41 protein-coding genes, 2 tRNA genes, 1 other RNA gene and 1 pseudogene (1 of these 45 only partly in view) are annotated in these 45537 nt (G+C 61.2%); 24 read left to right on the top strand and 21 right to left on the bottom strand.

Annotation, left to right across the window (positions count from 1 at the left end; all coding sequences use genetic code 11):
* Positions 1 to 86: 86 nt before the first annotated feature.
* Positions 87 to 2687 (bottom strand): ATP-dependent chaperone ClpB, encoded by a 2601-nt coding sequence (gene clpB / locus ACJ2A4_RS10825; RefSeq protein ID WP_408872819.1) that lies wholly within the window; start codon positions 2685 to 2687, stop codon positions 87 to 89.
* 90 nt (positions 2688 to 2777) lie between these two features.
* Complete coding sequence (locus ACJ2A4_RS10820) at positions 2778 to 3857, bottom strand: aldo/keto reductase (protein WP_408874159.1); 1080 nt, start codon at positions 3855 to 3857, stop codon at positions 2778 to 2780.
* 197 nt (positions 3858 to 4054) lie between these two features.
* Between ACJ2A4_RS10820 and ACJ2A4_RS10815 the strand changes: the two genes are divergently transcribed.
* Together ACJ2A4_RS10815 and ACJ2A4_RS10810 are read left to right on the top strand one after the other, a co-directional pair.
* The gene (locus ACJ2A4_RS10815; RefSeq protein WP_408872818.1) at positions 4055 to 4540 is read left to right on the top strand and encodes a hypothetical protein; all 486 of its coding nucleotides are present in this window, start codon (positions 4055 to 4057) and stop codon (positions 4538 to 4540) included.
* Positions 4507 to 6261 carry a prolyl oligopeptidase family serine peptidase gene (locus ACJ2A4_RS10810; protein WP_408872817.1) on the top strand — a complete coding sequence of 585 codons (1755 nt, stop codon included), beginning with the start codon at positions 4507 to 4509 and terminating at the stop codon, positions 6259 to 6261. The genes ACJ2A4_RS10815 and ACJ2A4_RS10810 overlap by 34 nt, the downstream gene beginning before the upstream one ends.
* Positions 6262 to 6337: 76 nt before the next feature.
* On the opposite strand, the gene grxB is transcribed toward ACJ2A4_RS10810, so the two are convergent.
* Together grxB and ACJ2A4_RS10800 are read right to left on the bottom strand one after the other, a co-directional pair.
* Entirely contained in the window at positions 6338 to 6991 is a 654-nt protein-coding gene (gene grxB, locus ACJ2A4_RS10805; protein WP_408872816.1) for a glutaredoxin 2, read from the bottom strand.
* A 61-nt stretch (positions 6992 to 7052) separates the two neighbouring features.
* Positions 7053 to 7667, bottom strand: coding sequence for a YqgE/AlgH family protein (locus tag ACJ2A4_RS10800; protein ID WP_408872815.1), 615 nt, complete (start codon positions 7665 to 7667; stop codon positions 7053 to 7055).
* Between the two features lie 134 nt (positions 7668 to 7801).
* Between ACJ2A4_RS10800 and ACJ2A4_RS10795 the strand changes: the two genes are divergently transcribed.
* Genes ACJ2A4_RS10795 through ACJ2A4_RS10785 form a run of 3 tightly spaced genes read left to right on the top strand, consistent with a single transcriptional unit; the run spans position 7802 to position 10537 of the window.
* Entirely contained in the window at positions 7802 to 8557 is a 756-nt protein-coding gene (locus tag ACJ2A4_RS10795) for an SDR family NAD(P)-dependent oxidoreductase (protein ID WP_408874158.1), read from the top strand.
* Positions 8547 to 9425, top strand: a complete 879-nt coding sequence (locus tag ACJ2A4_RS10790) for a polyphosphate kinase 2 family protein (protein ID WP_062507160.1) — start codon at positions 8547 to 8549, stop codon at positions 9423 to 9425. Before ACJ2A4_RS10795 ends, ACJ2A4_RS10790 begins: the two co-directional genes overlap by 11 nt.
* Positions 9426 to 9433: 8 nt before the next feature.
* On the top strand, positions 9434 to 10537 hold the full coding sequence (locus tag ACJ2A4_RS10785; RefSeq protein WP_408872814.1) for a glycosyltransferase family 61 protein: 1104 nt from the start codon (positions 9434 to 9436) through the stop codon (positions 10535 to 10537).
* A gap of 64 nt (positions 10538 to 10601) precedes the next feature.
* Here the strand turns inward: ACJ2A4_RS10785 and ACJ2A4_RS10780 are convergent, their stop codons facing one another.
* Positions 10602 to 12413 carry a DEAD/DEAH box helicase gene (locus ACJ2A4_RS10780; RefSeq protein WP_011252991.1) on the bottom strand — a complete coding sequence of 604 codons (1812 nt, stop codon included), beginning with the start codon at positions 12411 to 12413 and terminating at the stop codon, positions 10602 to 10604.
* 162 nt (positions 12414 to 12575) lie between these two features.
* Complete coding sequence (locus tag ACJ2A4_RS10775) at positions 12576 to 13226, bottom strand: class I SAM-dependent methyltransferase (RefSeq protein WP_408872813.1); 651 nt, start codon at positions 13224 to 13226, stop codon at positions 12576 to 12578.
* Positions 13227 to 13310: 84 nt separating this feature from the next.
* Here ACJ2A4_RS10775 and dapF point away from each other — a divergent pair, with 84 nt between their 5' ends.
* From dapF to ftsY, 3 genes are read left to right on the top strand one after another with little or no spacing between them, the layout of a single operon-like run.
* Positions 13311 to 14084: a diaminopimelate epimerase gene (gene dapF, locus ACJ2A4_RS10770; protein ID WP_408872812.1), complete on the top strand. Its 774-nt coding sequence runs from the start codon at positions 13311 to 13313 to the stop codon at positions 14082 to 14084.
* A complete protein-coding gene (locus ACJ2A4_RS10765) occupies positions 14081 to 15283 on the top strand; it encodes a MiaB/RimO family radical SAM methylthiotransferase (RefSeq protein WP_408872811.1) in 1203 nt (400 codons plus the stop codon). The genes dapF and ACJ2A4_RS10765 overlap by 4 nt, the downstream gene beginning before the upstream one ends.
* Positions 15284 to 15343: 60 nt before the next feature.
* Positions 15344 to 16303, top strand: coding sequence for a signal recognition particle-docking protein FtsY (ftsY, locus tag ACJ2A4_RS10760; protein ID WP_408872810.1), 960 nt, complete (start codon positions 15344 to 15346; stop codon positions 16301 to 16303).
* A 30-nt stretch (positions 16304 to 16333) separates the two neighbouring features.
* On the opposite strand, the gene ACJ2A4_RS10755 is transcribed toward ftsY, so the two are convergent.
* The 7 genes and pseudogenes from ACJ2A4_RS10755 to argC form a co-directional block, all read right to left on the bottom strand.
* Positions 16334 to 16804 (bottom strand): hypothetical protein, encoded by a 471-nt coding sequence (locus tag ACJ2A4_RS10755; protein WP_408872809.1) that lies wholly within the window; start codon positions 16802 to 16804, stop codon positions 16334 to 16336.
* A gap of 9 nt (positions 16805 to 16813) precedes the next feature.
* Positions 16814 to 18784: a hypothetical protein gene (locus tag ACJ2A4_RS10750; RefSeq protein WP_408872808.1), complete on the bottom strand. Its 1971-nt coding sequence runs from the start codon at positions 18782 to 18784 to the stop codon at positions 16814 to 16816.
* 89 nt (positions 18785 to 18873) lie between these two features.
* Positions 18874 to 20163 (bottom strand): adenylosuccinate synthase, encoded by a 1290-nt coding sequence (locus ACJ2A4_RS10745; RefSeq protein ID WP_408872807.1) that lies wholly within the window; start codon positions 20161 to 20163, stop codon positions 18874 to 18876.
* A gap of 54 nt (positions 20164 to 20217) precedes the next feature.
* Positions 20218 to 21356 (bottom strand): annotated as a pseudogene (locus ACJ2A4_RS10740) (ATP phosphoribosyltransferase regulatory subunit).
* Positions 21353 to 22510, bottom strand: coding sequence for a phosphoserine transaminase (locus ACJ2A4_RS10735; protein ID WP_408872806.1), 1158 nt, complete (start codon positions 22508 to 22510; stop codon positions 21353 to 21355). The pseudogene ACJ2A4_RS10740 and the gene ACJ2A4_RS10735 overlap by 4 nt, the downstream one beginning before the upstream one ends.
* 54 nt (positions 22511 to 22564) lie before the next feature.
* Positions 22565 to 22648 (bottom strand) — tRNA-Leu (locus ACJ2A4_RS10730).
* 74 nt (positions 22649 to 22722) lie between these two features.
* The gene (gene argC / locus ACJ2A4_RS10725) at positions 22723 to 23622 is read right to left on the bottom strand and encodes an N-acetyl-gamma-glutamyl-phosphate reductase (RefSeq protein WP_408872805.1); all 900 of its coding nucleotides are present in this window, start codon (positions 23620 to 23622) and stop codon (positions 22723 to 22725) included.
* Positions 23623 to 23794: 172 nt separating this feature from the next.
* Here argC and mazG point away from each other — a divergent pair, with 172 nt between their 5' ends.
* From mazG to ACJ2A4_RS10695, 6 genes are all read left to right on the top strand, one after another.
* A complete protein-coding gene (gene mazG / locus ACJ2A4_RS10720) occupies positions 23795 to 24577 on the top strand; it encodes a nucleoside triphosphate pyrophosphohydrolase (RefSeq protein ID WP_408872804.1) in 783 nt (260 codons plus the stop codon).
* 180 nt (positions 24578 to 24757) lie between these two features.
* Complete coding sequence (locus tag ACJ2A4_RS10715) at positions 24758 to 25021, top strand: hypothetical protein (RefSeq protein WP_408872803.1); 264 nt, start codon at positions 24758 to 24760, stop codon at positions 25019 to 25021.
* A 128-nt stretch (positions 25022 to 25149) separates the two neighbouring features.
* Positions 25150 to 27570: a glucose/quinate/shikimate family membrane-bound PQQ-dependent dehydrogenase gene (locus ACJ2A4_RS10710; RefSeq protein ID WP_408872802.1), complete on the top strand. Its 2421-nt coding sequence runs from the start codon at positions 25150 to 25152 to the stop codon at positions 27568 to 27570.
* A 90-nt stretch (positions 27571 to 27660) separates the two neighbouring features.
* Positions 27661 to 28704 (top strand): tRNA preQ1(34) S-adenosylmethionine ribosyltransferase-isomerase QueA, encoded by a 1044-nt coding sequence (gene queA, locus ACJ2A4_RS10705; protein ID WP_408872801.1) that lies wholly within the window; start codon positions 27661 to 27663, stop codon positions 28702 to 28704.
* A 29-nt stretch (positions 28705 to 28733) separates the two neighbouring features.
* A complete protein-coding gene (gene tgt / locus ACJ2A4_RS10700) occupies positions 28734 to 29879 on the top strand; it encodes a tRNA guanosine(34) transglycosylase Tgt (RefSeq protein WP_408874157.1) in 1146 nt (381 codons plus the stop codon).
* Positions 29880 to 30089: 210 nt separating this feature from the next.
* Entirely contained in the window at positions 30090 to 30869 is a 780-nt protein-coding gene (locus ACJ2A4_RS10695) for an MgtC/SapB family protein (protein WP_408872800.1), read from the top strand.
* 12 nt (positions 30870 to 30881) lie between these two features.
* Here ACJ2A4_RS10695 and ACJ2A4_RS10690 read toward each other — a convergent pair whose 3' ends face one another.
* Both ACJ2A4_RS10690 and ACJ2A4_RS10685 read right to left on the bottom strand, forming a co-directional pair.
* Entirely contained in the window at positions 30882 to 31922 is a 1041-nt protein-coding gene (locus tag ACJ2A4_RS10690) for a purine nucleoside permease (RefSeq protein ID WP_408874156.1), read from the bottom strand.
* A 32-nt stretch (positions 31923 to 31954) separates the two neighbouring features.
* Positions 31955 to 33493, bottom strand: a complete 1539-nt coding sequence (locus tag ACJ2A4_RS10685; RefSeq protein ID WP_408872799.1) for an adenosine deaminase — start codon at positions 33491 to 33493, stop codon at positions 31955 to 31957.
* Positions 33494 to 33660: 167 nt separating this feature from the next.
* Between ACJ2A4_RS10685 and queG the strand changes: the two genes are divergently transcribed.
* Complete coding sequence (gene queG / locus ACJ2A4_RS10680) at positions 33661 to 34719, top strand: tRNA epoxyqueuosine(34) reductase QueG (RefSeq protein WP_408872798.1); 1059 nt, start codon at positions 33661 to 33663, stop codon at positions 34717 to 34719.
* Positions 34716 to 34946, top strand: a complete 231-nt coding sequence (locus tag ACJ2A4_RS10675; RefSeq protein WP_408872797.1) for a ribbon-helix-helix domain-containing protein — start codon at positions 34716 to 34718, stop codon at positions 34944 to 34946. Before queG ends, ACJ2A4_RS10675 begins: the two co-directional genes overlap by 4 nt.
* Here ACJ2A4_RS10675 and ACJ2A4_RS10670 read toward each other — a convergent pair.
* Complete coding sequence (locus ACJ2A4_RS10670; protein WP_408872796.1) at positions 34943 to 35281, bottom strand: hypothetical protein; 339 nt, start codon at positions 35279 to 35281, stop codon at positions 34943 to 34945. The two genes, ACJ2A4_RS10675 and ACJ2A4_RS10670, sit on opposite strands and share 4 nt — an antisense overlap.
* Positions 35282 to 35456: 175 nt before the next feature.
* Between ACJ2A4_RS10670 and ACJ2A4_RS10665 the strand changes: the two genes are divergently transcribed.
* Together ACJ2A4_RS10665 and ACJ2A4_RS10660 are read left to right on the top strand one after the other, a co-directional pair.
* Positions 35457 to 36287, top strand: coding sequence for a TerB family tellurite resistance protein (locus tag ACJ2A4_RS10665; protein ID WP_194260507.1), 831 nt, complete (start codon positions 35457 to 35459; stop codon positions 36285 to 36287).
* Positions 36288 to 36361: 74 nt separating this feature from the next.
* The gene (locus ACJ2A4_RS10660; protein ID WP_083541187.1) at positions 36362 to 36514 is read left to right on the top strand and encodes a DUF3309 family protein; all 153 of its coding nucleotides are present in this window, start codon (positions 36362 to 36364) and stop codon (positions 36512 to 36514) included.
* Positions 36515 to 36597: 83 nt separating this feature from the next.
* On the opposite strand, the gene ACJ2A4_RS10655 is transcribed toward ACJ2A4_RS10660, so the two are convergent.
* From ACJ2A4_RS10655 to ACJ2A4_RS10645, 3 genes are all read right to left on the bottom strand, one after another.
* A complete protein-coding gene (locus ACJ2A4_RS10655) occupies positions 36598 to 38055 on the bottom strand; it encodes a mannitol dehydrogenase family protein (RefSeq protein WP_408872795.1) in 1458 nt (485 codons plus the stop codon).
* A 148-nt stretch (positions 38056 to 38203) separates the two neighbouring features.
* A complete protein-coding gene (locus tag ACJ2A4_RS10650) occupies positions 38204 to 39271 on the bottom strand; it encodes an FUSC family protein (RefSeq protein WP_408872794.1) in 1068 nt (355 codons plus the stop codon).
* Between the two features lie 27 nt (positions 39272 to 39298).
* The gene (locus ACJ2A4_RS10645; protein WP_408872793.1) at positions 39299 to 40885 is read right to left on the bottom strand and encodes a Do family serine endopeptidase; all 1587 of its coding nucleotides are present in this window, start codon (positions 40883 to 40885) and stop codon (positions 39299 to 39301) included.
* A gap of 125 nt (positions 40886 to 41010) precedes the next feature.
* Between ACJ2A4_RS10645 and ACJ2A4_RS10640 the strand changes: the two genes are divergently transcribed.
* The 3 genes from ACJ2A4_RS10640 to ACJ2A4_RS10630 all read left to right on the top strand — a co-directional run bounded on the left by ACJ2A4_RS10640 (position 41011) and on the right by ACJ2A4_RS10630 (position 42512).
* Positions 41011 to 42207 (top strand): P-loop NTPase, encoded by a 1197-nt coding sequence (locus ACJ2A4_RS10640; protein WP_408872792.1) that lies wholly within the window; start codon positions 41011 to 41013, stop codon positions 42205 to 42207.
* Complete coding sequence (locus tag ACJ2A4_RS10635; protein ID WP_408872791.1) at positions 42204 to 42359, top strand: hypothetical protein; 156 nt, start codon at positions 42204 to 42206, stop codon at positions 42357 to 42359. Before ACJ2A4_RS10640 ends, ACJ2A4_RS10635 begins: the two co-directional genes overlap by 4 nt.
* A gap of 78 nt (positions 42360 to 42437) precedes the next feature.
* Positions 42438 to 42512, top strand: a tRNA-Thr gene (locus ACJ2A4_RS10630).
* 498 nt (positions 42513 to 43010) lie between these two features.
* Here the strand turns inward: ACJ2A4_RS10630 and ACJ2A4_RS10625 are convergent.
* Positions 43011 to 43208, bottom strand: a complete 198-nt coding sequence (locus ACJ2A4_RS10625) for a hypothetical protein (RefSeq protein ID WP_408872790.1) — start codon at positions 43206 to 43208, stop codon at positions 43011 to 43013.
* Positions 43195 to 44106 (bottom strand): FAD-dependent thymidylate synthase, encoded by a 912-nt coding sequence (gene thyX, locus ACJ2A4_RS10620; protein WP_408872789.1) that lies wholly within the window; start codon positions 44104 to 44106, stop codon positions 43195 to 43197. The genes ACJ2A4_RS10625 and thyX overlap by 14 nt, the downstream gene beginning before the upstream one ends.
* Positions 44107 to 44199: 93 nt before the next feature.
* On the opposite strand from thyX, the gene ssrA reads away from it, so the two are divergent.
* The 3 genes from ssrA to ACJ2A4_RS10605 all read left to right on the top strand — a co-directional run.
* Positions 44200 to 44526, top strand: a transfer-messenger RNA (tmRNA) gene (ssrA, locus tag ACJ2A4_RS10615).
* 98 nt (positions 44527 to 44624) lie between these two features.
* Positions 44625 to 45200, top strand: a complete 576-nt coding sequence (locus tag ACJ2A4_RS10610; RefSeq protein ID WP_194260499.1) for an SspB family protein — start codon at positions 44625 to 44627, stop codon at positions 45198 to 45200.
* Positions 45201 to 45293: 93 nt separating this feature from the next.
* Positions 45294 to 45537, top strand: partial view of a VOC family protein gene (locus tag ACJ2A4_RS10605; protein ID WP_062507104.1) — the 5' portion only. It continues 149 nt past the right edge of the window; 244 of the gene's 393 nt are visible here — the first part of the coding sequence; the start codon lies at positions 45294 to 45296; its stop codon lies beyond the right edge, outside the window.

Below are 45537 nucleotides of genomic sequence, written 5' to 3'. Positions count from 1 at the left end.
TACCCATTCCGATTACAGAATAATAAAAAGACAAAAAAAGCACCAAAAAGGCGCTTTTTTCTAACCGAAACCGGTTTTGACGGGCGTCAGTCTGCCGAGACAGCTTTCCCGTCGATCGTGAGGTCCTTGTCATTGGCCGAAACCTTGACCGTTTCCCCATCATGAATGCTGCCTTCAAGCAGCAGGCTCGCAAGCGGGTTCTGCAGGCTGCGCTGGATGACCCTCTTGAGCGGACGGGCACCATAGACAGGATCGTATCCTGCCGCGGCCAGCCACTCGGTTCCCTTCTCGTCCAGTTCCAGGTCGATCTTGCGATCTTCCAGCAGCTTCTGCAGACGGCTGATCTGGATCTTGACGATCCGGTCCATGTCCTTACGCTGCAGACGGGAGAACAGGATGATCTCGTCCAGACGGTTCAGGAACTCCGGCCGGAAGTGGTTGCGGACCACCTGCATGACCTGCGGACGGACTTCATCGACAAATTCACCGTCCGGCAGATTGGCCAGGACCTCAGAGCCAAGGTTGCTGGTCAGGACGATGATCGTGTTGCGGAAGTCCACCACACGCCCCTGCCCATCTGTCAGACGTCCGTCATCGAGAACCTGGAGCAGGATGTTGAAGATGTCCTCATGGGCCTTCTCCACTTCATCGAACAGGATCACCTGATAAGGGCGACGGCGAACGGCTTCGGTCAGCACACCGCCTTCGTCGTAACCGACATAGCCCGGAGGCGCGCCGATCAGACGGGAGACTGCGTGTTTCTCCATGAATTCGCTCATGTCGATCCGCAACAGGGCCTTCTCGTCATCGAACAGGAACTGCGCCAGAGCCTTGGTCAGCTCGGTTTTGCCAACGCCCGTCGGGCCGAGGAACAGGAACGAGCCGATTGGGCGGTTCGGGTCCTGAAGACCGGCACGTGCCCGGCGGACGGCATTCGACACGGCAACCAGTGCCTGTTCTTGCCCGACAACACGCTCACGCAGCGTGTCTTCCATACGGATCAGCTTGGCGCGCTCGCCTTCGAGCATCCGATCCACCGGAACACCGGTCCAGCGGGAGACGACCGAAGCCACGCCCTGATCTGTCACGGTATCGGCGAACAGTCCGCTCTTCGAGGATGCGTCTTCCTCTTCCTGAGCCTTGGCGATCTGAGCCTCAAGGTTCGGGATCAGGCCATATCTCAGCTCTGATGCCTTGCCGAGATCGCCCTGACGCTGTGCCACATCGATATCGGAACGCGCCGTATCGAGCTGCTCCTTCAGCTTCTGGATCGCGTTCACCCGATCCTTCTCGGCATGCCATTCGGCACCCATCGCGTCAGACTGTTCTTCAAGATCTGCCAGTTCCGCTTCAAGCGCCACCAGACGGTCCTTCGAAGCGGTATCGTCTTCCTTGCGGATGGCTTCACGCTCGATCTTGAGCTGGATGATACGACGATCAAGTTCGTCCAGCGCTTCCGGCTTGCTGTCGATCTGCATGCGCAGGCGACTGGCGGCCTCGTCAATCAGATCGATCGCCTTGTCCGGCAGGAAACGGTCCGTGATGTAGCGGTTGGAGAGGGTCGCGGCCGCAACGATGGCGTTGTCCGTGATGCGGACACCATGATGCAGCTCGTACTTTTCCTTGATGCCACGCAGGATCGAGATCGTGTCGGCAACGGACGGCTCACCCACGAAGACCGGCTGGAAACGACGGGCCAGAGCCGCGTCCTTCTCGATATACTTGCGGTATTCGTCGAGCGTCGTCGCACCCACGCAATGCAGCGTGCCACGGGCCAGTTCCGGCTTGATGAGGTTGGACGCATCCATCGCACCATCGGAGCGGCCGGCACCAACCAGCGTGTGCATTTCATCGATGAAGAGGATGATCTCGCCCTCAGCCGTCTCAATTTCCTTAAGAACAGCCTTCAGACGTTCCTCGAATTCACCACGATATTTCGCGCCGGCGATCAGCGCGCCCATGTCGAGCGACATCAGCTTCTTGTTGCGCAGAGCCTCAGGCACGTCACCGTTGACGATCCGCTGTGCAAGACCTTCGACAATAGCCGTCTTACCCACACCCGGCTCACCGATCAGGACCGGATTGTTCTTGCTGCGGCGTGCCAGAACCTGAATGGTCCGGCGGATTTCCTCGTCACGACCGATGACCGGATCGAGCTTGCCTGCCTGCGCGACAGCGGTCACGTCCCGGGCATATTTCTTCAGGGCGTCAAAGGTGTTTTCCGCCGAAGCACTCGTCACAGTCCGGCCTTTGCGGATTTCCGCAACAGCGCGTTCCAGAGCCGGAGCACCGGCCTTACCGTCAACAAGCGCCTTCCCTGCAGGCGTATGGCTGGCAGCAATCGCCACGAGCAGACGATCCTGTGCGACATGGCTGTCACCAGCGACCTTTGCAGCGGATTCGGCAGCATCGAGCAGACGCGCCAGATCCGGCGTCATCTGCGGCTGGCCGGCACCGGCACCCTGAACTTTTGGCAGTTTTGCAAGGGCTGCATCATTGGCGGTCTGAACGACCTTCGGATCGCCGCCTGCCGCACGGATCAGGCCGGATGCCGCGCCCTGTTCATCATCCAGCAGGGCCTTGAGCAGGTGTTCCGGCGTCAGCTGCTGGTTGTAGTCCCGAAGCGCAATGGTCTGTGCGGCCTGAAGGAAGCCCTGGCTGCGTTCGGTAAAATTCTGAATGTCCATAGTCTTCAAATCCTCTGATGCCCCGTTACGGCGGCATTGATATGCTTGGCCGCCCCCGGAGGCAGCGGCCTGTGATTAATATTTAGGCAGTCATTTTTTCGTTTCAAGAGCCTCCCGATGACGTTTTGCCGGCCCCTGCAGAACAAGATCCGCTTTGGAGAGACGATCAAACGCATTCCGGTTCTGATGCCAGTACGGATAGATCAGGTCAGGCGCGCTGACATCGTCAAGCCGACGAACCTGTTCCTGCGTCAGACGGAGTGATGCGGCCGCGAGATTGTCCAGAAGCTGACTTTCCTTGCGTGCCCCCAGAACCAGCGAGGTAATCGCCGGTTTGTGCAGCGTCCAGGCCAGCGCCACGCGGGCCGCAGAGACATTATGCTCTTCTGCGATCTGCACCAGAACCTCGACCGTATCATAGAGCTTCTTCAGATCCCGGACTTCCGGCTCCGGCCAGCCGGAAATGCGGCGGGAATCTTCCGGCGCCGTCTTGCCGCGACGGTATTTCCCGGTCAGCAGACCACAGGCCAGCGGACTCCAGACCTGCACGCCCAGCCCCTGATCCACAGCAAGCGGCAGAAGCTCGTATTCGGCATCACGCGCTTCCAGCGAGTAATAGAGCTGCTGGCTGACCGGCGCGATCAGACGGTCCCGCTCCGCAGCTCCCAGCAGTTTCATGGCCTGCCAGCCCGCGAAATTGGAAATACCGGCATAACGGATCTTGCCCTGATCGCGCAGGGTCTGGAGTGCTTCAAGCGTCTCCTCGACCGGCGTCAGACCATCCCATTCATGCAGATAATAAAGGTCAATATGATCGCGACCCAGCCGAAGCAGACTGTCGTCGCAGGCATTGAGGATGTGATGGCGTGACAGCCCCTGTTCATTCGGCCCCTTCCCCGTCGGGAAACGCACCTTGGAGGTCACGAGCAGTTCGCGGCTGCGTCCCTGCAGGACACGCCCCAAGATTTCTTCGGCCTCACCGCCGGAATAGGCATCGGCCGTATCGAACATGTTCACGCCATGCTCGACGCAGATATCCACCATCCGCGTTGCTTCTGCGACATTCACTTTGCCGGTAGCGGCAAAATTGCCCTGTCCGCCGAACGTGACCGATCCGAAATTAAGTGCTGAAATCTTGAGGCCCGAGCGACCAAGCTGACGATACTGCATATCCATCAGGCTCCTTCTTGCTGAGACATACCGTGATACAGAACACCCGAGCCCGGGATAGGTCCCGGTAAAAACGCCCCTGCTCCCGAAAACGTGAGACGGCTGCGTCATCCCTGGCGGAAACCCTGTTCACAAACGGCGAGCCGGTCCATGATCGACGTCAAAATCCTGTCCGCCATCATGCTTACGGAGATGCAATGTCGTCACATGTCCTGCGTCGCGCCCTTTTGGTCTGCGCCGTCCTTTCTCCGCTGCTGTCCACCGGGATCGGCAATGCGGCTCAACCCGCTGCCTGCATGGTCGATCTGGCCAAGACCCGGAACGGCACGCTTGGACTGCCAAACCACGCCGAAATCACGCCGGATGGTCATTCCGCCCTGTTCCTGCGCTCGGGACCATTCGACATGCATCTGCACCTGTATCGCTACGACCTGCCCGACCATTCACTGCATGAACTGGCCGCCCCAGCCTCGGGCCCGGAACATCTGTCGGTCGAGGAAAAGGCCCGGCGCGAACGGGCACGCCAGAGCATGTCCGGCATTACCGACTATCAGATGAGCGAGGATGGCGGCACGCTTCTGGCGTCTCAGGGCGGACAGCTTGAACGCATCGCCACCGATGACGGCCGCGTCACCCCGGTCGAAGGCCAGTGGATCGCCCCCCGCCTTTCCCGGACGGACTGACCCTTGCCGCGGTGCGGGACAATGACCTGTACAGCGTCGATCTCGTCAGTGGCCGCGAGACACGCCTGACGACCGGCGGAAGCGACACCCTGACGCACGGCCTCGCCGAATTTGCGGCTGCTGAGGAACTGGAGCGCGCGGATGGCGCCTGGTGGTCCCCCGACAGCAAGACCATCCTGTTCGAGGAAGCCGATAACAGCGACGTCGAAAAGCATTACATCACCAATCCCGAAACCCCGCAGGCTGAACCTGTCGCGTTCCGCTATCCCCGCGCTGGCACGAACAACGCCAAAACACGTTTCGGGCTTGTGGACGCGAAAGGCGGGCCGGTCCGCTGGATTTCATGGGATCACGAGGTGTGGCCCTATCTCGGCCGCGTGGTCTGGCGGAAGAATGGTCCTCTCACCGTCGTACTGCTCAACCGCGCCCAGACGCAGGAACAGCTTCTCACGATCGATCCTGCGACCGGCGCCACCCATCTCCTGCTCGCCCAGTCCGACCCGGCCTGGATCGAACTGGACCCGCGCGCGGCCTCCGGCGGACACAATCTGCCCGTCTTTCTGGCCAATAATGCCGGTTTCCTCTGGGCCGCGGACCGGAGCAAGGACTGGCAGCTTGAACTCCATGCTTCGGATGGAAAGCTCCAGCGCGTCCTGACGCCCCCTGGCCTGTCCTATGTCGCCTTCGACGATTACGACGCCGAGCACAACACAATTACGGTGACGGTCCGGACCAACCGGCTGGACAACGAGGTCGTGCATATCGACCTTGCAACCGGTGCCGTAACGCCGTTCGTGACGGAGCGCGGCATCCATAATGTCCATGTCACGAATGGCACGCACACGGCCATGGTGGACACATTCGCCAGCGCGAATGGCACGCGCCAAACGCTGGTGCGGGATGCGAACGGCCATGTCATCGCCACCCTGCCCAGCGTGGCGCAGCCGCCGAAGCTGCCAGTCCATGTCGAGTTCACAACGGCCGGTCCACGTGAATTGGATGCGGCCATCATTCGCCCCGAAAACTTCAGCGCCTCAAAGCGCTATCCGGTCGTACTGTCGGTCTATGCCGGTCCGGGCTCCAAGATGGTCCATGACACGCCGACCTTCTATCTCGATGACCAGTGCCTGGCCAATCAGGGCTATATCGTCGTTACGCTCGATGGACGCGGGACACCCGGGCGCGATCATGATTTTGAGCGCGCCATCAAGGGCAACCTGATCGACCTGCCGCTTCAGGACCAGATCGACGGACTTCAGGCGCTCGGCAAACGTCATCATGAAATGGACCTCTCCCGCGTCGGCGTGCATGGCTGGTCCTTCGGCGGCTATTTCACCGCGATGGCGACCATTCGGCGTCCGGATGTGTTCAAGGTTGGTGTCGCGGGTGCGCCTCCCGTCGATTTCGCGGATTACGACACGGCCTATACCGAGCGTTATCTCGGCACGCCGCAGGACGATCCGGATGGTTACCGCAAGAGCAATGTCCTGACCTATGCCGACACGCTGAAACAACCCCTGCTGCTCATGCACGGCATTACGGATGACAATGTCTATTTCGAGAACACCATGAAGCTGACGCAGGCCCTTCTGCACGCTGGAAAGCCCTACGACCTTCTGCTGCTTCCTGGCACGCACATGCTGCCCGATCCGATCATCCGCGCCCGGGTGGCCGAGCGGCGTGCGCAGTTCCTGAGCACGGTCCTTCAGCCGGGAAAATGATCCCCCAGCCTGCGGACATGAAAAAGGGGCCGGATCCTGTGATCCGGCCCCTTTTCTTTGCAGATCGGGTCAGTAATCAGACAGCAATGCCGTCAAACAGACCCACCCGCGAAAGCTCTGCCATGGTCTGGCGATAGGCCTCGACTTCTGGTGGATAAACGACGCCCCCGATCAGCGACATGCTGTGCAGATGCGCAAACAGGTGGATGTCATCCGTGGACAATTCGCCGTTCACGGCTTCAGGCGTCTGGGTCAGCGGAGCCAGTTCCTTCAGCAACGCATTCAACTGCGTCAGTTCATCGGTTTTTTCTTCCAGCAATGCGCTGAACGACCCGACGGACGGTTCCTTGCGACGGATGAACCCGGCACGCGCGGAGGTCGTCTCGAACTCCGGCAATGGCGCCGCAGCGGCACGGGGCAGGAACAGGTGATAGAGCGGCTTGCCTGCCTTGTGCAGCCAGGCCGTAATTTCGGGACGCGTCTTGCCCGTCAGGACAGGTTTTCCGATCGCGTCGATATGGGCGACGATGTCCATGCTCTCGGCCATGAACTGTCCGTCTTCCTCAAGGATCGGAACGACCTTGCGTCCCACCATACGGACCGGGCCTTCGACATCGTCATTGAGCAGGATCTGCCGCTCATAGGGGATGTCCTTCAGACCAAAGATCATCCGCGCCTTGGTGCAGAACGGGCAGTGTTCGTAGATGTAGAGGATATAGGGTGCGCTCATGCTGCCTTCCTGTATGTGATGGGAGTATCGGCCTGAAGACTGCTCTGGAGGGAAAGCCTGTTCAGGCTTCCCCGACGGACGCTGAGAGAAGAAGTGGATCGATATCTATGGCCACCAACGCCTGACGCCATTTTTTGGCGTGGTCGGTTCCGAACACGATCTCGTCAGTGGCAGGGGCCACGAACCAGGAACTGTCACGCAGGATTTCCTGTTCAAGCTGCCCGGGCGCCCAGGCAGCGTGTCCGAGCGCCATCATGGCCTGTTTTGGCCCATGCCCGGCGGCAAGTTCGCGCAGGATATCGAGACTGGCGGTCAGGGTCGTGTGACCATCGACGTCCAGACTCCCCTCCCCGGCCCAGTCGGCCGAGTGAAGTACAAAGCCCCGGGAATGTTCGACCGGACCGCCCATGCACACACCAATCCGCCGCTCGGGGGGATTAGGCTCGATTCCAAGCTGTGCGAACAGGTCATCCAGCCCCGGCTGGGACAAACGCCTGTTGACGATCAGCCCCATCGCCCCGTCCTGCTCCGAATGGGCGCAGAGATAGATTACCGTTCTCTCGAAAAACGTTTCCGCCAGCGCGGGCGCGGCCACGAGCAGTTTTCCCGTAAGGCCGTGTTCCAGAAAGGCGGGATCTGTCAGGTTGTCATTCTGTCCGTCGAGTGTTTTCTTCATGCCTGCCAACATGGGTGCATCCCTTCCTGTATTGCAAGCGTTTGCCTTCAGGAGTGTTAATGACATCCAATGTCATTGAACTGGGTATCCCGAGCCGCCCCTGCCGGGTGCGGACTGTCCGTCTGGAGATTGTCATGCCTCTCACCGTCCTCGTCACCGGCGCTACCGCAGGCTTCGGTCACGCCATAGCAACGCGCCTCGTGCGCGAAGGTCACCGCGTCATCGCAACCGGACGCCGCAAGGAACGTCTGGAAGCCCTCAAGGACGAACTGGGCGAGAGCGTCCTGCCCTATACGCTCGACATGACGGACCGTGAGGCCCTGCGCGCCCTGCCGGCCGCCCTGCCCGAGGAGTGGCAGGATATCGATGTGCTGGTGAACAATGCCGGTCTGGCACTCGGCATGGAACCCGCACAGGACGCCGAGCCCGACAACTGGGAATCGATGATCGCAACCAATGTCTCGGGCGTTGTGGAACTGACGCGCGCGCTTCTGCCCGGCATGGTCCAGCGCAATACGGGCTACATCATCGCCCTGGGCAGCACGGCCGGGACCTATCCTTATACGGGCGGGAACGTCTATGGCGCGACCAAGGCCTTCGTGCACCAGTTCACCCAGAACCTGCGCACGGACCTGCTCGGCACCCGCATCCGCGTGACGAATATCGAGCCCGGCCTGTGTGGCGGCAGCGAGTTCAGCAATGTGCGTCTGGGTGACGATGCCAAGGCGGCCGCCGTCTACAGGGACACGACGCCGCTGACGCCAGAAGACATCGCCGGGACTGTCTCCTGGCTCATCGGGCTGCCCTGGCATGTGAACGTCAATTATCTGGAAATGATGCCGGTCTGTCAGGCCTCGGGTGGACTTGCGGTGAACCGTCATGTCGGCTGAAACCGGGCTTCCTTCCCAACTTCGCATTACGGACGGCAAGAACTTCCGTCTGTCCTCCATCGCCACGAATGACAAACTTGGTCGCCAGAAAGACACGTCCCGCACCCGCATCCGAGACTGCGTGGACCGGATGTCCGTCCTGCAGCAGCGACTGGCAGCCTACGCCACCCACGGCATCCTTGTCGTGCTTCAGGGCATGGATACCGCTGGCAAGGACGGTGCAATCCGCCATGCTTTTTCCGGCTTAAATCCGCAGGGCGTGCATGTCACGTCCTTCAAGGCGCCTGTCGGCATTTCGACGCGTCATGATGATCTGTGGCGCATCCATCTTGCCGTGCCGTCGCGCGGCGAGATCGGCATTTTCAACCGCAGTCATTACGAAGATGTCCTCGTGGAGCGCGTGCATCCGGACATGGTGCGCGCCCGCGGCCTCAATCCCGATCTCCCGGGATTCTGGGATCATCGGCTGGGCGATCTGCGGCATTTTGAAAGCTATCTGCGTCGGCAGAACATCATCGTCCTCAAGCTGTTCCTGCATATTTCACCTGAGGAGCAGCGGCAGCGTCTGCTCAAGCGGCTGGATCATCCGGAAAAACGCTGGAAGTTCAGCCCGTCGGATCTGAAGGAGCGCGAGTTCTGGCCGCATTATACCGCAGCCTACGAAGAAGCCATTCGCGCGACCGCAACACCGGACGCCCCCTGGATCGTCATACCGGCGGACCATAAATGGCTGGCCCGCGTGCTTGTGGCCGAGGCCTTGCTGGACACGCTGGAAAGCCTGCATCTCAAGGAGCCGGAACAGAAAATGTCCGATGCGCTCAAGGACGCCCAGCAGGCCCTGCTCAAAGGCGCGGCCAAGACCGTCTGATCCTGACCATGCCGCTTCTCTCCCGTCTCAGGCGCCTGTTCTCTCCACCGGCCGGATCCTCCGGTCTGGCGGAGATCGCACGCAGCACGACCGTTCTCGAAACCTGTCCCATCCGACCGGTTTCCGCGCCCTGCGCCTCTGAGCTGAGCCATCCAGAGCGCAACCCGTTCCGGAACTGGGAAAGCATGCCGGTCACTGTCCGGCAGTACGCCCTGTGTGACGTCGTGCTGGACCAGCCGCTGATGACGCTCCTGCATGCAGGTTATCCGGTCACTGAAACCGCCTATGTCCAGGATCCGGAGGCCGTGCGTAACCTGAAGCTGCGTTCTGCGGATATCGTCCGCTGCGCACCTTTCAAGGGCGTGACCGCAAGCTGTGTCGATCACTGGGCCTCAAACTTCTATCACTGGGTCGCCCATACGATCCCCGCCCTGCATGTCCTGTCCGAAGCCGACCGGCCGGTCCGCCTTGTCCTGCCCGAACATATGCATCCGTGGCAGTTCGAGACGCTGGAGCTTTTTGGCCTGAGCGGTGATGCTCATATCCGTCTGCAACAGGGACGGCAGTACGCCTTCAAAACCCTCGACTACATCACCTTCGTCAATGGCAGCGCCGATTTCGCTGTCTCGGACCTGTCCCGCGCCGCCTATGAGCGGCTACGACAGGCCGCAGGTGCCACAACGAAACCTGCCGGACGGCGCCTTTATATTGAGCGTGGCAGTTCAGCCAACCGGCATGTTCCCAACGAAGCCGAACTGGCGGCAGGGCTGGAAAAACTCGGCTTCGAGCGCGTGCATCCCGAAACGCTGTCGCTCTCCGAACAGATCCGCCTGTTCACCGACGCCGGGATGGTTATGGGAATGCTGGGGGCCGGCATGGCCAATATCGCCTGGTGTCAGCCGGGAACGCTCGTTTACGAACTCGTACCGTCCCATCACATCAATCCCTGCTTTGCCGCCATGGCGACACAGGGCGGACTGAAATACTGGGCGGATGTGTTCGAGACAGGGGCCGTGCAGGAAAATCATACGGACGATGCCGCCATCCCGCTCCCGGTCACAGACATCCTCGACCGGGTCCGGGAACTGGTGCCCCTCCTGCCCGACGCCTGAAAAAACAAACCCCGCCGGAGACCTGCTCCGGCGGGGTTCTACGTTTCAGATCCTGAAAGACGGATCAGGAACGGCGCTTGCGGCTTGAACCGTCACCGCGCGGACCGTCACCGGCTGCGGGCTTCGGACGACCATAGCCCGAACCGCCGCGACCCTTGTAACCGCCGCCGGCACCACCGCGCGGACCACCCTTGAAGCCACCGCCCGAACGGCCACCGCCGCCAAAGCGCTTGCCTTCACCCGGGTTGCGACCACGGGGGCCCATGCCACCGGCAGGGGCCTCGGACGGCTCGATCGTCACTTCGTCGGCTTCCGCCCCGGCGAGGCAGGACTTGAAGCGGGCTACGCTCTCATCCGCGATCTGGAAATAGGTCTGTTCCTGATCGATGCGGATGCTGCCGATCTCGCGCTTCTGCACGCCACCCAGGCGGCAGATCAGCGGGATCAGCCACTTCGGATCGGCACGCTCGGTGCGACCAACGCCCATCTTGAACCACTCACCGGACATGGTGTGCTCTTCGCGCGGTGCACGCTCGCCACGCTCCGTACGGCGCGGAGCCTCGACGGACATCGGGCGGATCTGCTCGACCTTCGGCAGACGCGCACGATACAGACCAACCAGTGCCGCTGCGAGCTTGGTGGCGTCGTACTTCTCGACCAGCTGGTTGACCAGCTCATCGGACATGTCGTCCACGGCGTTCGTCAGGATCGGATCGTGCATCAGGCGCGTCTTGTCCTGCTCGGCAATGGCGTCGGCCGTGGGAACGGCTTCCCACTCGGCCTGGATCTTCGCCATCTGAAGCAGGCGCTCGGCCCGGCGACGCTGGTTCAGCGGAACCATCAGAACGCTGGTGCCCTTGCGGCCCGCACGGCCCGTACGGCCCGAACGATGCAGCAGGGTTTCGGCAGCCGTCGGAATGCTGGCATGAATCACGAGGCTCAGGGCCGGCACGTCAATGCCGCGTGCTGCAACGTCGGTCGCAACACAGACCCGGGCCTGACCGGAGCGCAGGCTCTCGATCGCACGGCTGCGTTCGTTCTGGCCCATCTCGCCGGAAATGGCGACGGAGGCAAAACCGCGCTCCAGAAGAGCAGCCTGAACCTGGTTGACCATCATGCGGGTGTTGCAGAACACCATGGCCGTCGGGCTCTCGTAGAACCGGAGCACGTTGACGAGCGAACGCTCGATTTCCTGCGGCTGCGTGATGACGCAGCGATAGGTGATGTCGGAATGCTGCTTGGCACCCGACACCGTGTCGATCCGCTCGGCATTCTTCTGGTAACGGCGTGCCAGCGAGGCGATCTCGCGGGCGATCGTTGCGGAGAACAGCAGCGTGCGGCGCTCGGCCGGGGCGGCATCGAGAAGCTGCTCCAGCTCCTCGCGGAAGCCCATGTCCAGCATTTCGTCGGCTTCATCGAGCACGACGCAGCGCAGGGCGGACAGGTCAAGCGAGCCACGCGACAGGTGATCGCACAGGCGGCCGGGGGTTCCGACCACGATATGGGCGCCGCGGTTCAGCTCACGGGCTTCACTGCGGGCATCAGTGCCGCCAATGCAGCTCGCGATGCGGGCGCCGGTTTCGGCATAAAGCCATTTGAGTTCGGACTGGACCTGAAGCGCCAGCTCACGCGTCGGCGCAATCACAAGCGCCATGGGCTGAGGGGACGGCGGAAGGCGATCGGCGTCTCCGAGCAGGGTCGGAGCGATGGCCAGGCCGAAGGCGACGGTCTTGCCCGACCCCGTCTGCGCGGAAACCAGCAGGTCGCGCTCGTCCAGCCCCGGCTGCAGAACTGCTTCCTGAACAGGAGTCAGCTGTTCGTAGCCACGTGCCTCAAGGGCGCGCTTAAGGGCAGGATGGGTATCGGGAAAAGGCATATTTTATGAACACTCGGCAAACGTCACGCCGACGACAGGATGCGGCGGCTGGAATGCCGCTGCATAAAGACTTCCAGCCGAAAATGCCAGAAAGAACGTATGGAAGGCTTTATCTTGTTCTTCCCGCTCCGTCCGGCACCCGCAACGCAGTCCCTGTCCCGTTCAGTTCCTCGGCTTACGCCCGATCACCGCATGCACCGTATCGCGCCATGCCGTGAGGTCCTCAGGCGGCACGACCTCGCCCGTATCCAGCTCGGCCAGCCCGGCGCGGGACATCAGCACACTGGCCAGACGCACCCGGTCCGCCGGCTCAAGCGCCTGCCAGATCGCCACGGCCTTCACCGCATGGAACTGATCGGAAAACGTCAGGATCAGCGGCGCACCGGGCTTGAGGACACGCACGACTTCCGTCAGCACGGCCAGCGGCTGCGTCAGATAGGCCAGCCCGTCACACAGCGTCACGGCATCGAAGCTGTCATCCTCGAAAGGCAGCGTCGTGACCTCATTGAGATCCTGCACTACACGCTCGCCCAGCACGGGATTGGAATCCAGGGCGCCTTTGGAGATCCCGAGCCCGACCACGCGCTGGAACGTCGCTTCCTCGGGATAATGGCTGAGCGCGCCCACCATCAGATCCAGCACGGCGCCACCGACCGGCAGGGCCGTCTGATACAGGGCCGTCACGGCCGTTCGCGCGCCCATATCCATCAGCGAATCCGGCACGCGCTGGGCATAGAAAATCGTGTCGGGCTCGCTGTTGGCGCGCGTGAACGCCGCTGCGTGCATTCCTTCAAGCTGTTCCGGGCCGCTCATGTCCACTCCTTCTGATCCAGCAGCCGAAATGAGGGCATGTTCCCCGTGCGTCAACCCGCGCGATGCTTTATGAGAGGCGCCATCATGACCCTCTCCTTCACGAAAATGCACGGTCTGGGCAACGATTTCGTCGTGATCGACGGCCGCCAGAACGATCCCGCCCTCGATACCGCGACGATCCGCCATCTGTGCGACCGGCGCTTCGGAATCGGCTGTGACCAGCTTGTCCTGCTGACAGCGCCGACGCTGGCAGGGGCAGACGTGCATGTCCGTTTCTTCAACCCGGACGGTTCGGAAGCCGGGGCCTGCGGCAATGCGTCGCGCTGCGTGGCGAAGTTCGTCGGCGGCGCTCCGACGCTCCAGACGGCCGCCGGCCTTCTCCCCACGGCACAGGATGGCGATCTCTTCACGGTCGATATGGGCAAGCCCCGGCTGGACTGGCAGGACGTGCCGCTGTCCCGCGCCTGTGACACGCTACATCTGCCGCTGCATGATGCGGCAGCCTGCTCGATGGGCAATCCACACGCCACGCTGTTCGGCGACGCCTCCCGCGCGGAGGCGCTGGGACCAGGCCTCGAACGGGAGCCTCTGTTTCCAGAACGCGCCAATATCGGTTTCGCGCAGATCCTCTCCCCGACGCATATGCGTCTGCGCGTCTGGGAGCGTGGCGCAGGACTGACGCTCGCCTGCGGGTCGGGGGCCTGTGCGGCGGTCGTAAATGCCGTCCGCCGCGGCCTGACGGAACGGACCTGCACGGTCGCGATGGATGGCGGAGACCTGCGTATTACATGGCGCGAAGACGAACATGTTCTCATGACAGGCCCCGCCGTCACGGTCTTCCACGGGACAACCGCGTGAGCGCCTCTGTTCTGACATTCGGCTGCCGCCTCAACGCCCATGAGAGCGACGGCATGGCCCATCACGCGCGCGGGCAGGACGACACGATCATCGTCAATACCTGCGCCGTGACGACCACGGCCGAACGACAGGCCCGGCAGGCCATCCGGCGCGCGCATCGCGAGAATCCGGACGCAAAGATCGTCGTGACGGGCTGTGCCTCCGATATCGCCCCTGACCGCTGGGCCGCGCTGCCGGGCGTTGTCCGCGTTGTGCCCAACGAAGACAAGCTCAAACCCGCCATCTGGGGGGACACCAGCACGGGTCTGCCGCCATCCCGTCACGCGCGCGCCCTCCTTCAGGTCCAGCAGGGCTGCGATCACCGCTGCACTTTCTGCATCATTCCGTATGGCCGCGGAGATTCCCGCTCTACCCCTGTTGAAGACGCCATCGCGCGCGCCGAAGCGCTTGTCGAAGCCGGGCATCAGGAAATCGTCCTGACCGGTGTGGACATTGCCTCATGGCAAGGGGCCGAGGGCAAGGGACTGGGCGCGTTGTGTCGGGAACTTCTGCGCCGTGTGGACGGCGTGCGGCGGCTGCGCCTGTCTTCCATCGACCCTGTCCTTCTCGATGCACAAACCGGGGACGCAGATTTGTGGTGGCTTCTGGAAAACGAGCCCCGCCTGATGCCGCATCTGCACCTGTCCCTGCAGGCTGGCTCGGATCTCATTCTCAAGCGCATGAAGCGCCGCCATGATACGGCCGGGGTCGCAGCAACATTACACCGTGTCCGGTCCATACGCCCGGAGACAGGCGTTGGTGCCGATCTGATCGCGGGCTTTCCCACGGAAACGAATGCCCTGTTCGAAGAGACCCGCGCCTTTATCGAAGAGCAGCAAATCCCCTTCCTGCATGTTTTCCCTTACAGCGAACGCCCCGGAACGCCCGCCGCCCGCATGCCGGCCGTCCCCAATGCCGAACGTCAGAAACGCGCAGCCTGTCTGCGCGACATCGGCGAGGCAAACCGTGACCGTTTCCTGCAGCGCCTCATCGGCACCGAGTTCGATATTCTGGCCGAGACACCGGATCGCGGCCACTCGCCGGAATTTGCCGCCGTGCGCCTGACCGGAACCGCGCCTGCGCCAGTCCGGGGCAGTTTCGTACCCGTTCGCGCCACGGGGCTGGAAAACGGGACACTTCTGGCCGAAATCCGCAGCTGAAACGCGTTCAGATCTTCCTATGCCCTTGACGTTCGGCCCGACCTGTCCGAACTCCCATGCATGGCTGGATTTTTCTCACGACTCAAACAGGGTCTTTCGCGGTCGAGTTCGCGTCTCGGCGCCGTCTTTACGCATCGCAAGCTGGATGAAACAGCTCTTGAAGAGCTCGAGGACGAGCTGATCGCAGCCGATCTCGGACCGGCCGTGGCCGAGCGCGTCATCGAGAACTTCCGCAGCACGCGCTTTGGCAAGGACGTCACCAGCGACGAAATCCGCGAGACCCTCGCAACCGAAATCGCCCGCGTCCTGGAACCCGTTGCCATTCCCTTCGAGCCCGACCCGAAGAAAAAACCCCATGTCGTGCTGGTTGTCGGCGTCAATGGCGTCGGCAAGACCACGACAATCGGCAAGATGGCCCGCCATTACACGGAAGAAGGCAAATCCGTGATGCTGGTAGCCGGAGACACGTTCCGTGCCGCTGCCGTTGAACAGCTTGAAGTCTGGGGCAAGCGCGCCAACGTGCCTGTCATTGCTGGCAAGCATGGCGCCGATGCTGCGGGTCTGGCCTATGACGGTCTCAAGCGCGCAACCGAAGCCGGAACCGACCTGCTCCTGATCGACACTGCCGGGCGCCTGCACAATAAGGGCGCGCTAATGGAGGAGCTGGCCAAGATCATCCGCGTCATGCGAAAGTTCGACGAAACAGCACCCCACTCCGTCCTCTTAGTGCTAGACGCAACGACCGGTCAGAACGCCATCGAACAGGTCCGTGTCTTCCGTGAACTGGTGAATGTGACAGGTCTGATCGTGACCAAACTAGACGGCTCTGCGCGTGGCGGCATCGTCGTGGCGCTGGCGGAACAGTTCAAACTGCCCGTCCACATGGTTGGTGTCGGCGAACAGGCCGAAGACCTGCGCCCGTTCTCGGCTCAGGAATATGCAAAGGGTCTGGTTGGAGGCTCCAACGACCTTGCCTCCAGATTGATGGAAAGCTCAGCGGAAGATACGGCTTCCGAGTAAGGTGCACTCTCCTGCCGGTCTGCGGAGTTTTCAGCTGGCAGGAGGATCTTCGTCCGCAGTCATCCACTCGCCCTGAAGATAGGCGATGCGTTTTTCAATGGATTTACGCTCGCGCCTCGCAACTTCCGTATTCCAGAGTCTGCCGCCAATGGCCGAGGCTTCCGCAACAAGCCAGGCCGCCCCTGCCGCAAGCCAGTCAAGCGCCAGGGTGACGGGCTGCGTGATCTGCGCGATACAGGTCTCCCAGTCCCCGTTTGCGGCCCAGGCTTCATGCAGGGGATGGACCATGGCAGCCCCCACATAAAACAAAACGATCATGATGCGCTGGCCATCCGCATTGGGATCAACAAGCCGCAGGGCCACCAGCGGCAATAGCAGCACGCCCGCGACCAGCAGGCTCCCCGGAACATAGGAGAGCAGCAACCCGATGATGATCCCGTGCCACCAGCGAAAGCCCGGAGCACGAAGCGATCCCTGTTCTGCCTGCCTAACGGATGCCATGGGTTTTCCTCACCGACAGAACTCCAGCCAGATACTTGCCATCGCGACAGCGATACCCGTCAGAAGTGAGAAAAATTCTCCAGAATTGCGCGCTTCACGATCGGCGGCGGCTTTTCTTTCGGGAGCTTCGTCAAGAACGCGCATCAGATTGCTGATTTCAGCTTCTGCGTCCTGAGCCTGCCGCTGGTCCAGCCGAAGGCCGGTCGGGTCGTTGACGGTCGCAAGAAACGTTCCCAGATTTCCGTCTTCCGCCGCCTTGCCAAGCCTTACGCGTCGCCGGGCGCGAGAGGTCTTGCTGCGCCACTGGCGGAGTTCCATCTCCAGCAGGGGCAATGCCCGCTGCGCCAGAAAGCTGAGCGGTGTCCTGTCGAATTTCCTCTGTACGGCCGCAAGCAGAGTCAGATCCGCAAGCCAGGGCGGCAGGCCGGCTTTCTGCGACTGCGAAAGGGGAATGATCCCCTGCCGTGCACAGTTCGCTTCAAGAAAAGAGCGCATCTGGTCATCCAGAAAGCCGCTCCGCCCCAGTATATCATCCGGCAGGTCTTCGACGCCGACATGCCGGTTCAGCCACTGCAGCAGCCCTTCGGGCAGGGAAATCCGCTCGTTCAGACATTTTTTCGAAAGACATGGAAGAAAGCTGTTCATGTCATAGGGGAATCGTCTGACCAGTTCGCCCCCCTTTCCGCCCATCCGTCGTGCTGCCACGGATAGTGTCGTAATCTGCTGCCCCTGACGCTGGGGCAGATGCGCCCACATGAACGCATCCGGATTTCCCGACATGAAGCTCAGGATATTGCGCACCATCCGCTCATCATCCGGAATGACGGGTTGCACCGTTGCCTGAGCCAGCATCTGGGGCAGTGCTTCGGGCCAGAACCACAAGCCGCCCCAGAACATCGGCGCGCCGGGATCAAGAACGGAAATCGCATGCGTGATGACCATCGTGGCCGGATCGACTGCCTTGTTTCCGGCGGCCGGAAGGAACGAGGCGCTGGCCTGTTCGATCAGGCTCGCCATCACAGAGAATTCGAGTTCGCGATGCAACCAGTTGCTGATGACCTTCCTCTGCAGCAGTCCTGAAAACTCTGCGGGATGTCGCCCTGCATACCAGGCCAGAGCCTGCGGCGTATAAACGGCATTCCCACCAATCATGAGCGGAACGCGCGCCGGCACAACCGGACGAACCGTAAAAACTTTACTGGGTGCAATCGTGACCAGATCACGTGGGGAAGGACGGCTGACCGGATCATCGGACAGCATTGCCGTCAGAACCGAACGCAGGCCGACAGGCACGCTGTGGCCGTCCATATAGGCCGCAGGAGTGCCGACTTCGAAGCGTCGCTTGAGAATGTCCGCGTCGGACAGACCTTCAAGGGGGAGCTTCCCGATGGCCAACGCCAGGATGATGACACCCAGCGAAAAGATGTCATCGTCAATCGTGCCCTCGCCCCGCGCAGACGGGCGGCAGACGGCTGAAGACAGAGGTTCGAAAAGAACAGGCTGTTTTTCAGCCGGCGCGCTTACGCCTAATGGTCCGAGAACGACCTTGTGCAGTCCCTGACCGACAAACAGGTTGTCAGGCCGGATACTGCGGCAGGTCAGTTTTGCCGCTTCCAGATGCTGAAGAAGCGAGGCGAGCGGACGGATGACACCGTCGATCAACTGGCTTTCTGTCCAGAGGCCGAGAAATTCCGCAAGCGAAGGACCGGGAGGGTGGGGACAGAGCAGCCAGAGAGCGCCCTGGGCATATTCATGGGTATGGATCGGGATCACGCTTTCATGGCGAAAGAACATGATCTCCGAAAGACGGGCAGACGGCGCGAAAGGCGCAAGGCCAAGATAGGACGTTCCGGTTGCCGTCGTATCCTGCGCGCCATAAGTCGCGCAGCCGCCCAGATCAGGCTGTTTCCGGTCCAGGCTGATCAGATACCGCTCGGCAATGAGCAGTTCCTGGCTGTTATCTGCCTGCGTGTCGGCCATCGAAATCCCGTTGTTTCCCTGTCCGGTCTTTTGTGCCGGACAGGGATTGAGACTTCGTTAATGCAGGAACCGATTCCAGAGCTGAAAAATCAGTCCTCGAACGGATCACGCATCAGGATGGTGTCATCGCGTTCCGGGCTGGTGGAGAGCAGCGTTACCGGGGCTTCAATCAGTTCCTCGATGCGACGGACATACTTGATAGCTTGTGCCGGAAGCTCGGCCCAGGAACGGGCGCCTGCGGTCGTTTCTTTCCAGCCCGGCATCGTCTCGTAAACCGGCTTGACGCGGGCCTGTGCACCCGGAGCGGATGGGAAGGTCTCGATCTTCTGACCATCCAGCTCATAACCGACACAGATGGAGATTTCGTCCAGACCATCCAGAACGTCGAGCTTCGTCAGGGCGATGCCACTGACGCCACCGACGCGGACAGCGCGACGGATCAGAACCGCGTCGAACCAGCCGCAGCGACGCGGACGACCGGTAACGGTGCCGAATTCATGACCACGCTCGCCAAGGGTGCGGCCAGTCTGGTCGTGCAGTTCGGTCGGGAACGGTCCCTCGCCCACGCGGGTCGTGTAGGCCTTGGCGATCCCGAGTACGAAGCCAACGGAAGACGGGCTGACACCGCTGCCCGAAGCTGCCACGGCTGCAACCGTATTGGAGCTCGTGACGAACGGATAGGTGCCGTGATCGACATCCAGCATGACGGCCTGCGCACCTTCGAACAGGATGCGGCGACCGGCACGGCGGGCTTCATCCAGACGATCCCAGACCTGACAGGAGAACGGCAGCAGACGCGGCGTGATCTCGGCCAGGAAGTCCTTGAGCTGCTCCTTGGTGAAGGTCTCGGCACCCAGGCCAGCAAGCAGCGTGTTGTGATGCAGGAGCAGTTCGTCCAGCTTCCAGTCCAGCGTCTCGGGTTCGGCCAGATCGCAGATGCGGATAGCGCGGCGGGCCACCTTGTCTTCATAGGCCGGGCCGATGCCGCGACCGGTCGTGCCGATCTTGTGGCCGCCACGGGCGGCTTCACGCGCCCGGTCGAGAGCGCCATGCACCGGCAGGATCAGCGGCGCGTTCTCGGCGATCCACAGCGTCTCGGGGGTGACAACAAGACCCTGTGCCGTCACGCGGTCGATCTCGGTCATCAGGGCCTTCGGGTCCACGACAACACCATTGCCGATCACGCCGATCTTGCCGCGAACCAGTCCGGACGGCAGCAGGGACAGCTTGTAGACCTGATCGCCCACGACCAGCGTGTGACCGGCGTTGTGACCACCCTGAAAGCGGACAACGATATCGGCGCGGCTGGCGAGCCAGTCGACGATCTTGCCTTTACCCTCGTCCCCCCACTGGGTTCCGATCACGGTGACGTTGGACATGAGCTGACTTCCTAGAACTGACGAGACTGGGGAAAAACGAAAAGAAACGGTGGGTCAGAGCGGCTGGGCCGCACCATCCTTCCAGAGATGGGTGCAGCGCAGATGCCGCGCCTGAGCGGCCGCGTCTTCGTCGTGCGACAAAGCAGAGACCGTGGCGTAACCGGCCTTATGCAGACCGGACAGGCTGGCTGCATCGAGATCAACCGGAACGTAGCAGCGCGGACGCGACGCAGACACCGGAGCCGCGCGCAGAAGAGCCTGCGGACGAAGCGTCAGACCACAGGCAGGCTCCTGCCCGGCCAGATAGCGACCACCTCTTCCCAGTTCCTCACGCGAACTGGTCGAGAACACCGTCACACATAGTCCGGTATGATAGCGCCACCCACGGAAATCGACGGGATCAATCGTCAGACGCAGATCGGGGCTGCGCTCGCGGATTGCGGCCACGGATGCCGCCAGACGCTCGAAATGCCCAACGACGTCCTTGGGGTAATCCAGCGAAGCCAGCAGATCCAGCGCACGGTCGGCTGGTCCCGCCGCCCGCAGCATGACCGCCAGCATCCCGGCAATCGGGCCACCAAGCTCGGCCACGGCGCTGGCATCCTTGCGATCCAGTGCATGCAGCAGCGGTTCACGATCGGCTTCGGGAATGACGCCTTCGATCAGGCCCAGCGCCAGAGCGGGCATGGACAGATCGAACGAGACGCCTTCAATTCCGAGTTCCGCGAGAGCCTTGGCTCCGAGGGCAATGACTTCCGCATCGGCCTGCGCGCTGTCAGGACCAATCAGTTCGATCCCGGCCTGCGAAACCTGACGATCAGCTTCGCGGCCCGGCGTGCCGACAACGATGCAGCTTCCTGAATAGGACAGGCGCAGCGGGCGCGGCGCGTCCTGAAGGCGGATGCTCGCAATGCGGGCGATCTGCGTCGTCATGTCAGGACGCAGCGCCATCATGCGATGCGAATTCGGATCCATCAGACGGAAAGTCTGGGGGGCGAGGGATTCCCCGATCCACCAAGCAGCGACGTCTCGAATTCCAGCAGGGGCGGACGGACACGCTGATAGCCGTGACGGGAAAAGGCTTCCATCACGCTCGCGATGCCACGGGCTTCCGCTTCGGCTTCCCCGGGGAGAAGATCGGCAAAACCAGACGGCAGAAGCGCGGCGCTGGGCGTCTCGGAATACAGGCTCATGCCGAAAACTCCGCACGGGTCTGCTCATGCGCCCAGTCCAGCCAGGGCAGCAGCGCTTCGATATCGGCCGTCTCGACCGTGGCACCGCCCCAGATCCGCAGCCCGGCTGGAGCATCACGGTAGGATGCGAGATCGTAACCCGCGCCTTCCTTCGCCACGAGGCCCGTCAGATGCTTGACGGCCTTGCCCTTCGCTTCAGCGGACAGGCCTTCAAACCAGGGGGCCGTGATTTTCAGGCAGATTGACGTGCTGGAACGCGTCTCTTCCTTGGCAGACAGGAAGGACACCCAGTCCGCCGTTGCAATCCACTTTGTCACGACAGCCAGATTCTGCTGTGACCGGGCCTTCAGAGCGGTCAGACCGCCAATCTGCTCGGCCCAGCGCAGACCGTCCAGCGCGTCCTCGACGCAGAGCATGGACGGCGTATTGATCGTATCGCCTTCGAAGATGGCTTCGATTAGGCCCTTCTTGTTGGCCAGACGGAAAATCTTGGGCAGCGGACGCGGTGATGGCTGGGCCAGACGGGCGGCGGCACGCGGGCTCAGCGCCACCATGCCATGCGCAGCCTCGCCACCCAGCGCCTTTTGCCAGGACCAGGTCACGATATCGAGCCGGTCCCACGGCAGATCCATCGCAAAGGCCGCGGAGGTTGCATCGCAGATGACGAGGCCTTCGTGTTCGGCCGGAATGGCGTTGGCATCCGGGATGCAGACGCCCGAGGTCGTGCCGTTCCATGTCAGGACGACATCGCGGGTCCAGTCCACCTTCGTCAGGTCCGGCAGTTCGCCATAGGGAACGTCCAGAACCCGCAGATCCTCGATTTTCAGGACGTCGCGCAGGTCCTGCGCCCAGGTTCCGGAAAAGCTTTCGAAGGACAGGACATCAATTCCGCGCTCACCGGCGAGCGCCCACAGGATCATTTCCACGGCCCCGGTATCGGAAGCCGGGACAATGCCGACGCGCCAGTCCGACGGAATGCCGAGCACGTCTTTCGAGCGGGTAATGACTTCCCGGAGGCGCGCGCGACCTTCCGGCGCACGATGCGAACGGCCCAGCAACGCCTGATCCAGGCCGGATAACGACCATCCGGGACGCTTGGCGCAGGGACCTGAGGAAAAGAACGGGCGGGAGGGTTTGACAGTCGGCTTGGACATGCTCGTTCCGGGCTGATCGGTCCTGAGGTCATTCCGGCAGGAAATGACCGCTCATGGTGCGAGAGAGGGGATTCGAACCCCTATGCCTTTCGGCGGTCGATTTTGAGCCGACTGCGTCTACCGTTCCGCCACTCTCGCGCGGGCGGCCCGAACCCTAATGCATTCCCTGCAAAAGTGCCAGAGTGCAAAATCCGGGCCTTAAAATGCAGGCTTTAAAGCCCCAGCATCAGAAGCAGGTTCTGGATCGCAGCGCCCGAGGCCCCCTTCCCCAGGTTGTCCAGCCGCGCGGTCAGAACGACCTGCTCGCCATTATGATGAACGCGCAGTTCCATATCGTCCGTATTGGCAAGGGTGTCAGCCTCAAGCCGGGTTTCGGCCAGGACAACGCGCACATGGGCGCATCCGTCGTAAGCGTCCTGCAGCACGGCTTCGAGTTCCGCGGCCGAGGGCTGCCCTGGCAGGTCCTTCAGATGCAGCGGGATGGAAACGATCATGCCCTGCGGAAAATGCCCGACCGACGGTACGAACAGCGGTTGGCGCGTCAGGCCCGAATAGTGCCGGATCTCCGGCAGATGCTTGTGCTTGAGGTTCAGCCCATACAGGAAGAAAGCCGGACCGCCGTTCTTCTCGTGCTCCTCGATCGCCACGCGCCCGGCCCCGCTATAGCCGGAGACGGCGTTGATCGAGATGGGATGATCGGCCGGGAGCAGCCCCGCCCGGACGAGCGGACGCATCAGGGCAATGGCACCGGTTGGGTAGCAGCCGGGATTGGCCACAAACCGCGCACCCTTGATGGCAGCCGCCTGTTCCGCGTCCATTTCCGGAAAACCATAGACCCAGCCATCTGCAATCCGGTGCGCGGTGCTGGCATCCAGAATCCTGACATCCAGCCCCTCCGCCAGCGTGACCGTTTCCCGGGCTGCATCATCCGGCAGGCACAGAATAGCGACATCGGCCTGCTCAAGCATGGAGCGGCGGGCCGCAATATCCTTGCGCAGCGCTGGGTCGATGGACAGGATTTCCAAGCCATAAGACGCTGGAAGCGCCTCAATACGCTGGCGGATGCCCAGACCTGTCGTGCCTGCTTCCCCATCAATGAAAATGCGTGCCATGCGCCATCCACCCTGTCTGCAAATCCGTTCCGCCCCGGCAGATGCCTGAAACGTCCGGCAGTCGTTTTACGTCGGGAATGTCATGCTGTCACCCACAGGCCCTTCCCGGAGCTTTCATCCATGCAGCCACACGGGTATGAACCTTGCAGCACGATAACAGCAGGATGTTTCCATGACCCAGCCCTCCCCCCGGCAGATCGATCGCCTGCTGGATGTCATGAAGCGCCTGCGTGACCCTAAGAGCGGCTGCCCCTGGGACGTGGAACAGACCCCGGTCACGATTGCGCCGTTCGCGATCGAGGAAGCCTACGAGGTCATGGACGCCATTGCCCGTGACGACCGCGAGGCCATCCCTGACGAACTGGGCGATCTGCTGCTTCAGGTCGTCTTTCAGGCCCAGATGGCCTCAGAAGCCGGGCATTTCGATTTCGAGACCGTTGCGGGCATGATTGCCGACAAGCTCGTGCGCCGTCACCCGCATGTTTTTGGTGATGCAGCCATGGATGACGACATATGGGAGCGGGAAAAGGAAGTCGAGCGCCAGCGCAAGGCGGAATATGGCACGCTGGCGGGTGTCGCCCTACCCCTTCCCGCCCTGATGCGCGCCGCCAAGCTGACACGCCGCGCGGCCCGCGTGGGCTTCGACTGGGACGATGCCACCGGCATTCTCGACAAGGTCCATGAAGAAATCGACGAACTGAAAGCCGAAATTGGCGGAGACCATGACCGGATCGAGGATGAACTGGGCGATGTTCTCTTCACGGTCGCAAGCCTTGCCCGCAAACTGGATATCGACCCTGAAGCTGCCCTGCGTCGCAGCAACGACAAGTTCACCCGTCGGTTTGAGGCCATGGAAACCATGCTGGCCGAGAAGGGACAGACCATGTCCGACCAGGACCTTCCGACGATGGAGGCCCTCTGGCAGGCCGCGAAGAAGCTGCCCGGTATGAAATGAGGCCCGGATTTTCGGTACGAGCACCTATTATGAATGTAACAGGCGCTCAATCCTCAATGTAACAGCTGTGCGGTTCATGACCCTGTACAATCCGTATCACTCGGTTACATAGACCCTTATCCTTTATTAACCTTCTGACCCGAAAATGACTTCGTTCCTATCCCACGGAGTCTTTTCCTCATGACAAGCATTTCCTCCATTGGCTCGTCCGCCATGAGCAGCCTTTACAGTTCGGGCAGCGCGTCGTCTTCCAGCTCGTCTTTGTCATCGAGCAGCACGTCCTCCACGCAGGAAACCACCACAACCAAGACGAATGCCGATGGCTCCACGACGACCATCGTCGAAGACGCTCAGGGCAACATCATTTCCGAGACAACGTCAGGCGGTTCCTCAAATTCAGGTTCCAGCCGCGACACGAGCCACCTGCTCAGCGTCTCCGCCTGATTTCGTGCCGCGGGCAGCCGGTCCTGTTCAATGCTGCCCAACTGCAATCCTGCACTTTTATTTTAAAGAAACCCCGTTCTGACGCTGCGCTTTAGATCCTTCAGATCCATTCCGAAGGAAAAACATCCATGGCGCCGTCTTCCGCCCGGCCGTTATTGCAGACCCTGACCGGTATTGGTCTCGCCATACTGGGGCTGGCCCTCTTCCTGCCGGGACTGCGGCTCATCGCACTGGGTGGTTCATTCTATTATGCCGTGGCCGGTCTGCTCATGATCCTGTCCGGCATCATGCTGACCATGGGGCGGCGTTCCGGTCTGGCACTCTATGCCGCCCTTCTGGCCTATACCCTGATCTGGGCGCTATGGCGTGTCGGGCTTGATGGCTGGCGGCTCATTCCGCCCCTCGCCCTTCCTGCTGGGATCGGTCTGTGGGTTTTCGGCCCCTGGGTCGGCGGACGGATGATGGACAGCCGGAGCCATGTCCGGGTCAACAGAACCGTGCTGGGTGGCATGGGAAGCTGTCTGGCGCTGTTTGTCTTCATATTCGCCTGTGGCTGGTACATCACGGGCCAGCGCTACCAGCAGTTCAATCCTTTCCCCGGATCAACAGGAGCGAGCCTGTCCGGAAGTGACCAGATGGCCGCCAATGACTGGCAGTTCCATGACGGCACACCGGCCGGAGACCGTTTTGCAGCCCCGACGCAGATCAACGCACAGAACGCCCATAACCTGAAAGTCGCCTGGGTCTATCACAGTGGCGATCTTCCCCGATCCGGCGAGAACTCCCGTGGCCGCGAGTTCAGTTTCGAAGCCACGCCCATCAAGATCGGCAACCGTCTGTTCTTCTGCACGCCGCATCGTGACGTTGTGGCGCTGGATGCCACGACCGGCAAGGAGGTCTGGCACTACCGGCCCGGTGGCGAATTTGGCGCGAATATCTATCAGGCCTGCCGTGGCGTTTCCTATGCTGACATTCCGGGAGCCACGGACTGCACCCATCGCATCATTTCAACGGATTCCGGTTCCCCGCCGACGCTTTTCGCGCTGGATGCCGAGACCGGGCAGCTCTGTCACAGCTTCGGGCATGATGGGAAGATCGACCTCCGCGATGGCATGGGCGCTATTCCGCCGGGTTTCCATTTCATCACGTCTCCGCCCATGGTCCTGCATAACCGGATCGTCACGAGCGGCTGGGTCTATGATGACCAGTCCGTTGATGAGCCCTCCGGTGTCATCCGCGCCTTCGATGCCACGACCGGACAGCTCGCATGGGCCTGGGACATGGGCCGCGTTCCGGCCAACAGCCCGCTCGGCCCCAACGAGACCTTCACGCGCGGAACTCCGAATGGCTGGGGCGTCTATACGGCTGATGCCGGGCTGAACATGGTCTATGTGCCGCTCGGCATTGCCACGCCGGATTATTATGGGGTCAAGCGGCGTCCGTTTGACGAGAAATACGACACGTCTCTCGTTGCGCTGGACCTGACAACCGGCGAAGAGCGGTGGCATTTCCAGGCCGTGCATCATGATCTGTGGGATTTCGATCTTCCTGTCGGTCCGTCGCTGGTCGATCTGCCGGATGCCAGCGGCACGCTCACCCCGGCCCTCGTCCAGACCACGAAACAGGGCGAACTCTTCGTTCTGGATCGCCGGACGGGCCAGCCGTTCTACCGCGTGCAGGAAAAACATGTTCCGGGTGGAGATATTCCCAATGAACGCTATTCCCCGACCCAGCCCTATTCAGTGGACATGCCGAACCTGCGTCGCCCCGATTTGACAGAAGACGATCTGTGGGGCGCCACACCGTTCGACCAGCTCGCCTGCCGGATTGCCTTTCATTCCATGCGTTTCAAGGGCCTCTACACACCGCCCAGCGAGCAGGGCACGATCGGCTTCCCCGCCTTCGATGGCGTGGCGGACTGGTATGGCGGGACGATCGATCCGACGCATGGCGTCATGTATATCAACACGACGTTCATCCCGTTCCTCATGACGCTCGTGCCGCATGACAGGGCCGTGCAGGAAGGTCTGTTCAAACCCTGGCATAGCTGGAACCAGCCCTATCCGGAGCCGGTTTTCACCAACAACCCGCAACATGGCCTTCCCTATGCCGCCGTCATCAAGCCCTGGCTTGGACTGTTTGGGGCCCCATGCCTTGCGCCGCCCTGGGGCAAGATGCAGGCGATCGATCTTGTTCATCGCCGGCTCATCTGGGAGCGCGCACTCGGCACCACGAAGAATGTCGGGCCGACGAACATGCTACGGATGCCGGTTGGCCTTCCCACCAGCATTTTCTCCATGGGCGGCAGTGTGACGACGCCCAACGGACTCGTTTTCATGGGCGCGCTGGCGGATCAGAGCTTCCATGTTCTGGACGGGCATGACGGGCACACCCTGTTCAGAACCGAGCTTGATGCTGGCGGCAACGCCACGCCCATGACGTATATGGGCGAGGACGGCAGGCAGTATGTCGTGCTGGCCGTGGGCGGACATGGCGGGCTGAAAACCCGGAACAGCGACGAGGTGGTGGCCTTCGCGTTGCCGAAATAAGCCCGAAAAGGCATTTTTCATCCAAAAAGATGCGCCGGGCCTGCGGGTCCGGCGTTTTCATGTGGGCTGAACCTGCTAGAGAGCATCCCCATGACGGATGATCTCGCCCCATTCGACTTCGAACTCCCGCGCGACCACATCGCGACAGAGCCTGCCCGCCCGCGTGACAGTGCAACGCTGCTGCATGTCCGGCCCGGTCTGCCGCCCGATCCACACGTGATCCGCGACCTGCCGGATTTCCTGCGTGAAGGGGATCTGCTGATTGTCAATAATACGGCCGTTATTCGGGCCCAGCTTGCCGCCACACGTGGCGAGGCGAAGATCGGCCTGACGCTCGACCGCATTCTGGCAGACGGAAGCTGGCATGCTCTGGCACGCAATTCGCGCAAGCTGAAGCCGCAGGATATCCTGCATTTCGGTGACGATCCGGTCACGGCCACCGTGATCGAGAACGAAGGCGACGGCGCGGTCAGCATCCGCTTCTCGGTCGAGGGAGACGAGTTCGACGCCTTCCTCGAACGGGTCGGCGCGCTGGCTCTGCCGCCTTATATCGAGCGCCCTTTTGGCCCGACGAAGCAGGATGATGCGGATTACCGCACCATTTTCTCGCAGTATCGCGGCGCCGTGGCCGCTCCGACGGCCGGCCTGCATTTCACGCCTGAAGTGCTAGCCGCACTGGACGCAAAGGGCATCCAGCGCCGGACACTGACGCTGCATGTTGGCGCGGGCACATTCCTGCCTGTCCGCTCCACCATCGCCGAGCACAAGATGCACGCGGAATGGGGTGAGATCGACGCCGAAACCGCGGCCGCCATTAATGAGACCCGTGCGCGTGGCGGCCGGATCGTGGCTGTCGGCACCACGTCCCTGCGCCTGCTGGAAAGTGCGGCCCGTGATGACGGCACTGTTGCCCCATGGCGTGGCGAGACCTCCATTTTCATCAAACCTGGCTACCGCTTCAAGGCGGTGGACGTGCTGATGACCAACTTCCATCTGCCGCGTTCGACGCTGTTCATGCTCGTCTGCGCGTTCAGCGGCACCGAGACCATGCGTGAGGCCTATGCCTACGCCATCGCCAACGGATTGCGGTTCTATTCGTATGGCGATGCCTGCCTGCTGGAGCGCGCCCCATGAGCGATCACAAGACCGATCACGCCACCAAAATGACCTGGGTGCCCGAAGCAACCTGCGGCATGGCGCGCGCAGGCCACCTGCATACCCGCCACGGCACGGTCCCGACCCCGACCTTCATGCCGGTTGGTACGGTCGGCACGGTCAAGGGTATGACGATGGATGCCGTGCGCTCCACGGGGGCCGGCATCGTTCTGGGCAACACCTATCATCTCATGCTGCGTCCGACGGCGGACCGCGTGCAGAAGCTGGGCGGCCTGCACAAAATGATGGACTGGTCCGGACCGATCCTGACCGATTCCGGCGGGTTTCAGGTCATGTCGCTCGGAGCACTACGCAAGCTCGACGAAGACGGCGTGACGTTCCGCTCACACATCGACGGCAGCAAGCATCGCCTGACGCCGGAAATCTCGACCGACATCCAGTTCAAGCTCGACGCGACCATTACCATGGCGTTCGATGAGTGCCCTGCACTCCCCGCCACTCCGGAAGTTCTGCGCAAATCCATGGAAATGTCCATGCGCTGGGCCGCCCGCTCCCGCGAGGCTTTCGTGGCGCGTGAGGGATACGGACAGTTCGGCATCGTGCAGGGCGGGACCGAGCGGGACTTACGCGAATATTCCATCAAGGCCCTGACCGATATCGGCTTTGAAAGCTATGCGATCGGCGGTTTGGCCGTGGGCGAAGGTCAGGAACTGATGTTCTCGACGCTGGACTTCACCACGCCGATGCTGCCGCAGGACAAGGCACGGTATCTGATGGGCGTCGGCACACCGGACGATCTTCTGGGCGCCGTCATGCGCGGCGTGGACATGTTCAACTGCGTAATGCCCTCACGCGCCGGGCGAACGGCCCGCGCCTATACCGAGCGCGGCACGATCAACCTGCGCAACGCCCGTTTCGCTGACGATACCCGTCCGCTGACGCCGCATGACGACACACCCGTCGCCGGACGTTACAGCCGCGCCTATCTGCACCATCTGTTCCGCGCCAACGAGATGCTCGGCCCGATGCTGCTGACCTGGCACAACCTGGCCTATTACCAGCGCCTGATGCGCCAGATCCGCGCCGCCATCGTGGACGGCACGCTCGACGCTTTAGCCGTGAAACTGCGAGAGGACTGGGCCAAGGGCGACTGGACCGAGGACGAATGGCCAATGCCGGATCTGGCTCTGTAAGCTGGGGCTTTGCCCCAGACCCCACAAAGGGACGCGGTCCCTTTGATCCTGATTCATGAATTGGGGTGAAGGGGTCAAGACCCCTTCCGGGTGCAGGGCAGAGCCCTGCAATACGGCCCATCGCGCTCCGCCTTAAGGCCTTATCCCGACAAACTGTCACAACATTCCCGTGCCCGCCTGCGTTAACCTCGCAGGAGGAGCAGACACGGCATGCACAATCTCATCACGCTGACGGCTCAGGGACTGGTGGGCGAAGGACGGCTTCAGCTTGAAGAGCTAGCGCTCGCATTCGTTCTGTCCTCCCTTGTGGGGCTGGAACGTGAGATCCGGCAGAAAAGTGCGGGTCTGCGGACGCATACGCTGGTCGGGGTTTCCGCTGCCCTGTTCATGCTGATTTCCAAATACGGCTTCATGGACGTCATTGATGCCGGGCGGATCGTGCTGGATCCGTCCCGTGTGGCTGCGCAGATCGTCTCGGGGATCGGCTTCATCGGGGGTGGCGTGATTTTCATGCGCCGCGATGCCGTGCGGGGCCTGACAACGGCCGCGGCCATCTGGTTCACGGCGGCTCTGGGGATGGCCTGTGGTGCAGGACTGCCCATTCTCGCCATTGCCACGACAGCCGCCCATTTCATCGTCATGGTGCTGTTTCCAAAACTGCTGAAACAGCTTCCCCGCTTGGGAGAACAGTCAACCGAGCTGACGATTTCCTATGAGGACAGCCGCGGGCTGCTTCGGACCATTCTGGTGAGCTGTACGGAACTGCGCTTCGCCATTGATGGCGTGCGCCTCGAAGAGGAAAACCGGAGCGCTGAACAGATTCTGGACGAAGCGGACCGTGAAGGGACAGATCCCGCCTCGCCACGTCCGCGCCTCGTGATGCTGACCATGCTGGTGCATGGTAATCGGCCCGTTTCCCATCTCATTACGGGACTGGGCGCGATTGATGGTGTTCACGAGGTCAGGAAGATCGATCCTGACCATGACTGAACACCATCGTGTTTACCGGGCCGTCGGCAGCGCCTTTTCATACTGGTCCCAGTGCGTCGCCAGTTCCTTTACGACCACACTTCCCACCGTATAGGCTGCATCGACCGACGCTTGGAATCCCGAGAAGCCGGTCTCGTGCGCTTCATCCGAAAGAAGCTGCGCGGCGCTCTGACCCGGTGGCTGCATGTCGAAATTGCTAGCTGTCCGCAGGATCAGCGCGCGTTTCGGATCAACGCGCCCCGCCTTCCCCTGAAGCGCCAGCGCCTGACAGAACGCGACGTCTTCTTCAGCCGTCGTCGCCATGACGCCCTGCCCGTCCGTCCAGTATTTCACCCAGCGTTCGGCCCACTGGTTCATTTTCGCACCAACCCAAAAGGTCTCGCCTGAAATCGTGTCGCCAAGCTGGACGGAAGGCGGCTTCTGGGCTGCGGCAAAGCCGGTGTAGCGCAGGCGAGACGCCTTCAAGCCAGCATTATCCGGCAGGGCAATGTCCTTCGTCAGACCATAGGCCCACTGCACCAGCGCCGGATCGAGCGTGTATTCCATATCCCCCATGCCGGAATGTAAGGCGGGACGAGGCTTTTCATCCGGCGTGCTGCCCTGCACAGGCGTGAAGCCATCCGGCCAGGACGCAGGGATTTCGCGCGGATCAATCAGGTGCGACAGGCCACCATTAATGACGCGCGGCGCCCAGACGGCCGAGCCGATCGTGCCAAAATTCGGATCGATCCCGCCAATCCCCGCCAGCACGAAATAGGCGTGGCGCAGATCAAAACGCGGGTCGAGCACGAGGGCCGTAATGGCGGATGCCATGTGCTCCGGTCCCTCACCGCTCGCGATCCCCAGAACATGCAGGTCCGGATTGTAATGCATCACGTCATGATCGGTGCCGGATGCCGGGATCGTTTTCTGCAGTGGCAGTTTTTCGATCCAGTTCTGATATTCGCCAGCCGTGTCCCCCGTGTCCTTGCCAATCTCGAAAGTTGTGACGACAACAACACGCACGGGGATCGGCGCGTGAGCCGAGGCCGAACCGAGGGCACAGAGGGACAGGAGCGCGGTCCCGAAAACGGTTGAGACAGATTTCACCGGTAAAGTCCCTCATGTGTGACAGTGGCTTCAAACGTGCCGAACCGCTGTTCGAGCGCCCATTGCAGACGGGCTTTCTCGCTGGCTTTCAGGAAAGTCGTGCAGGTGCCGGATGCGAAGGGCAGCGTGCGGCAGGCGGACACGAACTGTCCCGATTGATGATCGGACCACAGGCTTTCCCCCGGCACGAACGCATATTCCAGCCCGGTACGGGACAGGGTTTTCAGATCGGCATAAGACAGGTCATAGGTCTGGGCCGCGCGGACATATTCCTGCGTCAAATCCCCACGCGAAACCCCCTCGTCATCCGTGGAAAGCGCCATGGGCACGCCAGCCCGGCGATAAAGCCCGAACGGATGGGCCGCGCCTTTGATGCCGAGGATCTCGTCATTGCTGGTCAGGTTGACTTCCACCATCACATGACGTCGCGCCATTTCAGCCAGAAGTGACGCTGGATCGTCCTCAAGTGCTACGTCCACGCCATGCCCGATCCGGCTGGCTCCTGCCACGTCAATGGCTGCTCGTATGTGGTGTCGCAGACCGTCCGTGGGGACGAGACCGGTTGTCAGTTCGCCAGCATGCAGGCTCAGTTTCACGCCCGGATAAACACCGTTCAGGAAATGGAACATCCGCATGTGCAGGTCATAATCGCGCATGGCCGTTGGATCGTCTTCGGGGGCCACGATGTTCAGCCCGACGAAGCGCGGATCGGCTTTTACGGTCGCATATCCGGCGTCAAGCTGCGCATAGACGGCCTGCGGCGGTAATGTACGCAGGGTCTGGAACAGGTAGCGCACCCTCACGGCACATCCCGGGTGCGCCTGTAGCGTTCCACATTTCAGGACGTCTTTCGCCTGCGCTTCCATCTGGTCAGTTCCAGTGCGGGCCTTCTGCACGAGGGCCGGGATTTCCGGGACAAGTGCCTGATGCGCGGCAGGCAGGTCATCGCCCTTCAGAGGATGATGAAACCCGGCCCCAATCATCGGGCCAATACCAGGCGAGATCATCAGCTCCAGATAGGTCACATGGTCTCGCGCCGCACGGTCACGCGCTTCGGCCAGCATATCGCCCGAATGCGCATCATCGATGGAGCCAAACCGGGCGAATGTCGCGAAGAAATGGTCATGCCCGGAAGCATCGCCAGGAGCGGGCACGAAATCCCGCATGGACAGCGCATCAATCAGGACATTCTCTGCATCCGCGTGATGCGACAGTTCGGCGGCAGGAAGCTCGCCGTCTCCCGGATGCGTGCAGGCGTGGTCGAGGATGCGTTTTTCCTTCAGCGACATGCACAGATTGTCTCTGGCTGCCCAGTCCAGCATGTTTTCGGCGTAGACCGCGCCGACCAGATGATTGTGCAGATCCGCGCCTTTCGGAAAGGCGCGCAGAAACATGTTCAGCCGGACGGGATCATTCCGAACATGACTATAGACTTCAGAAACGGATGATGTGGCGGCATGGGCGCCGGAAACTGGCAGAAGAGTTGCAGCACCCAGAACAAGACAGGGCAAACTGCGAAGGAAAGAATGTCGCATGGCCAGACGATGCCGCCCTGCCCCGGGCGTGGCAAGCCATTTTCATATCGTGACAAATCCTGTCTGCCTGAGTGTCTGAAACCACTGGAAATGCTGGTCCGTTCCGGAACCCGATGGCATAACCCGACCCTGCCACCACCTATTCACCGGAGAGGACTGTTCCTTTCATGTCCGCTTCTGCCAGATCCGACATAGCGATCGAAAACCGGATTGCGAACCATGCCCGCCATCTGGGTTTCGATGCGGTCGGGTTCTGCAGGGCTGAACTTGGGCCGGATGTGGCAAAGGGTCTGCGCGAGTTTGTCGCACAGGGTCATCACGGGACGATGGAGTGGATGGAAACGCGTCTTGAGGAGCGCGCCCATCCGAAAGCCCTGTGGCCCGAAGTCCGGAGCGTGATTTCACTCGGCCTGTCCTATGCTCCCGCTGAAGGACCAACGACCGATCCTGAATGCGGCAATATTTCCGTCTATGCCCGCAACCGCGACTATCACGACGTCATCAAGGGCATGCTCAAGCATCTGGCGCAGTTCGTCGTGAAGCTGGGCGGCCCGGAGACGCAGGTGAAGGTCTTCGTCGATACAGCCCCCGTCTCGGAACGCCCGCTGGCGGAGAAAGCGCATCTTGGCTGGACGGGCAAACACACATGCCTCGTCTCGCGCAAGCATGGGTCATGGCTGCTTCTGGGTGAGATCTACACCACGCTGGAACTGGAGCCATCCGGGCCCACGGGCGGAAGCTGCGGCTCATGCACGCGTTGCCTGACCGCCTGCCCGACAGAGGCCTTCACCGGCCCCGGAAAGATGGATGCGCGGCGCTGCATCTCCTATCTGACGATCGAGCATAAAGGCCCGATCCCGCATGAGCTGCGTCCAAAAATCGGCAATCACATCTATGGCTGCGATGACTGTCTGGCCGTCTGTCCGTGGAACCGCTTTGCGAAAAGCGCGCGGCACATCAAACTTCAGGCCCGGCCGGAACTGATTGCCCCAAAACTCGACGAACTGGTCCGGCTGGATGATGCGTCCTTCCGGACGTTCTTTTCCGGCTCACCGGTCAAGCGGATCGGACGTAACCGGTTCGTGCGCAATGTCCTGATCGCCATCGGCAATTCCGCTGATCCATCGCTCGTTCCTGCGGCACGGGACCTGCTGACAGACCCCGACCCGGATGTTTCCGAAACAGCGCAATGGGCCATAAACCGCCTTGAGGACCTGTCCGCATGAGCGATCTGATCAAGCGCAGCCTGTCCCTGTCAGGCCACCGCACTTCGGTTGCGCTGGAACCCGAGTTCTGGGCGGTTCTGGACACGATGGCCGCAACGCGCCAGCAGAGCTTTGCTTCACTGGTGGCGTCTCTGGATGCCACGCGGGACCCTGAGCGTCCCCTGGCTTCGGCCCTGCGGGTCGCGGCCCTGATGCATCTTCAGAAAAGCATCAGAGCTTCGGATTAATTTGCGACGCCATTGTCTGGCAGACCCAGCCAGTCCGGGTGTTTGCGCTCGATCCAGCGCAGGACACGCCCCTGAATGTGACGGAAGAACGGAATGTCCTGCGAGAGCAGCATCACACCGATTGGCAACATCCACAGCCCCAGAACCGGCAGGATCGACAGAACGCCTCCCAGCATGAACAGGACGCCAGCCGGAATCCGCACCCATTTCCGGTCCGGTTCCCGCAACCAGTTCAGCACTTTCTGCAGACGCTCGGGCAGGCGCTGGATGAGCAGATCCATCAGTTCATCATCGGTACGGGGCGTGGAAGCAGAAGGCGTGATTTGCGAAGGCATGAAAATATCCGTCATGAAAACTGTCTGATGAACCTGCGATACAAAAGCATGAAACAGTCATCAGTTTGCAATTCCCATACTTTATCACATGCGATGCTGCATGATTTGCGTATCAGGAGGTCTGTCTGTCCGATCTGTCATTTGCCGCTGTTGGCGGGCGTGCTAGATTGAGGACATGGCTATCTGGGGCAAGATGTTCGGTGGTGTCGCGGGCTTCGCGGTTGGTGGTCCTTTCGGAGCACTGATGGGCGCAGCGCTGGGGCATGCCGCCGATAACGGATCACTTCTCAATCCGTCCACAGGTGGATGGAGCGAGCGCTTTCCCGCGCGCGGCAGACCCGATCCCAACAGCGCGGCCTTTTTCGGCGCGGCGAAGATCGCGGCAGCTCTTGGCAAGCGTGACCAGCTTTACGCCATCGGACTCGTCGCCCTGTGCGCGAAAATGGCAAAGATCGACGGGCCGGTGAACCGGCAGGAAATCAACGCTTTCAAGACCTGCTTCCAGTTCCCGCCCGATAACGTCAAGGAAGTCGGCATGCTGTTCGATCGCGCCCGCGACCGGACGGATGATTTCGAGATGTATGCCCGCGAGATGGGCAAAGCCTATGCCGACAATACGGCACCACTTGAAAATCTGATGACGGCGCTGTTCCGCATTGCCCGCGCCGATGCCGGGCCGAGCCGTGAACTGCATCCAAAGGAGACCGATTTCCTCAAGCGTGTGCACCGGGCTTTCGGCCTGCCACCGGGTGCCTGGGACCGGGCGGAGAGCGGGAACAGCCGCGCCGCCAGTACGGGTGAGCCCGATGCCTATCGCATTCTGGGTATCACCCGCAGCGCGACTGACACGGAGATCCGCATCCGCTGGCGGACGCTGATCCGTGAACATCATCCGGACGTGCTGGCGCAGAAACCCATGTCGGAAGCCGAGCGCCGCCGCGCGCAGGACCGGGTGGCCCGCATCAATGCCGCCTGGGACCGGATCAAGCGCGACCGGCAGCTTTGACCTCACACACTCCTGCGGAAACTTTCTGACATCTGGAAGCGTAGAACAGTCTCAACCGGCAAGAGAGATATGCCATGGGACTGATTCTTCTTGTGATCCTGATCCTCCTGCTGATCGGTGCGCTGCCGTCCTGGCCGTACAGTTCAAACTGGGGCTACTACCCGTCCGGCGGCCTTGGCCTGATTGTGGTCATCGTCGTGATCCTTGTCCTGATGGGACAGATCTGAGCCACCACCCACAGATGTTTTCATAAAAAACACCGCGCCCCTCACAGGACGCGGTGTTTTTTCATGTGCCGGTTAAGACGTGATCAGGCCGGAATGGCAGCCTTCACACCCTTCTCACGGATCACCTTGCGCAGTGCGATGACCTTCTGATCCAGCTCTGACGTATCCAGATCGCGCCAGCCGTCAAATGCGGGCAGCTTCAGCGCACTTTCATAATCGTCAGCTTTGGCCAGCTTTTTCTCGGCCTCACCATAGGTCGGCTCGGACGACTCATAGGTTTCGCCCTTTTCATTGCGACCCCGGAGCATTTCCAGATAGGACGCAATTCCGAATGCAATCCGGGACAGGTCCCGCTTGCCTTCGATCGCCCGGCGTACGGTTTCCGTCCAGAACACCTGAACCTTGGAGCAGCCATCGCTTGCGATACGCAGCGTCTGATCGGACATCGCCTTGTTGGAAAAGCGGCTGATGACGCTGTCCCGGTAGCCCTCAAGCGTCATGCCCGGAGGGGCCTTCAGCGTCGGGATGACGTCCTTGTTGAGATAGTTTTTCAGGTTCCCCAACAGGTCCTTGTCCTCGATCGCTTCATCCACGTTCTCGTAACCGACCAGAATACCCGGGAAGCAGAGCGTGATGTGCCCGGCATTGAGCATCCGGATCTTCACGTGCTCCCAGTCCGTCACGTCGTCCACGAGTTGCACGCCAGCCTTTTCCAGCGGCGGGCGTCCGTTGGCGAACCGGTCTTCAAGAACCCACTGATGGAAATCCTCGGCCACTAGCGGCAGGTCATCATCCAGCCCGCTGGCCGCGTTCAGCTTCTTCGCGATTTCAGGAGAGACAGTCGGCGTGATGCGATCGACCATGCCGTTCGGGAAGGTCGCATTTTCCTCGATCCATTTCGCCAGTTCCGGATCGCGGGCCTTCGCGTAGCCCAGGAATGCCTTGCGGGCGACATTGCCATTATGGCGCAGATTGTCGCAGGACATGACCGTAAAGGCCTTCCCGCCTGCGTCCCGGCGACGGCGCAGGCCCTCGACGACATAACCGAACACGGTCGACGGCTTTTCCGGGTTCTGGAGGTCAGCCTTTACTGCCGCGTTTTCCAGATCGAATGCGCCGGTCGTCTCATTGATATTGTAGCCGCCTTCCGTAATCGTCATGGAAACGATGCGGATGGCCGGATCAGTCAGATGCTTCAGCACGGCTTCCGGATCAGCCGGAGCCAGCAGATAATCGCGCAGCGCGCCCATGACGCGCACCGTGCTTTTGCCGGACGGGGCTGTTTCGGTCAGGGAATACAGGCAGTCCTGCTTTTTGAACTCTTCGGCTTTCTTCTTCGAGTGGTCGCTGTTGGTCAGGCCGACACCCACGATCGCCCAGTCTGGCGCGTGCTTGAGGATGTGCTCGACATAGAACGCTTCATGCGCCCGGAAAAAGTTGCCCACGCCAAAATGCACGATCCCCGGCTTGATCCCGTCGATGTCATAGGGGGGAGCCTGGACATTGGAAGGAAGAGACTTGAGGGTTTCGCGCGTAATCATGGAATTCTCCGTGGTTTCGGGCCGGTCTCTGACGGGGACCGACAAGGCCGGGCATGTGCCATCATAGCCCCGGAACAACGTAAAAGCCGAATGACGGTTTCAACAGCGACCTGTCCGCGTCCCTGACAATGGCCTTGGAACGGCCGTGTCAGAGCCCTTTTACGGCGCTGGCGTCCTCACGCATGATGACGCCCACGGCCCGCCCCAGATCCTCGCGGAACAGGGACATTACAAAGCGCATTTCCGGCCGGGTCTGCTCTTCCAGACGGGGCAGAAGCTCCAGGATCTCCTCGTCTTCCGACTTCTGTTCATGCTGGTTCTGCTTCATGCGCAGCTGCTCTTCACAACTATGTGCCAGCGCACGAAGGGCATGGCTGAGTCCTTTGTAGAGCGGGAGCAGGCCCGTATTTCCAGCCGCACGTCCTGTTGCGATGGCGCGCGCCACCAGCATTGTATCATTCAGCAGGCGCCGCATGAGCCGCGGCAGGGCGGCCAAGACCGGATCGCGCTTTTCCAGTTCCTTCAGACGCTCACGCCGTGCTTCGGTTACGGCATCTTCAAGCTCAGTCAGCAGCGCCACGCAGTCATCGTTCTGACGTTCGATCGCCGTCCATCCGGTGTCCTGGTCAAGCGCGCTTTTGAGAAGCTGGTCCATGCGCCGCAGCAGACGCGCGGCCGTATGGAAAGCCTGTTTGCGCGCACTGCTGTGCAGGATGAAGAACGACACTACGATCGACACCGCCACACCGACCACGATAGCCAGAAGCCGCGTGATCATGGGCAGGAACGGACTGCCCTGACTGGGAAACAGATACACGATCATCAGCGTGATGCAGGCAAAACGTAGCGTCGGCTGGATGGCTGTGAGAAAAACCAGCGGCGCCAGCATGAGCCAGAACGGAACCCAGCGCAGGCCTGTCGTGATTTCCAGCACAACAGCGCAGACACCCGCCAGCGCGCCAATCAGCGTACCGCTGATCTGGTCCCGCGCCGTTGTCATGGTCTGGCTGATGCTGGACTGCGTGACGATCAGGGCTGTCACCAGCGCCCAGATCGTTTCCTGCAGATGCATGAGGGAGCCAACGATCCACGCAACCACCACCGACACCAGAACGCGGATGGTCTGGCGTGTGGCGGGGCGCATTACTTCGCGCCATCTGCTGTTTCGGGGCGGCACGGACAGCCATTTCCGGCTCAGACGTGTCAGAAAGTTCATGGCAGGTTTCAGCGCAAGGGAGCGATATCAGTTCCCAAGGAAGGGCACCGGCACCCAGCGCAATCCGTCATCATCCTGAACCAGCAGCAGGACTTCCGTCTTCTTGCGGTCATGCAGGCGCTGCACGGCCTTGGCGAAATCGTCCGGCGTATTGATCTGGTCCTGCCCGACCTGCGTGATCACGTTCCCTTCCGCGATTCCGCGGGATGCTGCGGGGCTTCCTGCCTCGACACGCGAGACGAGAACGCCGCGCTGATCGTCGGTCAGGGCATATTGCGTGCGGGCATCGGCGTCGATCGAACTGACCGTCACCCCAAGCTCGCCCAGAGCCGCATGGCGGTGCTCCGGCTGATGCGTGTCCGAAGGAGGCATGTCCGGCGCCGTGGGCGACTGTCCCAGCGTGATGGGCAGCGTCTTGAGCGCGCCCTTGTGCCACACTGTCAGCTGCGCCTGCGTCCCCGGCAGAATGGACGCGATGATGCGCGGCATGGTCTGGCCGGTCACATCCTGATCGCCGACACGGGTGATGATGTCGCCGACCTCAAGCCCCGCCTTTGTCGCAGGGCCTTTGGGATCGATTTCCGAAATCAGCGTGCCCTTGCCGTTGGAGCCGTCGGCCTTGTGGAAATCGAGCGTCTCGGCGATGTCGTTCGTCACGTCCTGGAATTTCAGCCCCATCCAGCCGCGGGAAACATGCCCCGCGCGTCGGAGCTGATCAATAATCCCACGCGCATCATCAGCCGGAATAGCGAAACCGATACCGATGGAATCGCCGCCCGCGCCACCATAGATCAATGTATTGATGCCAATGACTTCGCCGGACAGATTGAAGAGCGGCCCACCCGAATTGCCGCGATTGATGGCGGCATCCGTCTGGATGTAGTCGTCATACAGACCGTGTTCGACGTTTCGTCCACGCGAGGAAATGATGCCTGCCGTCACGGTGCCATTCAGGCCGAACGGATTGCCGATCGCCAGAACCCAGTCCCCAATCCGTGCCTTATCGCTTCGTCCAAGCGGGACCGTCGGGAGCGGGTGTTTCGGTTTGACCTCCAGCACGGCCAGATCGACCTGACTGTCTCGCCCCACGATCCGTGCAGGCATCTCCGTTCCGTCCTGCAGCGTGACGCTGACCTGATCCGCATCTTCGATCACGTGGTTGTTCGTCACGATGATGCCGGACGCATCAATAATGAAGCCCGAGCCCAGAGCCTGCTGACGGCGCGGCGGCTGGTTCGGCGCAGGTTTGTGCTTCAGATAATCGTGGAAGAACTTTTCCAGCGGTGAACCGGGCTGGAATGGTGGCACCTGCGGGCCGTCCGGATTACTGGAATCGGTCCCCTTGTCGTCATTCTTCGCAGGTTTGAGCACGGCCGAGGTGGAGACATTGACCACGGACGGCAGCAGCCTGTTCGCCAGATCCGCAAAGCTTGACGGCACCGAGCGTGGCGTAGGCGTCGGCACCGAAGACGGCTGGCTCGAAACAGGCGGTACAGTCTGTGCAAAGGCCGGGACGGCCCTCACATCCCATCCCGCTGCCAGGGTGACAGCCAGACCGGAAACAGCAAGACAGGCCGTGCGACGGGCGCTGGAACGGACGAACAGGTTTTTCATACCCGCACGCTAACGCAGAACGTGGCCCTTCGTCACCATCCCGCCGTTCAGGATGCGTTTTCAGGCCGGCCATGCTAGGGTCAGAGTCCTTTCCGACATGACATTTTCCCTGATGAGAACCCGGCATGACTGACACCACGCCCCCGAATGACATGCCGCCCGGCTCTGCAAAGACCGCCTCCAGCGACGAAACCCGCATTACCGACATCCTGAAATCCGAGCAGGACGGGCAGGGTTCGAACGTCCTGTCTTTCGCCGCACTCGAGAGTGTGTCGGTGCGCAACGGTCATGCGCATGTCTCTCTGGCCACATCACGCGACAACGCTTCGCGCGTGGAGCCCCTGCGTCCACGCGTCGAAGCCGCTATTGCGAGCCTGCCGGGCATCACGGGCGCTACCCTGTCCTTCACGTCACACCGTCCTGCCACACCAGCCGCAGCCAACGCGCCGTCTCAGGGCGGGGGACACCGTCCTTTCAATCTAGGCGACAAACGCCGCAATGCGGCCAGCAGACATGCGCCTGAGACGCTGCTGCCAGGCGTCAAAGCCGTCATTGCCGTTGCATCGGGCAAGGGCGGTGTTGGCAAGTCCACCACAGCCGTCAATCTGGCGGTCGGTCTCGCAAGGGAAGGTCTGAAAACCGGGCTTCTGGATGCGGACATCTATGGCCCGTCCCTGCCCCGGATGCTGGGACGCAACACACGTCCCGAGGTTGTGGATAGCACGATCCTGCCGATCGAAGCCTGGGGCCTGAAAAGCATGTCCATCGGCTATCTGGTGGACGAGAACCAGGCCATGATCTGGCGTGGCCCCATGGTCATGGGTGCGCTGACGCAGTTTCTGGGTGAAGTCGAGTGGGGTGAGCTCGACGTGCTCGTGATCGACATGCCGCCCGGCACCGGAGATGCCCAGCTGACGCTGGCCCAGAAGCTCGGCCCGAAGCTGGCGGCCGGTGGCGCGATCATCGTCTCCACACCTCAGGATATCGCATTGCTGGATGCACGACGGGGCGTGGCCATGTTCGAGCGGATGGAAACCCCAATCCTCGGCGTCGTCGAGAACATGTCCTATTTCTGCTGCCCCAACTGCAACCACCGAACGGAACTGTTCGGCCATGGTGGCGCCAAGGCCGAAGCGGAAAAGATGGGTGTCCCCTTCCTGGCGGAAATCCCGCTGCTGGCCGATATCCGCGCCAGCGGGGATGAAGGCACCCCCATTATCCTCTCCGCCCCGGACAGCGAAGCCGCCCATGCCTATACGAGGTTTGCACAGGCCGTCGCACGCTCCCTGTCTTCCGAACACAGCCCGAAAGAGCCGTCATGATCCGCATTCTCTTCATTGGCGCCTGCCTGACACTGGCAGGCTGCTCCCACACAGTCACGCATCGCGGCCTTTCTGAGGACGGTTACGGCTTTACGCAGGATTCGCAGCATCTTCCGCCACCGGCAGATCTGACCACTCCCATACCGCACTAAAATCCTGCTCAGAGCAGAGAATCGTTCTCCGCGTCTTGACCTGACAGGCCCCGGCATGGAAAAAGCCGCACTGCTGATGCCGGGTTAGCACAGTGGTAGTGCAGCGGTTTTGTAAACCGAAGGCCGGGGGTTCAAATCCCTCACCCGGCACCAGCTTTTCCAAGAAAACATCACGGCCCTGACTATCAGGCGCAGATTTTCTTCCCCATCGGTCAGCGCTGCTGATAGACGACGGGAAAATGCTGCTCAAACCGGGGCTTGCACGCAAAATCTTCCAAAAATCTCCGCCCCCTGCGGACGAAAATATCCTCCGGGATCAGTAATGCACAAGTATTGCATCCGGAGACGGTGGAATGTGGGTATTCCAAGAATTTTCTTGACACCCTTACAGTATAATCAGTGGAAGTGCCAACACGCTTTGCTAATTTTTGCCAATTAAATCATCTAGTTAGATCACCAGAAGCCATCGCTCATGCGAATTGGGCGATGCCGCGCGGACAATGTAACCCTGTGGATAACTCTGTTCGTAAAAAGTTCTGGGGCAGATGTGACGAAATTCACACGGAATCGCTCTGAATCTCTCATAACGCCTGAGCAAATAAATAAAGACAGGGAATCCTGTCTTTACTATCGTTTACAGAACTGAATATTTTACGAGACCGGCCAGAAAAAATGAATTGCAAGAGACGTCAGAACAAGAACAATCGCCACGACACCTAACACCAATAGATTTGGTGTCTTTACGGGTTCATCTTCAATGGGATTGGCAGCCTGTGCTTCCCGTGCCTTGAGCATCAGACGCTCAAGGTCGCTTCCGGCTGATCCGGGGTCGGATTCAGGATGCGCCATCCAGAACCGCCATCATCTCGGACCACTCGCGCTTGGTCAGTCCGGAATTTTCCTGCGTTACGGTTTCCCCAGCCAGACGCCGGCGCACCACCTTCAGCATCCCGGCGGACAGCGTAAAGGCGCCGAGACGATATTCTTCAAAAGCAGCTGCCGTTGCCGGAACCCACGCCTTGAGGATCTCGATCATCTTTTCTGCATAGACGCGGATTTCGTACTGCGCATGCGGATCGGCCCGCAGGGCAAGGAAGTGCATCAGATTGTGCAGATCGATCTTCCAGTACCACTGGGTATAGGTGTTCAGTGTCAGGTTCATCCGCGCCAGTTCACGCGCCAGACCTGTTCCTTCCGGGTTCAGGAGGCTTTCGTAATCATCATAGCACTGGCTGGCATCGCGGCGCAGGATCTCCAGAACCTGATGCGCCGTTTCAGGATCAAGCGCCTCGCTCCGTCCCTGCCGGTTCGAACTGCTCTGTGCGGCAACCTGATCCAGCGCCGGCAGGTAGAATTCGCGGTCCAGAATGGAATAGCGCGCCGAATATTCGTTCACGCTGGCCATGCGATGACGGATCCACTGACGCGCCACGAACACCGGCAGCTTCACATGGAACTTGATCTCGCACATCTCGAACGGCGTCGAATGCCGGTGACGCATCAGATAGCGGATCAGCCCCGCATCCTCGGACACCTTCTTCGTCCCGCGGCCATAAGACACCCGGGCCGCCTGCACGACCGCACCATCATCGCCCATGTAATCGACGACGCGCAGGAACCCGTGATCCAGCACCTCGAAAGGCGTGAAAAGCAGGTTTTCCATCGCCGCCACGGTCGGACGGGACGTGAGCTGGGGTTCGCTGCGTTGCGCTTCGATTTCAGCGCGCTGTTCGGATGTCAGTGCCATGGCGGCGGCTTTAGCATGTGATTTCCCGGCGCGTCATCCGCATGAATCCGGTTGACACGATTCCTGCGGCTTATTTTTTTTCCAGCCCGCTTTTCCCTTGCGACGGGACACCGGCACTCCTATGTTCAGCAGTGCAAGGGGTTCGTCCCCGGCTATGGCGATAAACGGTAAGTGAAATAAGTGTTGTGGACCCGGGGGCAGTGCCCGGCGTCTCCACCATGAACAACCCCTCGCAAAAGGGGTCTGTGGGGACGAAACAGGCTCGACACGCATGGTAAAGACTTACCTTTTGCCCGGCATTGTACCACCGTCATCGGGCTAAACTTACAAGTGCCAACGATAACTCAGAGGTGCTCGCTGTCGCTGCATAAGCGATAAGCGCGGTTCGGGAGGGCACCGGGCAACAGAAGCCCTCCCACCTCATCATGTCTTCGACATTCACAGCAAAGACGGCTTGCCATCCGCGCCCGTCTGTCGCATCCCTGATGCAAGTTGACCGAAACATCAGGCTTGCGACCATGAGCGACGACGATCACAACGGCCAGGACGGCTTCGAGCACGACCTTCCCGAGAGCCTCCTCCCCTATGATGACTGGGTGGAAGACGCCTATCGCGAAGTCATGCTGCGTGCGATCGAGCATGTTGCCGCCGAAGGCCTGCCCGGCGCCCATCATTTCTATCTGACGTTCCGCACGAACCGCCCGGATGTCATCATCCCTGCCCGTCTGCGTGCGCAGTATCCGGAAGAGATGACCATCGTCCTGCAGCACCAGTTCTGGGATCTGGCACTGGACCGCGACAAGGGCGTGATCTCCGTGGGTCTGTCTTTCGGCGGGGTGGGCAGTATTCTCTGCATCCCCGTGAACGCCATCACGGCCTTTGCCGATCCCCATATCCGCATGGCCCTGCGCTTCAGCCACACGCCGCTCGAGGACGAGGAAGACATCGAGATCCCTGAAGGCGCCGTGGAGCCCGATGACATCGACCCCGCCCACCATCCGGATGTCCAGCCTGAAGCGGCTGCCAGCGAGGATGGAAAGAAGGACGCGGAAGTCGTCAGCCTGGCCGCCTTCCGCAAGCGCCCCCAGAACTGAGGTCCGTCCTCGGGGGATTTTGCAAAACGGATTGGCCAGACCGGATTTTTCCAGCCTATACTGACTGCAATGTCGCTCTCATGAGGGATCCCCATGCGCTTTACCGTCGATCGCCTTGACCACATCGTGCTGACCGTCCGGGACAGAACCCTTTCTGCATCCTGGTATCAGCGCGTGCTGGGCATGGATATCGAGGAATACGGTCGCAACAACCGCGTGGCGCTGAGCTTTGGCGGGCAGAAAATCAATCTGCGTCCTGAGGGCTCGGAAGGCTGGGAGACGGCTGGCGACGCAGCGCCCGGAACGTCCGATCTGTGCTTCACGACAGCCATTGCCA

Origin of the sequence: Gluconobacter roseus, from assembly GCF_046058915.1 — a bacterium.
Classification (GTDB): domain Bacteria; phylum Pseudomonadota; class Alphaproteobacteria; order Acetobacterales; family Acetobacteraceae; genus Gluconobacter; species Gluconobacter roseus_A.
The sequence above is the reverse complement of the archived record's forward strand: the minus strand, read 5'-3'. Positions and strand labels throughout refer to the sequence as shown.

Coding starts and splice junctions, on each gene's coding strand:
- clpB (WP_408872819.1), bottom strand. CDS start 2,687: ATGGACATTCAGAATTTTACCGAACGCAGCCAGGGCTTCCTTCAGGCC.
- ACJ2A4_RS10820 (WP_408874159.1), bottom strand. CDS start 3,857: ATGCAGTATCGTCAGCTTGGTCGCTCGGGCCTCAAGATTTCAGCACTT.
- ACJ2A4_RS10815 (WP_408872818.1), top strand. CDS start 4,055: ATGTCGTCACATGTCCTGCGTCGCGCCCTTTTGGTCTGCGCCGTCCTT.
- grxB (WP_408872816.1), bottom strand. CDS start 6,991: ATGAGCGCACCCTATATCCTCTACATCTACGAACACTGCCCGTTCTGC.
- ACJ2A4_RS10800 (WP_408872815.1), bottom strand. CDS start 7,667: ATGAAGAAAACACTCGACGGACAGAATGACAACCTGACAGATCCCGCC.
- ACJ2A4_RS10795 (WP_408874158.1), top strand. CDS start 7,802: ATGCCTCTCACCGTCCTCGTCACCGGCGCTACCGCAGGCTTCGGTCAC.
- ACJ2A4_RS10790 (WP_062507160.1), top strand. CDS start 8,547: ATGTCGGCTGAAACCGGGCTTCCTTCCCAACTTCGCATTACGGACGGC.
- ACJ2A4_RS10785 (WP_408872814.1), top strand. CDS start 9,434: ATGCCGCTTCTCTCCCGTCTCAGGCGCCTGTTCTCTCCACCGGCCGGA.
- ACJ2A4_RS10780 (WP_011252991.1), bottom strand. CDS start 12,413: ATGCCTTTTCCCGATACCCATCCTGCCCTTAAGCGCGCCCTTGAGGCA.
- ACJ2A4_RS10775 (WP_408872813.1), bottom strand. CDS start 13,226: ATGAGCGGCCCGGAACAGCTTGAAGGAATGCACGCAGCGGCGTTCACG.
- dapF (WP_408872812.1), top strand. CDS start 13,311: ATGACCCTCTCCTTCACGAAAATGCACGGTCTGGGCAACGATTTCGTC.
- ftsY (WP_408872810.1), top strand. CDS start 15,344: ATGGCTGGATTTTTCTCACGACTCAAACAGGGTCTTTCGCGGTCGAGT.
- ACJ2A4_RS10755 (WP_408872809.1), bottom strand. CDS start 16,804: ATGGCATCCGTTAGGCAGGCAGAACAGGGATCGCTTCGTGCTCCGGGC.
- ACJ2A4_RS10750 (WP_408872808.1), bottom strand. CDS start 18,784: ATGGCCGACACGCAGGCAGATAACAGCCAGGAACTGCTCATTGCCGAG.
- ACJ2A4_RS10745 (WP_408872807.1), bottom strand. CDS start 20,163: ATGTCCAACGTCACCGTGATCGGAACCCAGTGGGGGGACGAGGGTAAA.
- ACJ2A4_RS10735 (WP_408872806.1), bottom strand. CDS start 22,510: ATGTCCAAGCCGACTGTCAAACCCTCCCGCCCGTTCTTTTCCTCAGGT.
- argC (WP_408872805.1), bottom strand. CDS start 23,622: ATGGCACGCATTTTCATTGATGGGGAAGCAGGCACGACAGGTCTGGGC.
- mazG (WP_408872804.1), top strand. CDS start 23,795: ATGACCCAGCCCTCCCCCCGGCAGATCGATCGCCTGCTGGATGTCATG.
- ACJ2A4_RS10715 (WP_408872803.1), top strand. CDS start 24,758: ATGACAAGCATTTCCTCCATTGGCTCGTCCGCCATGAGCAGCCTTTAC.
- ACJ2A4_RS10710 (WP_408872802.1), top strand. CDS start 25,150: ATGGCGCCGTCTTCCGCCCGGCCGTTATTGCAGACCCTGACCGGTATT.
- queA (WP_408872801.1), top strand. CDS start 27,661: ATGACGGATGATCTCGCCCCATTCGACTTCGAACTCCCGCGCGACCAC.
- tgt (WP_408874157.1), top strand. CDS start 28,734: ATGACCTGGGTGCCCGAAGCAACCTGCGGCATGGCGCGCGCAGGCCAC.
- ACJ2A4_RS10695 (WP_408872800.1), top strand. CDS start 30,090: ATGCACAATCTCATCACGCTGACGGCTCAGGGACTGGTGGGCGAAGGA.
- ACJ2A4_RS10685 (WP_408872799.1), bottom strand. CDS start 33,493: ATGCGACATTCTTTCCTTCGCAGTTTGCCCTGTCTTGTTCTGGGTGCT.
- queG (WP_408872798.1), top strand. CDS start 33,661: ATGTCCGCTTCTGCCAGATCCGACATAGCGATCGAAAACCGGATTGCG.
- ACJ2A4_RS10675 (WP_408872797.1), top strand. CDS start 34,716: ATGAGCGATCTGATCAAGCGCAGCCTGTCCCTGTCAGGCCACCGCACT.
- ACJ2A4_RS10670 (WP_408872796.1), bottom strand. CDS start 35,281: ATGCCTTCGCAAATCACGCCTTCTGCTTCCACGCCCCGTACCGATGAT.
- ACJ2A4_RS10665 (WP_194260507.1), top strand. CDS start 35,457: ATGGCTATCTGGGGCAAGATGTTCGGTGGTGTCGCGGGCTTCGCGGTT.
- ACJ2A4_RS10660 (WP_083541187.1), top strand. CDS start 36,362: ATGGGACTGATTCTTCTTGTGATCCTGATCCTCCTGCTGATCGGTGCG.
- ACJ2A4_RS10655 (WP_408872795.1), bottom strand. CDS start 38,055: ATGATTACGCGCGAAACCCTCAAGTCTCTTCCTTCCAATGTCCAGGCT.
- ACJ2A4_RS10650 (WP_408872794.1), bottom strand. CDS start 39,271: ATGAACTTTCTGACACGTCTGAGCCGGAAATGGCTGTCCGTGCCGCCC.
- ACJ2A4_RS10645 (WP_408872793.1), bottom strand. CDS start 40,885: ATGAAAAACCTGTTCGTCCGTTCCAGCGCCCGTCGCACGGCCTGTCTT.
- ACJ2A4_RS10640 (WP_408872792.1), top strand. CDS start 41,011: ATGACTGACACCACGCCCCCGAATGACATGCCGCCCGGCTCTGCAAAG.
- ACJ2A4_RS10635 (WP_408872791.1), top strand. CDS start 42,204: ATGATCCGCATTCTCTTCATTGGCGCCTGCCTGACACTGGCAGGCTGC.
- ACJ2A4_RS10625 (WP_408872790.1), bottom strand. CDS start 43,208: ATGGCGCATCCTGAATCCGACCCCGGATCAGCCGGAAGCGACCTTGAG.
- thyX (WP_408872789.1), bottom strand. CDS start 44,106: ATGGCACTGACATCCGAACAGCGCGCTGAAATCGAAGCGCAACGCAGC.
- ACJ2A4_RS10610 (WP_194260499.1), top strand. CDS start 44,625: ATGAGCGACGACGATCACAACGGCCAGGACGGCTTCGAGCACGACCTT.